We start from the raw sequence: 54704 nt of genomic DNA, 5'->3' as shown, positions 1-54704 counted from the left end.
ACAACAGGACGCCGAAATCCTGACGCCGGATCCCATCCCGGGACGCGGCGGCGACGGCAGGAGTTTGACCGATGAACATCATCCAGCAGCTCGAGCAGGAGCAGATCGCTCAGCTCAACAAGACCATCCCCGACTTCGAGCCCGGCGACACGGTCATCGTGAACGTCAAGGTGAAGGAAGGCGAGCGCAGCCGCGTCCAGGCCTACGAGGGCGTCGTGATCGCCCGTTCCGGCGGCGGCATCAACGAGAGCTTCACCGTCCGCAAGATCTCGTACGGCGAGGGCGTCGAGCGCGTCTTCCCGATCTACTCGCCGAACATCGACTCGATCAAGGTGGTCCGTCGCGGCAAGGTGCGTCGCGCCAAGCTGTACTACCTGCGCGATCGCCGCGGCAAGTCGGCCCGCATCGCCGAGCGCGCCGAGCGCGGCGCCGAGAAGGGCAAGACCAAGAAGCCCGCCGCCGCGGAGTAAGAGTTCTTCGCATTTCGCGAAACGGACGAGGCCGCCTCCCCTTGCGGGTCGAGGCGGCCTTTTCGCGTCTCACGGCTTGCTGGACAGTCCACGTCATCCCGGGGCCGCGAAGGCGGAACCCGGGATGACCCGGTGGCTGTCGGGTCCGGGTACCGTTCGACGAACGGCCGCCGGACGTCCGCTCACCCGTTGCGGAAGGTGTAGCTGTAGCCGTTGAGCGCCGGCGCGCCGCCGAGATGGGCGTAGAGAACCTTCGAGCCCTTGGGGAAGAAGCCCTTCTGGACGAGGTCGATCATGCCCTGCATCGACTTGCCCTCGTAGACCGGGTCGGTGATCATCGCCTCGAGCCGGGCCGCGAGGCGGATCGCCTCCACCGTCTCCTTCGACGGCACGCCGTAGACCGGGTAGGCGTAGTCCTCCTTGATCACCACGTCGTCCTCGGTGATCTCGCCGGCGCCGACCAGCGCCGAGGTGTTGCGGGCGATCTCGAGCACCTGCGCCCTCGTCTGGGCCGGGGTGCAGGAGGCGTCGATGCCGATGACCTTGCTGGCGCGGCCGTCGGGCTTGAAGCCGACCACCATGCCGGCATGGGTCGAGCCGGTCACCGTGCAGACCACGATGTAGTCGAAGTGGATGCCCATCTCGGCTTCCTGCTTGCGGACCTCTTCCGCGAAGCCGACGTAGCCGAGGCCGCCGAACTTATGCACCGAGGCGCCGGCGGGGATCGCGTAGGGCTTGCCGCCCTTCGCCTTGACGTCCTCGATCGCCTGCTTCCAGCTGTCGCGGATGCCGATGTCGAAGCCCTCGTCGACGAGCTGCGATTCGGCGCCCATGATCCGCGTCAGCATGATGTTGCCGACCCGGTCGTAGACCGCGTCCTCGTGCGGCACCCAGGCTTCCTGGATCACCCGGCACTTCATACCGATCTTGGCCGCCACCGCCGCCACCATGCGGGTGTGGTTGGACTGCACGCCGCCGATCGACACCAGGGTGTCGGCGTTCGAGGCGATCGCGTCCGGCACGATGTACTCGAGCTTGCGCAGCTTGTTGCCGCCGTAGGCCAGCCCGGAATTGCAGTCCTCGCGCTTAGCGTAGATCTCGACGTCGCCGCCGAGATGCGCGGTCAGGCGCGGCAGGTGCTCGATCGGGGTCGGGCCGAAGGTCAGGGGGTAGCGCTCGAACTGCGACAGCATCGATTGGGTCATCGCCGGGGTCCCGTGTGGAAGCTGGGATGGTTGTAGCAGGCCCCAGGCGGAAGGTGCTCTCGAACTTGCGCGATCTTTGGCACCCGGCGGCCCGCACGTCGGCACGATGTGCTACACCCTTCCGGAAACGAACTCCTGCGCGGAAGGATCTTTCATGCCCGACGGGCTCGACCGCATCGACCTGAAAATTCTCCGTCTGCTGCAAGAGGATGGCCGGATCGGCAACGCCGAGCTGGCCAAGCGCGTCAACACCAGCCCGGCGACCTGCCACCGCCGCACCCAGCGCCTGTTCGACGAAGGGTATCTTCGCGGCGTGCGCGCCGTGGTGACGCCGGGCAAGGTCGGGCGCGGCTCGCTGGTGCTGGTCGGCGTCGTGCTCGACCGCTCGACGCCGGAGGCCTTCTCGGCCTTCGAGGCGGCGGCGCTCGCCATGCCGACGCTGCTCGACTGCCACCTCGTTGCCGGCGACTTCGACTACTTCCTCAAGATCCGCGTCTGCGACATGGCCGACTTCAACCGGATGCACAGCGAGATCCTGATCGCCCTGCCCGGCGTGCGCCAGACCCGGACCTTCTTCGTCATGAAGGAGGTGATCGACAACGCGCCGCTCAGCTTGTGAGAACCCGGCGGTTGCCGCTGTACGCAGTTTGTTCTAATCCTTGCCGAAGACTTACCCGGAGCCCCGGCCCGGGAGCCCATCTGGTTATCCGCAGGGTCGGCCCCATCTGGTCACCACACGGTCGACAGGGTTCTCGGCATCGCGGGCGCCCGGCCGGTCCCCGATCCCGTCAAGCCTGGCCGTCGCACCGCCGGCCCGGAGCCCGTCTGCATGGCCTCTCTCGACAAGCTCTTCGACCGTTCCGCGGAAGCGCGCGTGATTGCGGTGCGGGGCGCCCGCGAGCACAACCTGAAGAACGTCGACCTGACGATCCCGCGCGACAAGCTGGTGGTGTTCACCGGCCTGTCGGGTTCGGGCAAGTCGTCGCTCGCCTTCGACACCATCTACGCCGAGGGGCAGCGCCGCTACGTCGAGTCGCTCTCGGCCTATGCGCGCCAGTTCCTCGAGATGATGTCGAAGCCCGACGTCGACCAGATCGACGGGCTGTCGCCGGCGATCTCGATCGAGCAGAAGACCACCTCGAAGAACCCGCGCTCGACGGTCGGCACCGTCACGGAGATCTACGACTACATGCGCCTCCTGTGGGCGCGGGTCGGCATCCCGTACTCGCCGGCGACCGGCCTGCCGATCGAGAGCCAGACCGTCAGCCAGATGGTCGACCGGGTGCTGGCGCTGCCGGAGAAGACCCGGCTCTACCTGCTCGCCCCGGTGGTGCGCGGTCGCAAGGGCGAGTACCGCAAGGAGATCGCCGAGTTCCAGAAGAAGGGCTTCCAGCGCCTGCGCGTCGACGGCGAGTACTACGCCATCGACGACGTGCCGAAGCTCGACAAGAAGCTCAAGCACGACATCGACGTGGTGGTCGACCGGATCGTGGTGCGGGCCGACATGGCCTCGCGGCTCGCCGATTCGTTCGAGACCGCGCTGGAGTTGGCCGACGGCATTGCGGTGGTGACCTTCGCCGACACTCCCGAGGAGGGCGAGGCGCCCGACCCCATCACCTTCTCGTCGCGCTTCGCCTGCCCGGTCTCCGGCTTCACGATTCCGGAGATCGAGCCGAGGTTGTTCTCGTTCAACAACCCCTTCGGTGCCTGCCCGACCTGCGGCGGCATCGGCCACGAGATGCGGATCGACCCGACGCTCGTCATCGCCGACGAGGCCTTGAGCCTGTCGCGCGGCGCCGTCGCGCCGTGGGCGAAATCGACCTCGCCCTATTACGGCCAGACCCTGGAGGCTCTGGCGCGTCACTACCGCTTCCGCACCGACACGCCGTGGGGAAAGCTCACCGCGGCCGCCCGCCAGGTCGTGCTCTATGGCTCGGACGGCGACGAGGTGCGCTTTGCCTACAACGACGGCCTGCGCGCCTACGAGGTCTCCAAGCCCTTCGAGGGCGTGATCCCGAACCTGGAGCGGCGCTACAAGGAGACCGACAGCGACGCGGCGCGGGAAGACATCGGCCGGTTCATGGGCGAGACGCCGTGCTCGGCCTGCAAGGGCAAGCGGCTCAAGCCCGAGGCGCTGGCGGTGAAGATCGCGGGCTCCGACATCGGCGACGCGACCGTGCTCGCGGTGCGCGACGCGCACCGCTGGTTCGGCGAGCTGCCCGGGCATCTGTCAGCTAAGCACAACGAGATCGCGGCCCGCATCCTCAAGGAGATCCGCGACCGGCTGACCTTCCTGGTCGATGTCGGGCTCGAATACCTGACGCTTGCCCGCGGCTCGGGCTCACTGTCGGGCGGCGAGAGCCAGCGCATCCGGCTCGCCTCGCAGATCGGCTCGGGGCTGACCGGGGTGCTCTACGTCCTCGACGAGCCCTCGATCGGCCTGCACCAGCGCGACAACGAGCGCCTGCTCGGCACGCTGAAGCGCCTGCGCGACCTCGGCAACTCGGTGATCGTGGTCGAGCACGACGAGGACGCGATCCTCCAGGCCGACTACGTCGTCGATGTCGGGCCCGGCGCCGGCATCCATGGCGGGCAGATCGTGGCGCAAGGCACGCCACCGGAACTGCTCGCCGACCCGAACTCGCTCACCGCCAAGTACCTCACCGGCGCCCTCTCGGTGCGGGTGCCGAAGAGCCGGCGCAAGGCCAAGCGCAACCCGGCCGCCAAGGCCGGCGAGCCCGAGCCGCAGATGCTGCGCCTCGTCGGTGCGCGGGGCAACAACCTGAAGGACGTGACCGCCGAGATCCCGCTCGGCACCTTCACCTGCATCACCGGCGTCTCCGGCGGCGGCAAGTCGACCCTCGTCGTCGACACGCTCTACAAGGCGGTGGCGCGCAAGCTGAACGGGGCGCTCGAGCACCCCGCCCCCCACGACCGCATCGAGGGGCTGGAGCACCTCGACAAGGTCATCGACATCGACCAGTCCCCGATCGGCCGCACCCCGCGCTCGAACCCCGCCACCTATATCGGCGCCTTCACGCCGATCCGCGACTGGTTCGCGGGCCTGCCCGAGGCCAAGGCGCGGGGCTACCAGCCGGGCCGGTTCTCGTTCAACGTCAAGGGCGGGCGCTGCGAGGCGTGCTCGGGCGACGGCGTCATCAAGATCGAGATGCACTTCCTGCCCGACGTCTACGTCACCTGCGACGTCTGCAAGGGCAAGCGCTACGACCGCGAGACCCTGGAGGTGAAGTACCGCGAGCGCTCGATCGCCGACGTGCTCGACATGACGGTCGAGGAGGCGGCCGAGCTGTTCAAGGCGGTGCCGGCGATCCGCGAGAAGCTCGAGACCCTGGCCCGGGTGGGCCTCGGCTACGTCCGGGTCGGCCAGCAGGCCACGACCCTCTCGGGCGGCGAGGCGCAGCGAGTGAAGCTGTCGAAGGAATTGTCGAAGCGCGCCACCGGGCGCACCCTCTACATCCTCGACGAGCCGACCACCGGCCTGCACTTCCACGACGTCGCCAAGCTGATGGAGGTGCTGCACGAGCTCGTCGACCAGGGCAACAGCGTCGTGGTGATCGAGCACAACCTCGAGGTCATCAAGACCGCCGACTGGGTGATCGACATGGGCCCCGAGGGCGGCGACGGCGGCGGCGTGATCGTGGCGCAAGGCACGCCGGAGGACATCGCGGGGTCGGAGGCGAGCCATACCGGCCGCTTCCTGTGCGAGGTTCTGGCCCGGCGGCCCGTGGGGGCGAAGCCGGCCCCGGCGGCCGCGAAGGCGCCGCGGACCCGCAAGCCGGCAGCCCGCAAGCAGGCGGCGGAATAGGAGCGCCTGTCGAGAGCGCCGCCGCGACCTATAACGGGAGCACGACACGGCACGGGGCACGGGGCCCCGGCAGGAGACCATCATGGCGGCGCCCGGCGACTGGAAGATCCCCTCCGCGGTGCAGCCCCGCCCGGCCGCCTATTCCTACGACCTCGACCAGACGCTCACCGCGGTCGTCGCCCTGTCCTCGCGGGTGCCGGACGGCGCCTACACCGCCGAGATCCTCGGCACCGAGCGGGCCGGCAACGGCGTCCTGATCGGCGAGGACGGGCTGGTGCTGACCATCGGCTACCTCATCACCGAGGCCGAGAGCGTCTGGCTCACCGCCCATGACGGGCGCACCGCGCCGGGCCACGTCGTCGGCTACGACGCCGCCACCGGCTTCGGCCTGGTGCAGGCCCTCGGCCGCCTCGACCTGCCGCATCTGCCGCTCGGCAGCGCCGACTCCTTGCGCATCGGCGACCGGCTGGTGATGGCCGGTGCCGGCGGGCGCTCGCGGGCGGTCGCCGCCGAGGTGGTGGCCCGGCAGGAATTCGCCGGCTACTGGGAATACCTCCTCGACGACGCGATCTTCACCGCGCCCTCGCACCCGCACTGGGGCGGCGCGGCGCTGATCGGCCCGGCGGGCGAGTTGACCGGCATCGGCTCGCTCCAGCTCCAGCAGGGCGGCCGCGACAGCCGCCCCATCAACATGGCGGTGCCGATCGACCTGCTGAAGCCGATCCTGCACGACCTCACCACCCTCGGCCGGGTCGCCGGCCCGCCGCGGCCCTGGCTCGGCCTCTACGCCACCGAGATGGACGACCAGGTCGTGGTGATGGGCCTCTCCCCCCGCGCCCCGGCCGAGACTGCCGACCTGCGCGCCGGCGACATCCTCATGGCGGTGGGCCAGACCGAGGTCGGCGACCTCGCAGGCTTTCTGCGCGCGGTCTGGGCGCTCGGCCCCGCCGGCGTCACCGTCCCGCTCACCGTGCATCGCGACGGGCGCACCCTGAGCATTCCGGTGGTCTCGGCGGACCGCTCGACCTTCCTGGTGGCGCCGCGGCTGCACTGAGGGCGGGCTTTTCGAAGCCGTCCCTCCGCGCCAGCGGCGAGCGCTGCCCGGGAAAAGGAATGGCGCGGGTTTCCCCCTCCCCCCTCTGCGGGGGAGGGTGCCCGGCTGCGAGTGCGAAGCACTCGTGCGCCGGGCGGGAGAGGGGACGCCGCTTCCGGGTATGGCGGAGCCGTCGTGAGGGAGGCACCTGGAACAGCGTCGCGCTGCCCCTCTCCCGGCTCGCTCCGCGCGCCACCCACCCCCCCAGAGGGGGGAGGGGGAAACCCGAGCCTCGTTCTGTTTCACTCGTGCCTCAAGAGCCGGCTCAGGAAGTACCCGTCGCCGCGCTGCACACCGGATCGCCACCGACTGCCCAGTCCCTGCGCCCTGCACCGCCGCACCCCAGTGCCGGCCGGCTCCGCAGCCCGGCCCTTCGCGTGTGCAGCATAATGCCTAAATGCCCGGAATCCCTGGGCTTCATGCGCCAGAGTGCTGCCAAATCGGCGGGCACGGGGGATGGTTGACGATTCCCTGCGCGGTGCATGTGAATCGCGCATAGCTGGCTTACCCGACCCCTCCTCCCACCAGCGCAGCCATTTCCCATATGGTGCGTTGCAACAGAAGCAGGCAGGCGGTGCCGAAACGGTTCGCACCGGCTGCCCGCACAGAGGTCAAATCCGATGTTCGTCTCCCTCATCCTCAGCAAGGTCCGCTCCTACCTCCGCTACCGCGAGACCGTCCACGAGCTGTCGCGTCTGTCCGACCGCGAGCTCGACGATCTCGGCATCAGCCGCTTCGAGATCCAGGGCATCGCCCGCTCGGTCGCGTAAGCCTCGACACGCGTAAACAGTCACCGCGTACCGAGTACCCGAGTTCTGCGTACCTCAAGTCGATCGAAGCCCCCTGTGGCCGGCCATCGTCTCGCGCGCCCGCCCCTCCCGGCGGGCGTTCGCTTGTCCGGACCCTTGCATCCGGCCACTCGCATCGATCCGCCGGTGTTGCATCGACGGCGCTTGATCCGATATGCCGCGTCATGTCCGGATCAGATCCCATTCACGTCGTCGGCGGTGGCCTCGCCGGCTCCGAGGCCGCCTGGCAGATCGCCGAGGCCGGCCTGCCCGTCGTGCTGCACGAGATGCGGCCCCTGCGCGGCACCGAGGCGCACCAGACCGACGGCCTCGCCGAACTCGTCTGCTCGAACTCGTTCCGCTCCGACGACGCGGAGCAGAATGCGGTCGGGCTGCTGCACCAGGAGATGCGCCGTCTCGGCTCGCTGATCATGTCTTGCGGCGACGCCAACCAGGTGCCGGCCGGCGGCGCGCTGGCGGTGGACCGCGAAGGGTTCAGCCGGGCGGTCACGGCGGCGCTCGAGGCGCATCCGAACGTCAGCATCGCCCGCGAGGAGGTCGACGGCCTGCCGCCGGAATCCTGGGACAGCGTGATCGTGGCGACGGGCCCGCTCACCGCGCCCGGCCTCGCCGAGGGCATCCGCGGCCTCACCGGTGCCGAATCGCTCGCCTTCTTCGACGCCATCGCGCCGATCGTGCACCGCGACTCGATCGACATGGGCAAGGCGTGGTTCCAGTCCCGCTACGACAAGGTCGGCCCGGGCGGGACGGGCGCCGACTACATCAACTGCCCGCTCGACCGCGAGCAATACGCCGCCTTCATCACGGCGCTGATCGAGGGCGAGAAGACCTCGTTCAAGGAGTGGGAGGCCTCGACGCCGTACTTCGACGGCTGCCTGCCGATCGAGGTGATGGCCGAGCGCGGCCCCGAGACCCTGCGCCACGGGCCGATGAAGCCGTTCGGGTTGACCAACCCGCACAACCCGACGGTCAAAGCCTACGCCATCGTCCAGCTGCGCCAGGACAATGCGCTCGGCACCCTCTACAACATGGTCGGCTTCCAGACGAAGCTGCGCCACGCCGAGCAGGTCCGGGTCTTCCGCACCATCCCGGGGCTGGAGACCGCCGAGTTCGCGCGGCTCGGCGGTCTGCACCGCAACACCTACCTCGACAGCCCGCGCCTGCTCGATGCCACCCTGCGCCTCAAGGCCGCGCCGCGCCTGCGCTTCGCAGGCCAGATCACCGGCTGCGAGGGCTACGTCGAGAGCGCCGCGATCGGCCTGATGGCCGGCCGCTTCGCCGCCGCCGAGCGCCAGGGCCGCACGCTGGAGCCTCTTCCCGTCACGACGGCGCTCGGAGCCCTCATCGGGCACATCACCGGCGGCCACGTCTCGGCCGAGGACGAGGGCGCGCCGCGCTCGTTCCAGCCGATGAACGTCAATTTCGGCCTCTTCCCGCCCCTCGACCGGGCGCCGAAGGCCCCGGACGGCAAGCGCCTGCGGGGTTCCGAGAAGGCGCAGGCCAAGAAGCGGGCGATGACCGATCGGGCTCGCGGCGCGCTGAGCGAATGGCTCGGCGAGGAGCCGGCGCCGCTGCCGGCCGCGGCGGAGTAGCGGGTTGGACCGCGGGCCAGGAGAGGGCTTGACGGTCCCTATACCCTCCGGGTCATCCCGGGGCCGCGCAGCGGAACCCGGGATCCATAAACGCTGACTATGCCGGATGAAGCGGCACGCCGTTCGCTTGATCCTAGAGCGTCAGCGGTTATGGATCCCGGGTTCTCGCCTGCGGCGAGCCCCGGGATGACGTGGAGAGTGGGAGGCGTCGGGGGATTACACCGACCGCGCCGCCCGCCACAGCCGCCAGATCCGGCGCCAGTTCGGCACGTCGACCACGCTCGCCAGCGGGTCGTAGCCCGGCCGCTCCATCCGCGCGAGGTAACCCTCGACGAGCGCCACCGGCAGGAAGGCCGGGGCGGCCACCGTCGCGATGGTCGCGCGCTCCGCCGCATAGGCCGCGAGGTGGCGGCGCACCAGGGCGCGCATGTCGGCGCAGGCGCCGAGCAGCCCCGGCCCTCCCCGCCCCGCGACGATGTCCTCGCGGGTGACGCCGTGGGCCTTGAGCACGTCGGCCGGCAGGTAGACCTGGCCGCGCCGGGCGTGCCAGGGCAGCGCCCGCAGCAGGCCCGTCACCGCGTAGGCGACGCCGGCATGGCCCGCGGCCGCGGCACCCCCGGGCTCGGAGCCGTTCGCCAGGATCAGGCTGCCGAGACGGATCAGGCAGGAGGCGGTCTCGCCGCAATAGCCTTCGAGGTCGCCGGTCGAGGGCATCGGGTCGTCGTAGAGATCGAACACCCGCGCGTCGATGAGATCGACCAGCGGCTGGCGCGGCAGGCGCGCCTTGACCAGGGTGTCGTCGAGGGCGGCGGCGACCGGATGGGCGCGCACGTCGCCCCGCGCCTCGCCCTGGAGCGCGTCGCGCCACCATTGCAGGCGCAGTTCCCCTGGCATCGGGCTCGACACAGCCTCGCGCACCCGCGCCACCTCCAGGCTGAAGGCGGCGAGCGCGTGGAGGTGCGGGCGCGTGTCGGCCGGGGCGTAGAGGCTGGCGTACCAGCGATCCGGGTCGCCCTCGCGCACCAGGGCCTCGCAATGGGCGTAGGCCCAGGCCGGATCCCGCGTCTCGGGCTGGCTCATCGGGTCGGGCTCATCGCGTCTGGTTCATTGCGTCTGATTCACGGCACCGCGATCAGGGCGGCCGCGACCTTGCGGTTCTCGGCCATCAGGATGTTGTAGGTCCGCGCCGCCGCGCCGGTCTGCATCACGTCGAGGCCGATGCCGGCCGCCTTGAGGACCTGGCGCAGGGAATCGGGCACGAACACGATCTCGGCCCCGGTGCCGAGCAGCAGGAGGTCCACCTCCCCGGCCTCGTCGACGAGGGGCTTGAGGCTCGCCGGCGTGATGCCGGCCGGCTCCGTCACCTCCCAGGCGCGCACCCCGGAGGGCAGCGCCAGGATCGAGCCGCGATGCGACATCTCGGCGAAGCGGAAGCCCCCGCCCCCGTAGGCGTCGATCGGGTAACGGCCCGGGACGAAGCCGTCATGCGTCGGCCCCGCCACTACTCGGCCGCCTGCTTCAGGCTGGAGGTGTCGCGCGCCTGCGACCGCGAGCCGCCGGCCTGGAGCCCGATATAGATCAGGAACGGGGTCGAGACGAAGATTGCCGAGTAGGTGCAGATCACCACGCCGGCCAGCATCACCACCGAGAATCCCTTGATCGCCTCGCCGCCGAACAGCACCAGCGCCAGCAGCGACAGCGCCGTCGACATCGCGGTCATCACGGTGCGCGACATGGTCGAGTTGATCGAGAGGTTCAGCAGCTCCTCGGTCGGCATGGTCTTGTAGCGCCGCATCAGCTCGCGGGTGCGGTCGAACACCACCACGGTCTCGTTCAGCGAGTAGCCGACGATGGTGAGGATCGCGGCGATCGAGGTCATGTTGAACTCGATCCGGGTGATGACGAACAGCCCGACCGTGATGACGATGTCGTGCAGGGTGCCGACTATGGCGCCGAGCGCCAGTTCGCGCTCGAACCGGAACCACAGGTAGAGCAGCACCGCCACGACCGAGAGCACGACGCCGATCGTGCCCGACTGCACCAGCTCGCCCGAGACGCGCGGGCCGACGGTCTCGACGCGGTCGAAGGCGTAGTCCTTGTCGAAGGCGGCATGCGCCTTCTGCATCACCAGGGTCTGGCCGGTCTCGCCGCCGGCCTGGAGCGGGAAGCGCACCGAGATCGAGCCCTGGCCGAGCTCCTGCACCTCGGTCTCGCCAAAGCCGAAGCTGTTGGCGGTGTGGCGCACGCTGCCGACGTCGGAGGTCACGCCGGGTTTCGGCCGCAGCTCGACCAGGGTGCCGCCCTTGAAGTCGATGCCGAAATTGAGCCCGATCTGCAGGAACAGCACCACCGTGGCGACCGAGATGAACGCCGAGAGCGGGAAGCTGAAGCGCCGCAGGCGCATGAAGTCGAAGTGGGATTCGTCGGGCCAGAGGCGGAGGAGGCGCATCGTCGGTCTCGAGAGGGTGTGTCGGCGCGCCCCTCGCTCGGAACGCAGCGCTTGAGCCGGGCGGCGTGGCGCCGCCCGGCCAGGAAAAAAAATCAGATCGGCAGGGTCTTGGGCCGCAGGCGCTGGTACCACAGGGCGATCATCATCCGGGTCAGCGTCACGGCGGTGATGACCGTGGTCAGGATGCCGAGGATGAACACCACCGCGAAGCCGCGCACCGGGCCGGAGCCGAGGAAGAACAGGATCACCGCGGCGATCGCCATGGTGGAGTTGGAATCCACGATGGTGGCGAAGGCGCGGTCGAAGCCCGCTTGCAGCGCCGAGGGGATCGAGCGGCCGGCCCGCACCTCCTCGCGCACGCGCTCGTAGATCAGCACGTTGGAATCGACCGCGGTGCCGATGGTGAGCACGATGCCGGCGATGCCCGGCAGGGTCATGGTCGCCTCCAGCACCGACATCAGGCCGAGGATCAGGCCGACATGGACGAGGAGCGCGATGTTGGCGAAGAGGCCGAACACCCCGTAGGCCGCGAACATCAGCACCACGACGAGGACGGTCGCCACCAGGGTGGCGGTCTTGCCGGCCTCGATCGAATCGCGGCCGAGGCCGGGGCCGACGGTGCGGCGCTCGATCACGGTCAGCTTGGCCGGCAGCGCGCCGGCGCGCAGCAGCACCGAGAGATCGTTGGCCTGCTGCACCGTGAACCGGCCCGAGATCTGGCCCTGGCCGCCGGTGATCGGCTGGAGGATGCGGGGCGCCGACACGACCTCGTTGTCGAGCACGATCGCCATGGCGCGGCCGACATTCTCGCTCGTCGCCTGGCCGAATTTCTGCGCGCCGCGCAGGTTGAACTTGAAGTTGACGATCGGCTCGTTCGACTTCTGGTCGAAGCCCGGCTGGGCGTCGGTCAGGTCGGCGCCGTCGGCCATCACCCGGCGCTCGACCGGCACGCGCTGGCCGTTGGAATCCTTGGAGGGCAGCATGTCGACGTCGCCGGCCGGGCTGTCGGCGAGCATGCGGAACTCGAGCTTCGCCGTCTTGCCGAGCTGCTCCTCCAGGCGGGCCGGGTCCTGGAGACCCGGCACCTGGACCAGGATGCGGTCGGCGCCCTGCTGCTGGATCGACGGCTCGGTGGTGCCGCCGAGATCGACGCGGCGGCGCACCACCTCGATCGCCTGGGCGACCGCGCGGCGGATCCGGGCGTTGAAGCCCGCATCGGTGTAGGTGAGCTGGATCAGGCCGTTTTGCTCCTCGCGCAGGTCGAGGGTGCGGGCGCCGGTCTGGCCGAGGGTCGCGTCGGTCACCGGCTGCGACAGCGCTTGCAGCTTCGGCATCGCCTTGGCGCGGTTCGCCGCGTCGCCGATGCGCAGCTGCACGCCGCGCGGCTGGAGCTGAATGCCGCCATCGGCCTGCACGCCGGCCTCGCGCAGGGCCTGGCGCACGTCGTCGCGCAAGCCCTGCGCCATGGTGCGGCCGAGGTCGTTGCGGTCGACCTCCAGCACGATCTGCGAGCCGCCCTGGAGGTCGAGGCCGAGCACGATGGCGCGGGTCGGCACGATCCAGGTCGGGAACCAGGACGGCAGCGAGGCGATGAAGCCCTTGCGCTGATCGGCCGAGAAGAAGCTCGGCACGGCGAGCATCAGGCCGATCAGGATCACGGCGAGCGTCGCGACGGCCTTCGTGGTGGAGATACGGAGCATCCGCGGCGTCCCAACCGTCTTGTCAGTGTGCGTCAGAGAGGGCGGCCCGGCGCCTGTCGTCCGGACCTGCCCCTGTGTTTGCGGCCGCTCAGGCGGCCTTGACCGGCTCGCCCTTCGCCCGGACCTCGGAGATCATGGTGCGGACCACCTTGACCTGCACGTTCGGGGCGATCTCGACCTCGATCTCCGGGGCCTCGGTCACCTTGGTCACCCGGCCGACGATGCCGCCGGTGGTCACCACCGTGTCGCCGCGGCGCACGTTCTTGATCATGTCCTGGTGGTCCCTGGCGCGGCGCTGCTGCGGGCGCAGGATCAGGAAGTACATGATCACGAAGATCAGGATGAAGGGGACGACCTGCACGAGGATGTCCGTACCGCCGGACATCCCGGCTCCCTGCGCGAAGGCGGGCGTGATCACTCTCGAGGTCTCCCGAAACAAGGCGGAATCGGGCCGCGCGGGTCCCCGCCGGCCTTGCAAAAGCGCGCGGACTATAGCCACCGACGACCCGAAAGCAATTGCGGGGATCGGCCTCCCGGTGTCCCATCCCGGCGGGTTTTCGTCCGCCGCCGCCTGGGATTAAGAGCGGCCACCCGCACGTCCGCCCCTGCGCAGGAGCCCGAGTTTCCCCGCGATGACCGACACGACCCGCACTTCCCTCCCCGAATCCGAGCTGTTGCCCGTGCTGCTGCGCATCGCCGCGGCCCTGGAGCGCAGCGCCCCGCCGGTCCGGCCCAGCCCCGACTTCGCGGCCGCCGACGCCTTCGTGTGGCAGGCGGAGGGCCGCCTCCAGCCGGTGCCGCGGGTCAACCGGGTCGAGATGGGGCTCCTGCGCGGCATCGACCGGATGCGCGACATCCTGTTCGACAACACCGAGCGCTTCGCCCGCGGCCTGCCGGCGAACAACGCGCTCCTGTGGGGCGCCCGCGGCATGGGCAAGTCGTCGCTGGTCAAGGCGGTCCACGCCGAGATCAACGCCCGCGGCCCGGAGCGGCCGCTCAAGCTCGTCGAGATCCACCGTGAGGACATCGAGGGCCTGCCTGCCCTGATGGGGTGGCTGCGGCCCGATCCCCACCGCTTCGTGGTGTTCTGCGACGACCTGTCGTTCGACGCGGAGGACACCTCGTACAAGTCGCTCAAGGCGGCGCTCGACGGCGGCATCGAGGGCCGGCCCGACAACGTGCTGTTCTACGCCACCTCGAACCGGCGCCACCTGCTCGCCCGCGACATGATGGAGAACGAGCGCTCGACGGCGATCAACCCGGGCGAGGCGGTGGAGGAGAAGGTCTCGCTCTCGGACCGGTTCGGCCTCTGGCTCGGCTTCCACAAGTGCAGCCAGGACGAGTACCTGGCGATGATCGACGCCTACGTGGCCCGCTACGCCCTCGAGGTCGAGCCGGAGCGGTTGCGCGCCGAGGCGCTCGAATGGTCGACCACCCGCGGCGCCCGCTCGGGGCGCACGGCGTTCCAGTACATCCAGGACCTGGCGGGACGGCTGGGGCAGCGGCTGGAGTGATGCACCGAGCGGCGTGACGAACGCAGGATGACCGCTTCGGGCGATCCCTGCGGAATCGCCTGCCCGATGCGCAGCCCGCTCCGCTCGAGGTCCGGACGGGCCGGTGAAGCGGGATCTAAGCAGACTTGCCTTGGCAGGCCAACGCTTCATCCGCTCAAGTTCTTGTTGTGCCGCAGATTTTTGGCGCCGGACCGGCAACCACTTCGGCGAAATCTGCTGAGGCGGCGTCGTCCGGATCCCGCCTCAGTAATGCGGCGGCGGCGGCTCGTCGCCGGCCGCGGTGGGTCGCTCTGCCATCTCGCGCACTCGCTCGCGCAAGGCGGCGACGTGCCGCGTCAGGAGATCGATCGCGCTCCACTGCTCGGTGACGATGCGGTTCAGGTCCTCGATCGTCGCGTCCTGGTGAGCGATGCGGGCTTCCAGCGCGTCGAGGCGGGCTTCGGGATCGGGGGTCATGACGGGGTCCACTCACGCGAAAACGGCCCGGGCGCGAGCCCGGGCCGTCGTCGGATCAGGTCGCGACGCGACGATCAGTTGGTCTGGTCGTCGTCGGGTGCGTCGGGGTTGAAGTTGCGCGGGCCGGCAGCGGCGGCGGCCATCGAGGCGGTCGGGGCGCCGGCGCCGTCGCGCTTGTAGATGTCGTCACGGAACTGCACGAGGCCGTCCGGGGTCGACCAGGCGGTGATGTAGGTCCAGTAGACCGGGATCGGCGCCACCGGCCGGGCATCGACCCGCTGGCCGCCCTGGATGATCGCCTCGATCGTGTCCGGGTTGGCGTTCGGGGTGCCCTGGAGGATCCAGGACACGTATTCGCGCACGTTCTGCACGCGCACGCAGCCCGACGACACGAAGCGGAAGTCGTCGCCGAAGATGCCCTTGGCCGGCGTGTCGTGCATGTACACGCCGTGCGGGTTCGGGATGTTGATCCGCACGAAGCCCATCGAGTTCAGGTCGACGCCCGGATCCTGGCGGAAGCGGTAGCGGGTCGCCTCGTCGGAATGCCAGTTGACCTGCGACGGCGGGATCTCGCGGTCGCCGTTGAAGATGCGGATCTTGTTGTCGGTCAGGTAGGCCGGATCCTTCTGCATCTTCGGGATCAGGTCCTTCTTGATGATCGAGGCCGGCACCGTCCAGAAGGGGTTGAAGTTCACCTCCTGGATCTTGGCGTTCATGATCGGCGACTGGCGGTCGATCTTGCCGACGCCGGCGGCGTGGCGGGTCGCGACGTGGTCGCCGTCGACCGTCTCGACCAGGGCCGCCGGGATGTTGACGATGACGTAGCGCTCGCCGAGGTTGCCCGAGTACGAGCGCAAGCGCACCGCGTTCAGCTCGAGCTGGCGCAGGCGCACGTCCGCCGGCACGTTCATCGCCTGCACGGTGGTGACGTTCATCGAGCCGGTCTGGTTCAGGCCGTGGCGGGCCTGGAACCGGCGCACGCCGGCCTCGACGTAGGAATCGTAGACCGGCGAGGAGCCGGCGGCCGGGTCGAGGTCGCCGGAGACGATCAGGCGCTGGCGCAGGGACGTCACCGCCGGGCTCTTCGAGCCGACGCGCAGGCGCTCGGCGCCCGCGACCGACTGCCAGCCGCCGCGGGCCACGATGTCGCGGTAGCGCTCGACCATCTGCTCGGTCGCCGCCAGGGTCTGGGGCGACAGGATCGGCGTGTTGGAGCGCTGCACCCGCATCGTCGCGGCGGAATCGTAGTTCTGCGCCCACTCGGCCTGGGCCAGCGACCCGCCCCGGTCCTGCGCCAGGGCCGGGAGGGCGGCCGCGGCCAGGAGAGCCAGGCCGAGCGAACCGGTGAGGGAAACGCGTGTCAGCATGGGAATTCTGCTCTCGAACCTGTGACGCGGGACGCTGGACGGCGACAGACCTTCTGGCTGCCGTGTCGCGCCCCATTCTATGGCCCGTGACGGTGCCGGGATGCGGTTAAGACACTATGAGGAGCGGGCCAGATTGTGGCGCCGCCCGGGCGCTGCTGTGGAGCCGCGAGCTCGGCTGTGGACTGCGGTAATTGTGCAACGCACGGTGCGCGGGGCGGCAGGACCGCCGGGGGCGTGGCGGAGCCGGCCGACCTCGGCTATGCTCGGGGCATGGGCGAAATCGGGCAGTCACCGGGCGGGACGAGGGCGCGCTGGCGCCTGGTCGCCGCCGTGCTGCCGCTCTACGGGCTGCTGCTCCAGGCCTTTCTCGCCGGGCTCGCTCCGTCCCCGGTCGCAGCGGGCGCCGGCCTCCTGTGCCAGGCGCACCAGGCCCCGGCGGGTGGCGCGCCGCCCGTCCACGTCCATGCCTGCTGCACGATCGCCTGCCAGGCCTGCCCCGCTCCGCCGGCCCCGGCGACGGCGCAGGCCTGGCCGCCCCGGACGGCGCTCGTCCTGTCCTGGTCGGTCGCGACCGCGGATCCGGTCCACGCGTCGCCGGCCCGGCGGCCCTGCGCCCGCGCTCCGCCCGCGGCGTGACGCCTCCGGCGCTCCGCGCCGGTCTTCATCTCACGTCACGCGTCTCCCCTCCGCTTCACCCGGACCCCGACCTCATGACCTTTCCGCTCCGCGCCGGCCTCGCCGCCGCCCTCTCCCTGGCTGCCGCCCCGGCGCTTGCCCACGCGGTCCTCGCCGTCACGCAGGCGAGCCCGAACCAGACCTATCGCGGCGTGGTCCAGATCGGCCACGGCTGCGACGGCAAGCCGACCACCGGCCTCACCGTCACGATCCCCGACGGGGTGATCGCGGCAAAGCCCATGCCCAAGGCCGGCTGGGAGCTGAGCACCGAGAAGGGCGCTTACGCCCGCGCCTATCCGTCCTACCACGGCACGGTCTCGGAGGGCGTGAAGGCGATCACCTGGAAGGGCGGCTCGCTGCCCGACGACTTCTACGACGAGTTCGTGTTCCAGGCCCGGCTCACCGACGCGGTCGCGCCCGGCGGCACGGTCTACTTCCCGGTGCGCCAGGATTGCGACGGCACGACCGTCGACTGGCGCGAGGTGCCGGCGGCCGGCCAGTCCGCCCGCGACCTGAAGACCCCTGCCCCGGGCGTGCGCATCGTGGCGGCCGCGGCGAGCGCGGCTCCGGCCGCGCCGGCCGCGATCAAGGCCGGCGACCTCACCATCGAGGCGCCGTGGATCCGCGCCACCCCCGGCGGCGCCAAGGTGGCGGGCGGCTACCTCCAGGTCACCAATACCGGCAAGGAGCCCGACCGGCTGGTCTCGGCCTCGATTCCCCTCGCGGGCCGGGGCGAGGTGCACCAGATGGCGATGGACAAGGGCGTGGCGAAGATGGCGCCGGTGGAATCCGGCCTCGTCATCAAGCCCGGCGAGACCGTGGTGCTCAAGCCCGGCGGCTACCACCTGATGTTCATGGATCTGACCGGCCCGGTGAAGGCGGGCGAGCCGATCGAAGGCACCCTCACCTTCGCCCGCGCCGGCACGGTGCCGGTGCGCTTCGCCGTCGGCGCCATCGGCGCGTCCGCGCCGGAGGCGGGCGGCGGGCACCAGCATCATTGACGGGTGGGGCGGCGGCCGTTCGCGGCCGCCGCCCGCCTCGCTCGATCGGCGCCGAAGCCTTCGTGCCCTCCGCGTCCTGAGAGACACTCGGTCACGTCGAGAGGGAGCACGGCGGCTCCGTCATAGCGCCGTCCGCTCACCCCCGATCCGGATCGAGCCCCGCGGCGGCGAGCAACGCCTCGTCGAGGCCGTCGCTGCCGGCCGACAGCGCCTCGCGCAGGTCGGCCTCGTCGGCATAGATCATCACGTCGCAGGCATCCTGCGCCGGATCGGATCCGAGATGCAGGCAGGTGCGGATCACGTAGCGGTCGTCCGGGGTGCGGTAGAGCGTCTGCGTGACCGGCACGGGATCGCCGGGCCGGCTCGTCGCCCGGGCGATCGGGACGGCGAACAGGCTCACCGGGTCCGGCGCGCCCTCCGGTCCTCCGACGGCCGGCCGCGGCTCGGCGTCGTGGCGATCCGGCATGGTCATCCTGCAGCCTCCGTCATCCTGCCGTCGTGCGCCTTCGGCAATGGAGTCGAGTATATCGGCGACGATACACCCTAGGCCACCAGTCCGGCAGCGTGATATCAACTTATAGTTTCAGTCGCGGGCCGTTGCGCGATCGAAGAACTCTCGTCGACCGCGCGACGATAGCGCAGCGAGCCCTCCACCGCCCGTCATTTCTGCGGCGAGCCGGCGAGAGACTCAGACCTTTACGGTAAAGCGCCGCCCGCCATCCGGCGCCGCGATCACGCCTCGGCCGCCCCGTCGAGCGGCGCGATCGGCTCGTCCTTGATCTGGTCGAGGGCGAGCGCGGTGCGCACCGTGCGCACGTTGGGCAGGCCGGTGAGGTGGCCGACGAGCTGCTGGAAGGCGCCGAGATTGGGCGCGACGCATTTGAGCAGGAAGTCGGTCTCGCCCGAGAGCGTCCAGCATTCCCGCACCATCGGCCAGTCGCGCATCTCGGCCGCGAACGCGGCGAGCTCCGCCTGGCCCTGGGCCGCGAGCTGCACCATGGCGAAGCACACCACCTCGTAGCCGAGCGCCTTCGGCTCGAGCAGGGCGCGGTAGCCGCGGATGATGCCGGCCTCCTCCAGCGCGCGCACCCGGCGCAGGCAGGGCGGCGCCGACAGGCCGACGCGCCGCGCCAGCTCCACGTTGGTGATGGAGCCGTCGGCCTGCAGCTCCCGGAGGATCGCCCAGTCGATGGCGTCGAGGCGGGCGGGCAAGGCGGCGGGCGATCCTGGCGGGAGAGGGACAGCCGGTGAGTAGCCGCCCGCCGGGGCCGGCACAAGGTGACGCCGCGGCGGTTGCCCGCCGCCGGCTCGTCTCTTATGGGGGACTGTCCCGCGTGACTGGCGAGGTTCAAGGTGGTCCAACCACCGGGGAGCGCGGGACGACGACCGCCGCTCGCCTGGGCACCCTCCCCGCACCGACCGACGGGTGACCCATGACGCCGATGCCCTCCGATTCGTCCCTGCCCGCGATCCTCGCCCGCCTCGACCGCCTGACCGACTGGGAGAAGCGCCCGCGGGGCGGGATGCGGGTCGGGCTCGAGCCGATGCGCGACCTGCTGGCCCGCCTCGGCGAGCCGCAATCGCGCCTGCGGGTGGTCCACGTCGCCGGCACCAAGGGCAAGGGCTCGGTCTCAGCGCTGATCGAGGCCGGGCTGATGCGGGCGGGCCTGCGGGTCGGGCGCTACGCCTCGCCCCATGTCGAGTCGGTCACCGAGCGGGTCAGTCTCCAGGGCCGGCCGGTGGAGGAGGCGCGCCTCGCACACGCGCTCGCCCGCGCCCTCGACGCCCACGAGGCGGCACGCCGCGACGGCACGGCGGGGCAGGACGCGACCTGGTTCGACGTGCTCACCGCCGCGGCGCTGGCGATCTTCGGCGAGGCCGGGCTCGACTGGGCGGTGATCGAGGTCGGGCTCGGCGGGCGCCTCGATTCGACCAACGCGGTGGACGGCGAGGTCGCGGTCGTCACCAATATCGGGCTCGAGCACACCGAGATCCTCGGCCACACCCGGGCAGCCATCGCCGGCGAGAAGGTCGGCATCCTGAAAGCCGGGGCGGTCCTCGTCACCACGCTCAGCCCCGACGACGAGGCCGGGGCGGTGGTGGCAGGGCGCGCCGCGGCGCTCGGCTGCCCGGTGCTGCGGCCGGCGCTCGCCCCCGATGCGGCGATCGAGGAGGAGAACGCGGCGCTCGCCGGCCTCGTCCTCGACCACCTCGGCAGGGGCGGCGCGCTCGGCCGCGACGGCGCCCCCGTGCGGGCGGATCTCCTCGACGCGTCGGCCCGCGCGGGCGCCCGCCTGCCGGGGCGGCTCGAGCGTCGGCGGATCGCGAGCGCGGCCGGCCCGGTGCCGGTGGTGCTCGACGGCGCCCACGTCCCGTTCAACCTGGCTGCCGTCCTGCGCGACCTCGCCCGCGCCCCGGATCTCGGCGGTCCCTGCATCGCCCTGGTGGCGCTTGCCGGCGACAAGGACGCGGCGGGCTTCCTCGCGGTGCTGGCCCGACACGGGGCGAGCGTGGTGGCGACCGAGATGCCGGAACGGCGCGGGCATCCGGCCGCCACGCTCCGGGCGCTCGCCGCGGCGGAGGGGATGGAGGCCGAGGCGGTGGCCGAGCCGGGCGCCGCGCTCACCCGTGCGGCGGACCTCGCCGCGACGCGGGGCGGCTGGCTCCTGGTGACGGGCTCGCTCCACCTCGTCGGGGCCTTGCGGGCGGCGACCGAAGCCTGAGCAGATTTCGCAAGAGTGGCCGCCGGTTTTGCGACGAAAATCTGCGACAAAACAAGAACCTGAGCGGACGAAGCGTTGGCCTGCCAACGCAAGTCCGCTTAGCGCAGGAACGCCAGCGCCAGCGGCACCAGGACGGCGGTCAGGAAGGCGTTGAGTCCCATGGCGATGCCCGCGAAGGTGCCGGCGACCTCGCTGACCTGGAAGGCGCGGGCGGTGCCGATGCCGTGGGCGGCCAGGCCCGCCGCGAAGCCGCGTGCCCGGTAATCCTTGATGCCGAGCCGGTCGAGGAGCGGCGTCACCATGATGGCGCCGAGGATGCCGGTGAGGATCACCAGCACGGCGGTCAGCGTCGGGTCGCCGCCGAGCGCCGAGGTGATGCCCATGGCGACGCTGGCGGTGACGGATTTCGGCGCCAGCGCGATCAGGATCTGGTCCGGCACGCCGAGGAGCTTCGCCGTGGCGATGCCGCTGAGGAGGGCGACCGTGGAGCCGACGACGAGGGCGGCCAGCATCGGCACCAGCACCCGGGTCACGGTCTTGCGGTGCTCGTAGAGCGGGATAGCCAGCGCCACCGTGGCGGGGCCGAGCAGGAAGTGCACGAACTGCGCGCCCTCGAAATACACCGAGTAGGGCGTGCGGGTGACGATCAGAACGAGGCCGACCATCCAGATCGCGTGCAGCACGGGGTTGGCCAGCGGGTGGCGGCCGGTGGCGGCGGAGACCCGGTCGGCGACGACGTAGGCGGTGAGCGTCACGGTGAGCCACAGGAGCGGCGTGCGCGACAGGAACACCCAGAGGGCGAAATCCCCGGTCATCGCCCGGTCCGCCGGGCGACGTAGGCGAAGGTGTAGACCGTGGCGACGAGCGCGAGGGACGTCGAGACCAGCAGGGCCGCCGCGAGCGCCAGGCCGTGGGCGGCCAGAACGTCGAGCCGGCCGATCACCCCGGCGCCCGCCGGCACGAAGAGCAGCGAGAGATGGGCGAGCAGCCCCTTGCCGGTGCGCTCCAGCGTGCCGTCGGTGAGCGGGGCCGGCAGCCCGCCGGGGCGCCGGTCGCGCAGGATCAGGACCCCGAGGAGCAGGGCCATGCCGACGACCGGGCCCGGCACCGGCAGCGCGAAGGTGCGGGCGAGGATCTCGCCGGCGAGCTGGCAGAGCAGCAGCAGGGTCAGGCTCAGGATCATGACGCCGCGCGGGTCTCCGGCCTCGCCCCGGCGAGCCAATGGTCGAGGAAGGCGTCGAGCCAGGCCACGACGCGGCCGTCATGCATCAGCCGGCCCTCGATCTGCCGCGCGCGGTCCTGGGCGCCGGGCAGGTTCAGGCGCTCGGCCGCCCGCACGGTCCAGCTGCAGATCATCGCGTGGGTGACCTCGGGGTGGAACTGCAGGCCGAAGGCCGCCGGCCCGACCCGGATCGCCTGGGTCGGAAAGTCGTCGCCGGTCGCGAGCGTGTCGGCGCCCGCCGGGCAGGAGAAGCCCTCCCGGTGCCAGTGATAGACGTGGGACGGCCAGGGCTGGCCGATCTCGCCGGCGAAGTCGTGCCCCGCCGTGGTCGGCAGGAGCGGGTAGTAGCCGATCTCGGCCCGTCCGTCGGGATGGGCGGTGACCGTGGCGCCGAGGCAGCGCGCCAGCATCTGCGCGCCGAGGCACAGGCCGAGGAAGGGGCGTTCCTCGCGCAAAGGCACCTGGATCCAGTCGATCTCCCGGCGCACGAAGTCGTCGCCGTCGTTGGCGCTCATCGGCCCGCCGAAGATCACCGCGCCGGCGTGGTCCCGCATCGTGTCCGGCAGGGGATCGCCGAAGCGGGGGCGGCGGATGTCGAGGGGGTGGCCGCGCTCCTGGAACAGCCGGCCGAGGCGGCCGGGCGTCGATTGCTCCTGGTGCAGGATCAGCAGCACGGGCTTGCGGCCGGGCTCCTGCATCGCGTGGGAACTTGGCGTCGCGAAGGGACTCGGCATCGCCACCTACCGGGCCGGGACCTGCGGCGTCGGCAGGCCCGCCAGGGCGACCGCCCGGGTGGCGGTGATCGCGGCGTCGTCGAAGCCGAGGAGCTGGCCGACGCGCCAGACGAGGTCGTCCTCGAACTCGTGCACCTGCCCGTCGGCGGCGGCGACCGCCCAGGCGAGGCCGAGGAGCCCGCGCCGCTCCTCCTCCGGCACGTCGCGGCCGATCATCTCGACGAGCTCGGCCACGTCGCGGGTCTCGTCGTCGAAGCTGATGGCCCGCTCGATCAGCGCCCGCGCCCGCGCCTCGTCGGGGGCGAAGCGGTGGGTGAGGAGGCGCGCCAGCCGGTCGCGCTCCACCGCCGCCAGCGTGCCGTCGACCCGGGCCACGTGGACGAGCAGGGCCGCGGCGGCCAAGTGCTGCTCCGCCTCGGGGTCGGGCGGCAGGGCGGGCGCGCCGAACATCTCGGCGGCGTAGGCGCGAAGGCGGGCGATCAGGGGCATCGGGGAGATGTGAAAGGGGATTTTCGGGGAATTTTCGATTGTGCAGCGCCATCGTCCGGAATCGGCGGCCCAGCGTCAAGCGCTGCGGGCGCCGGGGCGGCGCCGCGAGCCCTGCATCCGCCGTCTGCACGGGCCGATGCCGAGGGCTCAGGCGGTCGCCCGCACGGTGCGGCCGAACATGCGGGACCACAGGCCGCTGGCGATCGCCGACTTGTCGAGCTCGTGGATGTCCTGCGAGTACTGCCCGGTATAGAGCTTGACGATCATCCGGTCGCGGCACTCGCCCTCCAGGGTGTAGCGGACCTTCATGGCAAAGCCGCCCCTCGCCAGGCCGGACACCGCCTCGACCGTGCCGCGCAGGTGCGGGAAGCGCTCCATCTCGACGATCACCGGATCGCCCGCCCGCGCCGCCGGCATGGCATCGAACTCGACGATGCCGCCGTCGAGCGAGAGGCTGGTGACCCGCCCCGCGAGCAGCGCCTCCCCGTGCGCGATCCGGGCCGCCTCGTTCGTGGCGAAGCTGTCGAGGAGCGGCCTCGGCTTCTCGAAGCAGATCAGGGAGGCCACCATCAGCACCGCGATGTTGACCACCGCCCACCAGGCCGAGACGACCGAGAACTCCCCCTCGCCGATGCGCGACCATTCCGGCACGACATTGACGACGAGGCCGAGCGCCGTGACGGCGATCCAGAACGCGATCGAGAAGAACGTGTAGGCGTCGAACGCCGAATCCTCGTTGCCCGAGCCCTTGGGCGTCACCCGGAACGGCACGCCGAAGGGCTTGACCAGGCTGGAGACCACCACCGGCAGCATGCGGAAGGTGGCAAAGGCCCCCACCGCCGAGGAGACCAGCGGCAGGTAGCGGGTCGGCGTCAGCCAGCCCATCAGCAGGAAATAGGCCGCCAGCACCGGCAGCTGGTACCAGACGATGTCCTGCGTGCCGGTGAAGTAGAGCGGCGCGGCCCCGGTCCAGAGGTAGACCGCCGGCACCACCAGGATCACGAAGCGGACGGTGTACTGGACGAGCCAGGACAGCGGCAGGAACATGAAGCGCTGGAACAGGGTGAGGCCGGGGCCGCGCAGCGGGCCGTTATGCAGGTAGATCGTCTGGATGCCGCTGCGGCACCAGCGGCCGCGCTGGACGAAGTAGCCCTTCAGGTTCTCGGCGGCGAGCCCCATCGACAGGCGCTCGTTGAGGTAGCGGGTCTTGTAGCCCCGGTTGAGCAGCGCCAGGGTGGTGAGCAGGTCCTCGGTGATCGAGTCGTGCGGGAAGCCGCCGATCTCCTCGACGGCGGAGCGCCGCGCGATCGAGCACGAGCCGCAGCAGAAACTGACGTCCCAGGCGTCGCGGCTCGCCGCCATCTCGTCGAAGAACAGGCGTTGCTCGTCCGGCCAGACCTTCTCCAGGCTGAGGTTGGACTGGACCGGATCCTTGTTGAAGAAGTGCTGAGGCGTCTGGACGATGCCGATCGTCGGGTCCGTGAAGAACGGTACCGTGCGGCGCAGGAAGTTGCGGTAGGGCACGAAATCGGCGTCGAAGATCGCGATGAACTCGCCCGAGGAGACCGTCAGGCCGTTGTTCATGTTGCCGGCCTTGGCGTGGGAATTGTCGGGGCGGGTGACGTGGATGGCGCCCTTGCTCTCGCAATATTCCCGCAGCCAGTCGCGGCGCTTGTCGTCGAGGACGTAGACCTTGAGCTTCTCGCGGGGATAGTCGAGGGCGAGCGCCCCGACGATGGTGCGCTCCAAGACGTCGATCGGCTCGTTGTAGGTCGGGATGAACACGTCGACCGTCGGCAGGTCGGCGGGCTCGCGGGTGAAGAAGTCGCTCTCGCGCCGGTCGGCCTCCGCGCTGCGATCGACGGTGCGGCTCATCGCGACGAGGAACAGCAGGATGTCGGCGAAGGCGCCGAGCTCGACCAGGAAGACGAACCACGTCCAGACAAAGCCGAAGCTCCACTCCGTCGGATAGGGCAGCACCGTCGCGACGAAGCGCCAGGCGAGATAGCGCAGGGCGATCGCCAGCACGACGAGGCAGGTGATCGCCCGCGACCACGTCGCGTTGCGCGGCCAGTTCAGGCTGAACAGGCAGAAGAACGCGAGGACGAAGAGGGTGGGCGCGAGGTCTACGAGATACTGAACCACAGGCTCTTTACCCCGTTCAGGAACTTGTACGTCTTGGTGACGCGGGCGATCCGGACCTGCACCGAGCGGCCGACCTGGCAGAAATTGGGGAAGTCGCGCTGCATCGGGTTCTGTTCGAGAGCGACGCGGATGCGGGCGCTCTTGCCGCGCCTCTCCGGCGGGACGGCGGCGAGCACCGTCTCCTCGACAGCGGCGCTCGACCCGCGCACCGAGAGCACGGTGCCGGCGATGATCTGGCTGCTGCCCAACAGGCGCACCTCGGCGGTCGCGCCGGGATGGATGTCGTCGTAGTCGATCTCGTTGACCAGGATGTCGACGAACAGGTCGCGGCAATCGAGGAGCCGCGTCAGCTCGTTGCCGACGACCACGTTAGATCCGGCGACCACGTTGTTGCGCCAGAGCACGCCGTCGAAGGGAACGCGCACGATCGCGGTCGAGAGCCGGTCGTTGCGGTCGCGCTCGAGCTCGATCTGGCGCTCGAGCTGCTGGAGGCGGGCGCGCTCGGCCCGGGCCTGCATCTGCACGTTGGCGAGCTGGATCGCCACCTCGTCCTGGCGCTGCTGGGAATAGGGCACGTCGTTGCGGCCCTCGCCGACGAAGGTGCCCTTCTTCAACGCCTCGAGCTGGCGCGACAGGCGCTCCAGCTCGGCCCGGGCGATCGCCTGCTCGCTCGTCGCCGACACCGAGGCGGCGCGCGCCTGCTCGACGGAGCTGCCGGCGACGACCCCGGTGGCGCCGAGCGTCGTCTTGCGCACGAGATCGGCCTGCGCCGAGACCTGCTGCGCCTGCGCCGCCGTGATGCGCTGCTGGCGGATCACGATCTCCTGCTGCACGCTGGTGATGCTGGCTTGCTGGTACTCCTTCAACCGGGCGGCGAGATCGCTCTTGATGGCCGAGAGCGAGCCGATCTGCCCTTCGAGGGCGCGCAGGCGCTCGCGCGTCGCGCCGAGATCGGCCTCCAGCTGCGCTTCCGCGGTGCGGGCGATGCGCTCGTTGCGGATCCGGAACAGCTGCGTGCCCTCGGGAACCGCGGTCCCGACCTTCGGCGGGGTTTCGGTCACCACGCCCTCGATCGGTGCCGCGATCACGGTGAAGCGGGCATTCACCGTTCCGTCGAGGCTGGTATAGCCGGTCAGGGCCGGCAGCACCGCGAGCAAAGCCGCTCCCAGCAGCAACGCACCGATGAGGATGCGCATCGCTCGGCTGTTCCACAGCATTCCCGAAGCCCCGTTTTCGTTCTCGTCGTAACCATCAACGATCGAGCGGGAACTCGGTTCATTTCACGAAATGTAAAATTTTCCTATAATTATCCTATACATAGATTTGGGAGCGGTAATCGATAACTTGATTGATTGCCACTCCTCCCCCAGGGTTGACCAAGTCTCCAGATTCAGATGGTCCAAGACGACAGGATTGCACCGCGACGCGTCAAGCGGCGCCGCGCTCTATCTGAGTGTTCAACCTAAAATTGCATAGGAATAGCTGCAAGTGTATGCTCCTGGCGTCCGTCGCGGTGCTCCCGGCGTTGGGGAAGCAGCCCCTCGTCCCGTCAGAGGATGCGTGGACGTGCGATTTGGACAGAATGATATGAGGCACGCATGTTCGTCAGTCGCGTATGCGAAGCGTGCCCGTATTCACGACAACTTCCGGAGCCTGTTCGGCTCGGCCGACTTTGTCCCATCCGCGGCCCCATCCAGAGGCGCGGACTACGCGGGAAAGGCTGGGGCAGTCCCCGCGATCTCTGGAAGATTTTCAGAGGGGGGCGGATGTCGTTCCGTCGCAGACATGGCTGCAGAGGCGACGACCTGGAGCGGTGTCCGGACAGCAACGCCGCGGTCAGAGAGGTGGCGTCCAAGATATGGCAGCTCGGACGTATCGCACGGACGACCGCAACGAAGGGGACGCAGATCGGGGACCCGGCTTGAAGAATCGCGAAGCGTCCGCCTGTCTGCGGCGGCGCGACAGACAGAGGCGCTTCGCGACAGCCCGCCCGTTGCCCGCTGTCGTGGACGGTGTCCCTACGCAACGGACTGCGGCAGCGCCGTCAGGTCCTCATCCGCCATGCGGGCAGATCGATCTGAGGCTGTCCCTCCGGACGTCCGCCCCTGCGCGCGCCCTTACGGGAACATCGCGTCGACAGCGTCCTGCGAGACTGCGGCTTCGCCGGGAAGTGCGGGTCCGTTGAGGAGGGAATCCTCGCCCTGGCGCCGGTTCGGCGCCGGCTTCGACGGCGAGGCCGAGCCGGACCACAGGTGCATCATCTCGGCGACCCGCTCCTCGACGAGGACGATGGTCCGCACGACTTTCGCGATCCGTTGGCCGGTCAGGTCCTGGAAGTTGCAGGCCTCGAAGATCGTCTGCATCTGGGCCTGGATCGCCAGGGCGTCGTCGCGAGTCGCGTCGTCGCCCGCGCGCTTGGCGATGCCGCCGGCGAGGGCATCGACCGCTTCCGAGGCCGTCAGGATCGTGTCGGTGGCCTGCTCGGTGCCGCGCACGACGGCGTTAAGCTCGTCGCGGGTGCGCCCGGCATCCTGCTCCTCCCGGATCTCGGCGATCTCCTGCCGCGTCCGCGCAATCGCGTCCGAGATCGCCAGGACGTGACTCTGCAGGAGAGCGGTGCTGTCTTCGAGAGATCCGAGTTTCGCCGTGCCGCTGGTCATGGTTCCGGGACGCTATACGCTATGACAACGCCGCCGACCGTAGCCGGCCGGGATTAAGCGTTTGCAAATAGCGTGCGGGCGCCGCGGGAACGGAACCACCAGAGCATATTCCGACGAAGCGGGTACCGGTTCGTCGAAGAAAATGCGGCAAGATCAAAGACCTAGAGAGCTTCGCGATTGCAGCGCGATCGTGAACCTCTCTAGGCGAGCGGACGACGATGGTCGTGATCAGGCAAACGGCCGGGACCCGTCGGGCCCCGGCGGTCGCGCTCAGATCAGGTAGACGGTGCCGTGCAGCCCGAACACCTTCGGGCAGTTGGCGGCATCGACCATGGACTGCGCGGTCGCGAGGTCGATATTGCGCTCGGCCGCCAGTTCGGCCACAGTCTTCCACTTCGGCATCGCGCCCTCCGTCCAGGATGTTCCTGTAGGATAAGTACGGAGCCGGGCATTGGTTGCACGCCGCGTCTCACGGCGGGACCGGCTGTCCGTCCCAGGCGAAGACCCGGCCGGAATCCCCGATCCGCAATCCGTCGAGGACCCGCACGAGGTGGGCCGCGCTCTCCTCCGGTGCGAACAGGCCCGGCCCCGGCTCCGGCCGGAACGGCCGGGAGAGGGCCGTCTGCACCGTCCCGGGATGGAGGCCGGCCACGATCAGCTCCGGATGGGTGCGCGCCGTCTCGACGGCCAGCGTGCGCAGCACCTGGTTCAGCGCCGCCTTCGAGGCCCGGTAGGCGTACCAGCCCCCCAGACGGTTGTCGCCGATCGAGCCGACCCGCGCCGAGAGGGCGGCGAAGACGCTGCGCCCTTTTCGCGGCATCAGCGGCAGGAGGTGCTTGGCCACCAGCGCAGGGCCGATCGCGTTGACGGCCATCACGGCGGCCATCGCGGTCGGATCGAGCGTGCGGATCGCCTTCTCGGGGGAGACGCCCGGCCCGTGCAGGATGCCGCTCGCCACGATGACGAGACCGACCGGCCCGGCCTCGCCGATGCTGCGCGCCGCCGCCGCGATCGTCTCCTCGTCGGTGAGGTCGACCGCCACGGACCGCACCGGGCCCGGCTGCGGCGCGGGCGCGCGCGACAGGGCGAACACCGCCTCGTGCGCCCCGCCAGCGGTGAGCGCCGCCACGAGGGCGCCCCCGATCCCGCCCGAGGCCCCGACGACGACCGCGCTGCTCATGCGACACCTTCCGTTATTGGGATCCTGCCTGTGATGGGATCCCGCCCGCGATGCGATCACGCGCGACGCCGCGCCGGATCCAGGCCTCACGCCGATTTCCGCAGGACGCCGCTGCGGCTCAGCACCTTCGCGATGTGCGGCCGCAGCGGGAGGAACAGGCGGTAGGCCGCCTCGGCGAGGCGCAGGACGGGCGCCATGCCTAGCACCCGGATCTCGACGAGCCGGCCGAGCCAGCGCCAGGCCGGAAGTTGGCGCCAGAGGCGCGCGAAGGCCGCCGCGCCGGAGGCGAGCCGCCCATCCGCCTCGCGCACGTGGAACCGGCCGAGCGCGGCGGCCCGGTCGAGCCCCGGGCCGAGGGCCGCATCGTCCCGGATCGTCGCGAGATCGACGAAGGTCACCCCCTCGGCCCCGGCGCAAGCCCGGTAATGCCCGATCTCGGCCCGGCAGAGCGGGCAGGCTCCATCGTAGTAGACGGTCAGGTCTTTCGGCACGCCACCCTCTCGCCGCTGCCGCAAGGTTCGCTCCGGTCGAGATGGGCGCGGAAAGAGCGTCGTCACGGTGGGGCGGACGCGCGATAAGGTCGCGCCGCGGGGTTCGCGGCCGGCCTCGGCACGCGACGAGGCGGGCGCCCGGCGGGCGCCCGCCTCCCGGGTTCACGCCGCTCCGGGCAGCCGGTAGTCGCGAAACTGGTCGCGCAGCGTCGTCTTCTGGATCTTGCCGGTGGCGGTGTGGGGGATCGCGTCGACCACCACCACGTCGTCGGGCATCCACCACTTGGCGATGCGCGGTGCCATGAAGGCGAGGATGTCGGCCTTGTCGGGCGTGCGACCCGCCTTGGGCACCACGATGAGCAGCGGGCGCTCGTCCCATTTCGGGTGCTGCACGCCGATCACCGCGGCCTCCGCCACGTCGGGGTGGCCCACCGCCAGGTTCTCGAGGTCGATCGAGGAGATCCACTCGCCGCCGGACTTGATCACGTCCTTCGAGCGGTCGGTGATCGCCATGTAGCCGTTCGGATCGATGGTGGCGACGTCGCCGGTGTCGAAGAAGCCGCGATCGTCGAGGATCGGCTCGTCGGAGCGGAAATAGGCCTTCGCCACCGCGAAGCCCGCGACCTTGAGCCGCCCGAAGGTGGTGCCGTCCCAGGGCAGGTCGCGGCCCTCGTCGTCGGTGAGCCGGAACTCGACGCCGAAGGGGGCGTAGCCCTGCTTCATCTTGAGATCGAGGCGGGCCTCGCCCTCGAGATCGGCCACCTCCGGCTTGAGCGAGCAGTACGAGCCGATCGGGCTCATCTCGGTCATGCCCCAGGCGTGGTCGACGGTGACGCCGTAATCGCGCTCGAAGCGCTCGGTCATCGCCCGCGGGCAGGCCGAGCCGCCGATCACCACGCGCTTGAGGTGGCTCAGGCGCTGACCCGTGGCGTCGAGGTGCTGGAGCAGGCCGAGCCAGACGGTGGGTACCGCCGCCGTCACGGTGACGCCGGTGGTCTCCAGGATCTCCAGCACCGAGGCGCCGTCGAGCTTCGGTCCCGGCATGACGAGCCCGGCCCCGGACATCGGCGCGGCGAAGCTGAAGCCCCAGGCATTGGCGTGGAACAGCGGCACCACCGGCATCGCCATGTCGGTGGGCTTGAGCGCGATGAAGGCCGGGTTGTTGACCATCAGGCCGAGCAGCACGTTCGAGCGGTGCGAGTAGAGCACGCCCTTCGGCAGGCCGGTGGTGCCCGACGTGTAGCACAGGCCCGCCGCCGTGTTCTCCTCGAAGGTCGCCCAGGCGAAGTCGTCGTCGGCTTCGGCGAGCCAGTCCTCGTAGGCGACGGCGTTGCGCAGGGACGTCGGCGGCATGTGGGCGCCGTCGGTGAGGATCACGTAGCGCTCGACCGTCGGCAGCTTGTCGGCCAGCCGCTCGACCAGGGGCACGAAGGTCAGGTCGAGGAGGAGGATGCGGTCCTCGGCATGGTTGATGATGTAGGCGATCTGCTCCTCGAACAGCCGCGGGTTGACGGTATGATAGATCGCCCCGATACCGGTGATGCCGTACCAGGCCTCCAGGTGGCGCCAGGTGTTCCAGGCGAGCGTCGCGACCCGGTCGCCGAGGCGGATGCCGTCGGCGGAGAGCCGCTTCGACAGGCGCAAGGACCGCTGGCGGATCTCGGCGTAGGTGGTCTTGTGCATCGGCCCCTCGACCGAGCGCGAGATCACCGGGCGGGCGCCGTGCTGGAGCGCGGCGTAGTCGATGATGCGGTGGATCAGCAGGGGCCAGTCCTGCATCAGACCGAGCATGGCGTGTCGTTCCTTCCCTGGCTGGCGCGCTTCCGGGCGCCCTCGGTCGCCGGAGCCTCACGGGCCCGCGGTCTGAGTGTGTCAGCTTATGGCAGCGGTGCCGGGCGGGCTAGAGCATTTTCCGTCGAAGTGGATACCGGTTCGTCGAAGAAAATGCGGCAAAATCAAAGACCTAGAGAGCTTCGCGATTGCAGCGCGATCGTGAAGCGCTCTGGAGCGGCGCCTTCGCGCGTGCCGGGGGGTTGCGGGGCTGGAGGATCGGAAGAGCGGGGATCGGCGGCGGCCGGGCGTGGCGCCGGGATGGTTCTGATGTAAACTATCTCGATGACCGCTTCCTCGCGCCCCCATCTTTCGACTGAGACGGACGCCCCGGCCGAGGCCGACCCGCTGCGGGTCTGGTTCCGCTTCATCCGCCTGCACCGGCGCGTCTCGGCCGCGGTGGCGGCGGAGCTCAAGGCCGTCGGGCTGTCGATCCCGCAATTCGACGTGCTCTCGACCCTGTCCGAGCGCGAGGGCCTGACCCAGCAGGACCTCGCCGAGCGGCTCTACGTCACCAAGGGCAACGTCTCGGGCCTGGTCGACCGGCTGGTCGAGGCCGGCCTCGTCGAGCGCCGCCCGATCCCGGGCGACCGGCGCTCGCACGCCCTGCACCTGACCGCGGCCGGGCTCGCGCTCGCCCGCTCCGGCATCGCGGCCCAGACCGCCTACGTCGCCCGCACCCTCGGCCGCCTGCCCCCCGGCGACGTGGCCGAGCTGGAGCGGGTGGTGCTGGCGTGGCGCGACGCCGCCCGGGCCGACGGTGGCTGACCCCTCGTCCGGGGCCGCGGCGCCTCACGCCACCGTGCGCTTCTCCACCTCGATGACGACGCCGTTCGGCGTCATCCGCTCGCGGGAAAACAGCCGGTCGCCGGGCAGGAAGACGCCCAGGGGCTCGTCGCGGTCGGGCAGCACCACGGTGGCGCTGTAGTTGACGAAGACCAGCACGTGCCGGCGCTGCGCCAGCGAAGCGACGGCCCAGCGCTTGAGCTGGCCGTAATAGGGCTCCCGGCGCCACACGCTCGGCTGGCTCGGATCGACCTGGACGTGCAGGAAGCGCGTCGTCGGATCGAGGCTCAGCACCATCTTGGCCTTGTCGGGCTTCCATTCCGGGCCGAGCCAGCCTTCCGTCATCCAGAGGCAGAAGAAGGCGCGGCAATGGCCGGGCCGGGTCTCGTGGATGCCGCAGCCGCGGCCGGGCTTGGCGTGGCGGCACCAATCCCCCGCCACGCTCTCGACCGCCGGCACGTCGTAGACCTTGCAGCACAGGGTGCAGGCGCCGCAGGCCCGGCCGGGCGCGGGCGTCGAGACGATTTGGGCGGGGTCGAGCATGCGCGTCGGTCTGACCAGGATTGTGCGGGATGGCCGCGAGGGCGGCGCGGGTTGTGCGTCGGCATCGCGCCGCTAGTGTGACGGCGCAAGCGAATTCTGCTCCGCGCGGCAGGACCCGGATCCCGGGCCCCCGCTCTTAGAAAGTGACAGGACGATGCTCTCGAACCTCGCCACCCGCGACGTCGAAACCCTGATCCACCCCTACACCAACCTGGCGGCCTTCCGGCAGACCGGGCCGCTGGTGCTGGAGCGCGGCCACGGCGTCTGGGTCTACGACACCGACGGGCGGCCCTATCTCGAGGGCATGGCCGGCCTGTGGTGCACGGCGCTCGGCTATTCCAACGAGGAGCTGGTCGAGGCCGCCCGCGAGCAGATGGCGCGCCTGCCCTTCACCCACCTGTTCTCCGGCCGCAGCCACGACCCGGCGATCGAGCTCGCCGAGACCATCAAGGAGCTGGCGCCGATCCCGGTCTCGAAGGTGTTCTTCACCTCGTCGGGCTCGGAGGCCAACGACACCCAGGTCAAGCTGACCTGGTACCTCAACAACGCGCTCGGCCGGCCGCAGAAGAAGAAGATCATCGGCCGGCACAAGGGCTATCACGGCGTCACGGTGGCGTCGGCCTCGCTCACCGGCCTCACCGCCAACCACGCCGACTGGGACCTGCCGCTGCCGGGCTTCCTGCACGCCGCCTGCCCGCACCACTACCGCGGCGCGCAACCCGGCGAGACCGAGGAGGCCTACTCGGCGCGCCTGGCGTCGGAACTCGAGGAGATGATCCTGCGGGAGGGCCCCGAGACGGTGGCGGCCTTCATCGCCGAGCCGGTGATGGGCGCGGGCGGGGCCATCGTGCCGCCCAAGGGCTACTTCGCGGCGATCGAGCCGGTGCTCGCCCGCTACGACGTGCGGCTGATCGCCGACGAGGTGATCTGCGGCTTCGGCCGGCTCGGCACCTGGTTCGGCTCCGAGACCGTGGGCATGAAGCCCCACAGCCTGTCCTTCGCCAAGGCGCTGACCTCGGCCTACATGCCGCTCGGCGGCGTCACCGTCGACGAGACCCTGTACCAGGCGATGCAGGACCAGAGCCGCAAGATCGGCACGTTCGGCCACGGCACCACCTATTCGGGTCACCCGGTGGCGAGCGCGGTGGCGCTGAAGACCATCGAGATCTACCGGCGCGACAAGATCATCGAGGGCGCGGCCGAGAAGGCGCCGCACTTCCAGCGCCGCCTGTCGGCGCTTGAGGAACACCCGCTCGTCGGCGAGGCCAAGGGCCTCGGCCTGATCGGCGGCCTCGAGATCGTCGCCGACAAGGCGACCAAGCGCCAGTACGACCCGAAGGCAGGCGTGGCCGCCCGCTGCGTCGCCTTCGCGCAGGAGGAGGGCTTGATCGTGCGCTTCCTCACCGGCGACCGCGTCGCGGTCTGCCCGCCCCTGGTGATCCGCCCGGACGAGATCGACACCCTGTTCGACCGGCTCGGCACGGCGCTCGACCGCACCCACGCCTGGATCCGCGAGCAGGGCCTGGCAGCGGCCTGAGACGCGACGGGGCGGACGGGCCGCGGGAGCGATCCCCGGCCCGTCTCGCGTCGGCCAACGAGGCCGGCCCCCGCGGCACCCCGGCCGGAGCGGTTTGCGCTCGTTGCGGCCGCTCGGGCCGTATGATGCAGGCGGCAAAGCGCGCAACCTTACCGTTAGTCGCCGGCCGGCGGACCGCTGCCTTGGAAACCGTGCTGTAGTATCGTTGCCCCGCACCGGTGAAAATTTTCCCCTGATATCTCCGGATGTTACCGGTACCGCGCCCGCTCGCTAGGAAAATATGCCGGAAATGTCTTTTTAAGCCTACCTTAAGCCCCCGGATCCAGTTCTTGAACAGTTTCCGACCCCGGGGAAGAGGGCACCATGTTCAGGAAGCAACGCGAGACTGTCGCCGACGCAACGTTGCGCGCGCTCGACAAGTCCTTGGCGATCATCGAGTTCGGCCTCGACGGCACGGTCCTCACGGCCAACGCCAACTTCCTGAACCTGCTCGACTACCGGCTCGACGAGATCGTCGGGCAGCATCATCGGATGTTCGTCGATCCGGAGGCCGCCGCCGCGCCGGACTACGCCGAGTTCTGGGCGAAGCTGCGCGCGGGCCAGTACTTCGCCGACGAGTTCCTGCGCTTCGGCAAGAACCGCAAGCGCATCTGGCTCGAGGCGACCTACAACCCGGTCCTCGACGCCGCCGGCAAGCCGGTCAAGGTGGTCAAGCTCGCCGCCGACATCACGAAGAAGAAGAACGAGATCAGCCGCCTCCTGACGATGATCGAGGGGATGCCGGTCGCGGTGATGACTGCCAACCCGCACGACAACTTCCGCATCGACTACATGAACGGCGCCTCGCGCCGCACGCTGGGCCCGCTGGGGCAGTACCTCCCGGTCTCGACCGACCTGATGGTCGGCACCTCGATCGACGTGTTCCACAAGGACCCCTCGCACCAGCGCCGGATGCTGGCCGACGCGAGCCGGCTGCCGCACCGGACCAAGATCAGGCTCGGGCCGGAGACGCTCGACCTCCAGGTCTCGGCGATCATGGGGCCGGACGGCACCTATCTCGGGCCGATGCTGACCTGGTCGGTGGTGACCGCCCAGGTCAGCATGGCCTCCGAGGTCTCGCAGGTGGTGAACGCCATGGGTGCGGCGGTCGAGGAGATGCAGCGCTCCGCCGCCGGCCTCGGCCACTCGGCCGATGAGGCGCGCGAGCGTGCCGCCACGGTGGCGGCGGGCTCCGAGGAGATGACCGCCTCGATCCACGAGATCGCCGGCCAGGTCGGGCGCGTCTCCGAGCGCGCCCAGCAGATCGCCGCCCAGGCCGAGGCGACCGACGCCACGGTGCGCACCCTCTCGAACAAGGCCCGCGAGGTCGATTCGGTGGTCGGCATGATCTCGACCATCGCCGACCAGACCAATCTCCTGGCGCTGAACGCCACGATCGAGGCGGCGCGTGCCGGCGCGGCGGGGCGAGGCTTCGCGGTGGTGGCGGCGGAAGTGAAGGAACTCGCCGGCCAGACCGCCAAGGCCACCGGCGAGATCACCCAGCGCATCGGCGACATCCAGGGCGCGACGAGCGAGGCGGTGGCGGCGATCGCCACCATCAACGGGGCGGTGGCGGAGCTGTCGCGGCTGACGCTCGCCATCGCCAGCGCCGTCGAGCAGCAGGCCGCCTCGACGCAGGAGGTCTCGACCAACATCGTGGCGGTCGCGAACGCCGCGAACGCCACGGGCCGGATCGCCGAGAGCGTCCGGACGGTGTCGGAGAGCCTCGCCGGCCATTCGGGCGGGCTGACGGGAAGCGTCGAGAGGTTCCTGAAGGCCGGCTGAGGCCTGGGAAGGGCCGCGGCGGGACGAGGGCGGCGGAGCCGGGCTCCGCCGCCCGTCTTCGTTACAGCGGGATGTTGTCGTGCTTCTTCCAGGGCTGCTCGCTCTCCTTGGTGCGCAGCATGGCGAGGGCCCGAGCGATGCGCCGGCGGGTCGAGTGCGGCATGATCACCTCGTCGATGTAGCCGCGCTCGGCGGCGACGAAGGGCGACATGAAGCGCTCCTCGTACTCGGCGGTGCGTGCCGCGATCTTCTCCGGGTCGCCGAGGTCCTGGCGGAAGATGATCTCGACCGCGCCCTTGGCGCCCATCACGGCGATCTGGGCCGTCGGCCAGGCGTAGTTCACGTCGCCGCCGACGTGCTTGGAGGCCATCACGTCGTAGGCGCCGCCGAAGGCCTTGCGGGTGATGACGGTGACGAGCGGCACCGTCGCCTGGCTGTAGGCGAAGAGGAGCTTCGCGCCGTGCTTGATGAGGCCGCCGTATTCCTGCGCGGTGCCCGGCAGGAAGCCGGGCACGTCGACGAAGGTCACGATCGGGATCGAGAACGCGTCGCAGAAGCGCACGAAGCGGGCGGCCTTGCGCGAGGCGTCCGAATCGAGCACGCCGGCCAGCACCATCGGCTGGTTGGCGACGAAGCCGACGGTGCGGCCCTCGATGCGGGCAAAGCCCGTGATGATGTTGCGGGCATACGCCGCCTGGATCTCGAAGAAGTCGCCCTCGTCGACCACCCGGCGGATCAGCTCGCCCATGTCGTAGGGCTTGTTCGGGTTGTCGGGGATCAGGGTGTCGAGGCTGCGGTCGAGGCGGGAGGGATCGTCGAAGCTCTCGATCTCGGGCACGCCGGCCTGGTTGTTGGCGGGCAGGAAATCCATCAGGCGCCGGATCTGCAACAGCGCCTCGACGTCGTTCTCGTAGGAGCCGTCGGCGATCGAGGATTTCGAGGTGTGGACCTTGGCGCCGCCCAGTTCCTCGGCCGTCACCACCTCGTTGGTCACGGTCTTGACCACGTCCGGGCCGGTCACGAACATGTAGCTCGTATCGCGCACCATGAAGATGAAGTCGGTCATCGCCGGCGAGTAGACGTCGCCGCCGGCGCACGGCCCCATGATGACCGAGATCTGCGGGATCACGCCGGACGCCGTGACGTTGCGCTTGAACACCTCGCCGTAGCCGCCGAGCGCGGCGACGCCCTCCTGGATGCGGGCGCCGCCGGCATCGAAGATGCCGATGATCGGGGCGCGCATCTTCAGCGCCATGTCCTGGACCTTGATGATTTTCTGGGCGTGCGCTTCGGAGAGCGAGCCGCCGAAGACCGTGAAGTCCTTGGAGAACACGAAGACGGCGCGGCCGTTGATGGTGCCCCAGCCGGTGATGACGCCGTCGCCCGGGATCTTCTGCTTCTCCATCCCGAAATCGATCGAGCGGTGCTGCACGAACATGTCGAACTCCTCGAACGACCCGGTGTCGAGGAGGAGTTCGATGCGCTCGCGGGCGGTGAGCTTGCCGCGCTTGTGCTGCGCCGCCACCCGGCTCTCGCCGCCGCCGACCCGGGCCTGAGCGCGCCGCTGGTCGAGCCGATCGAGGATGTCCTTCATGCTGTCGCCCGTTTCCTCAAAAACCGTCGCGCGCCCGCCGGGAGGCTTGACCGAGACTTGGCCGTGAAGCGGCCTTAGCACGCGCCGGGGCGCCGCGAAAACTCGGTCTTTTCGGGCGCGGCGCGAGGGCCGGGGATGAAACGGGAAGGGCCGCGCCTTCCCCTCGCGGGGACGGCGCGGCCCTCGTTTCCGAGGATCGACGGCGCGAGTCAGAGCAGCGACTGACCCGGATCCTGCTCGCGGGCCAGGCGCAGCAGGCTCTGGCCGTAGTTGGTCTTGGCGAAGAGCTGGCCGCGGGCCACCACCTGCTCGCGGGTGATGAAGCCCTGGAGGTAGGCGATCTCCTCCAGGCACGCGACCTGCATGCCCTGGCGGTGCTGGATGACGCGGACGAACTCGCCGGCTTCCAGCAGGTTGTCGTGGGTGCCGGTATCGAGCCAGGCGTAGCCGCGCGACATGCATTCGACGTGGAGCTGGCCGCGGTCGAGATAGGCCTGGTTGACGTCGGTGATCTCGAGTTCCCCGCGGGGCGAGGGCTTCACGGCGGCGGCGATGTCGAGAACCTGGTTGTCGTAGAAGTACAGGCCGGTCACCGCCCAGGGCGATTCCGGGTTCTTCGGCTTCTCGACGAGCTTGGTGGCGCGGCCGTCCTTGTCGAGGGTGACGACGCCGTAGGCCTCCGGCTGGTCGACGTGGTAGGCGAAGACCGTGGCGCCGGTCTCACGGGCGCGGGCCTTGGCCAGGAGCTGGCGCATGCCGGCGCCGAAGAACAGGTTGTCGCCCAGCACCAGCGCGACAGAATCGTCGCCGACGAACTCGCGGCCGATGATGAAGGCCTGGGCCAGACCCTCGGGCTTCGGCTGCAGCGCGTACGAGATCGCAATGCCGAACTGCTCGCCGGTGCCGAACAGGCGCTTGTAGTTGTCGATATGCTCCGGCGATGAGATCAGCAGGATGTCGCGGATGCCGGCCAGCATCAGCACCGAGATCGGGTAGTAGATCATCGGCTTGTCGTAGACAGGCAGCAGCTGCTTGTTGATCGCCAGCGTCGCCGGGTGCAACCGCGTGCCGGATCCCCCGGCGAGCACGATGCCCTTCATGGTATGATACTCCTCAAGGTCGCGTCGCAGGCCGACCGATCAGCTGGTCCAGGATCTCGTCGAGGGCGGCCTGCCACGGCCGCGGCGCAAGGCCGAAGGCCGCGGTCAGCGTCTCCGTCGAGAGCTCGGAATTCGCCGGCCGGGTGACCGGGGTCTTGAACGCCGTGCTGGGGATCGGCTCGACCGGCACCGCGCGGGCGCCGCGGGCCGCCGCCCCCGCCATGATGGCGCGGGCGAAGTCGTACCAGGTCGTCGCCCCGGCATTGACGCAGTGATAGGTGCCGGCGGGCGCGGACGGATCGTCGGCGAAGCGCAGGGCGATCGCCACCAGGGCCGCCGCCAGGTCGCCGGCCGAGGTCGGGCAGCCGCGCTGGTCGTCGACCACCGTCAGCTTGTCGCGCTCGGCCCCGAGCCGCAGCATCGTCTTGACGAAGTTCGCCCGGTGCGGGCTCACCACCCAGGCCGTGCGCACCACCGCGTGGCGCGGGTTGCCGGTGCGCACCGCCATCTCGCCGGCGGCCTTGCTGGCGCCGTAGATGCTCACCGGATTGACCGGCGCGTCGGCGGGGTAGGCGCCGGTCCCCGAGCCGTCGAAGACGTAGTCGGTCGAGACGTGGACCAGCGGGATGCCGGCCCTGGCGGTCTCGGCCGCGAGGTAGGCGGCGCTGAGCGCGTTGAGCCGCCAGGCGGCCGCCACGTCGCTCTCGGCCTTGTCGACCGCCGTGTAGGCGGCGGTGTTGATCACCGCCGCGTAGGGACGCGCGGCGACGGCGCGGGCGACCGCGGCCTCGTCGGTGATGTCCAGCGCCGCCCGGGCCGGAGCGTGGATCGCCACGCCCTCGCCCCAGGATCCCCGCTGCAACTCGGTGCCGACCTGGCCGCCGCCGCCGAGAACCAGGATCTCGCGCGTCATCGTCTCACTCCGCGCTCAGGCCGAGGCGCTCGCCGGAGTAGCGGCCCTCGCGGATCGGGCGCCACCACGCCTCGTTGTCGAGGTACCAGCGCACGGTGTCCTCGAGCGCCTGCTCGAAGGTGCGGGAGGGCGTGTAGCCCACCTCGGCCTCCGCCTTGCCCGGGTCGATGGCGTAGCGCCGGTCGTGGCCGGGCCGGTCGGTGACGAACTGGATCAGGCGCTCGTGCGGGCCGGCCTCGGGGCGCAGCCGATCGAAGATCGCGCACAGCGTCCTGACCACGTCGAGGTTGTTGCGCACCGAGCGGCCGCCGAGCAGGTAGGTCTCGCCGACGCGGCCCTTCTCCAGCACCGCGACGAGGCCGCGGGCGTGGTCCTCGACGTGGATCCAGTCGCGCTCGTTCTGGCCGTCGCCGTAGACCGGCAGGTTCCTGCCCTCGAGCGCGTTGAGGATCATCAGCGGGATCAGCTTCTCGGGGAAGTGCCGCGGCCCGTAATTGTTCGAGCAGTTCGTCACCAGCACCGGCAGGCCGTAGGTCTCGTGCCAGGCCCGCGCCAGGTGGTCGGAGGCCGCCTTCGAGGCCGAGTAGGGCGAGCGCGGGTCGTAGCGGCTGTCCTCGGTGAAGAAGCCGCCCGGGGGCAACGAGCCGTAGACCTCGTCGGTCGAGACGTGGAGGAAGCGGAAGGCGTCGCGCTCAGGCCCTTGAAGCGTGCCGTAGTAGGCGCGGGCTGCCTCCAGCATGACCTGGGTGCCGACGACGTTGGTGCGGATGAAGGCGCCCGGCCCGGTGATCGAGCGGTCGACGTGGCTCTCGGCGGCGAGATGCATCACGGCCTGCGGACGGAACTCGGAGAACAGGCCGGAGACCTTGTCGTGGTCGCAGATGTCGGCTTGCGCGAAGCGGTGCCGGTGGTCGCCCTTGAGCGGCATCAGCGAGATCGGGTTCGCCGCGTAGGTCAGCGCGTCGAGGGTGAGAACCTCGTGGCCGAGGTCCTGGACGAGGTGGAGGACCAGGGCCGATCCGATGAAGCCGCAGCCGCCCGTGACGAGGATGCGCATGGGGTGGGTGAACTCCTGAAAAGGGTATCGCTCGGCCGAGCGGATAAACGAGGCGGATCGGCTCGCCTCCTGGACGATTGATCGACCGCCGCGGGAGCGGCGGGGTCCTCAGAACGGCGGCGGCAGATCCCCGAGGCGCGGCGCGGCCTTGTCCTTGGCCGAGAGCTGGGCCTCGGCCTCGCTCACCGGCCAGTCGATGCCGAGGGCGGGATCGTTCCAGAGCACGGCGCCGTCGTGCTCGGGGCTGTAGAGGCCGCCGGCGACCTTGTAGGCCACCATCGTGTCCGGCTCGAGGGTGCAGAAGCCGTGGCCGAAGCCGACCGGCACGTAGAGCTGGTGGCCGTTCTCGGCGTCGAGGCGGACGGCGACGTGCCGGCCGTAGGTGGCCGCGTCCCGGCGCAGGTCGACCACGACGTCGAGGATCGCGCCCGAGAGGGCCCGGACCAGCTTGGCCTGGGCGAAGGGACGGCGCTGGAAGTGCAGGCCGCGGACGGTGCCCTGTTGCGCCGAGAAGGATTGGTTGTCCTGGATGAAGTGGTCGTCGATGCCGTGGGCGGCCAGGACGTCGGCCCGGTAGGTCTCCGAGAACCAGCCGCGCGCATCGCCATGCCGCTTCGGGATCACGAGCTTCACCGCCGGGATCGCCTGATCGATGACCTGCATTTCTGCCAACCTTCCGAAATCGCGCGGCCTGGCGAATGCCGGGGCTCATGCCCCGCAATCATGGCACAACCGCGTCGGTCGGCCCTGCCGGGAGTTCAAGTCCCCCAGCCTCTACTTTGCCGATGCGAGAGGAGCAAGGTCAGCGATTGACCGGACGCCGTTGGCCGAGACCGGCCGCAAGAGGCGGCACCGCACCCCGGCCGGCGCGCCGTGCCCAGGACCGGTTCTCGGCGGAGTGCGATTGCGGGATCATCGCCGCAATATTTGCATTGATGCGGGCGAGCCGCCCGATCGACGAAGCGATACACGGCCAGGCGATTTCACCCGGCCGCGGTACCGGCAGTTGCGCCGCACGCAAGCTCGGCCTGTGGCTCTAGAGCATCATGCGTGACGCTTCGATGTCGGCCAACGGCCACCCGCGCGGCGTCGCTCGTCTCATGCCGCCGCGAGGGCCGCCGTGATCGCCTCCAGGGCGGCCTCGGCCGCGGCCCCGTCGGGACCGCCGGCCTGGGCCATGTCGCGGCGCCCGCCGCCGCCCTTGCCGCCGAGCCGCTCCGAGCCCGCCCGCACGAGGGCGACCGCGTCGAACCGGCCGGTCAGGTCCTCGGTCACGCCGACGACGAGGCCGGCCTTGCCGTCCGGCGCCACGCCGACGATCGCGACGATCCCGGAGCCGAGCCGCTTCTTGCCCTCGTCCGCCAGGCTCTTGAGGTCGCGCATCTCGACCCCCTGCACGACGCGTGCCATCAGCTTGGTGCCGGCGACCTCCCGGAGAGCGTCCTCGCCCCCGCTGCCGCCCCCGCCCATGGCGAGCTTGCGGCGCGCGTCCGAGAGTTCGCGCTCCATCCGGCGGCGCTCGTCGAGGAGGCCGGCGAGGCGCTCGGTCGCCTCGGCGACCGGCACCTTGAGCAGGCCCGCGAGCGCGGCGAGCTGGCGGCTCTCGCCGGCGAGGTGGCGACGGGCGGCATCGCCCGTCATCGCCTCGATCCGGCGCACGCCGGCGCCGACCGCGCTCTCGGCCAGCACCGTCACCAGGCCGATATCGCCGGTGCGCCCGACATGGGTGCCGCCGCACAGCTCGACCGAGAAGGTCTTGGGCCGGCCGTCGGCGGCCTCGTCGCGGCCCATCGAGACCACCCGGACCTCCTCGCCGTACTTCTCGCCGAACAGCGCGCGGGCGCCTGACGCGATGGCGTCGTCGACCGCCATCAGCTTCGTCACCACCGGCTCGTTCTGGAGCAGCACCCGGTTGGCGATCTCCTCGACGCGGGCCAGCTCCTCGGCCTCGATCGGCTTCGGGTGGCTGATGTCAAAGCGCAGGCGCTCGGGCGCGACGAGCGAGCCCTTCTGGGCGACGTGGTCGCCGAGCACCTGGCGCAGGGCCTCGTGCAGCAGGTGGGTGGCGGAGTGGTTGGCACGGATCGCCGAGCGGCGGGCGTGATCGACCTTCAGCTCGACCGGCTGGCCGAGGGTCAGGCTCCCCTCCTCCACCGCGACGTGGTGGACGAAGAGGTCGCCGAGCTTCTTCTCGGTCGCCGTGACGCGTGCCTTGAGACCCGGGCCGGTCACCGTGCCGGTATCGCCGACCTGGCCGCCGGACTCGGCGTAGAAGGGCGTTTGCGTGACGACGAGGAGCCCTTCCTCGCCGGCCTGGATCGCCTCGACTTCGGCACCGCCGCGCACGAGCGCGGTGACCACGGCCTCGGCTCCCTCCGTGTCGTAGCCGAGGAACTCGGTGGCGCCGGTGCGCTCGCGCAAGCCGTACCACAGGGTCTCGGTGGCGGCCTCGCCGGAGCCCGACCACGCCGCGCGGGCCGCTTTGCGCTGGCGCTCCATCGCGGCCGAGAAGCCCTCGGTGTCGACGGCGATGCCGCGGGACTTGAGCGCGTCCTGGGTCAGGTCGAGGGGGAAACCGTAGGTGTCGTAGAGGGTGAAGGCCGTCTCGCCCGACAGGCTCTGCCCTTCCGAGAGGTCGCGGGTCTCGGCGTCGAGGATCGACAGGCCGCGCTCCAGCGTGCGGCGGAAGCGGGTCTCCTCCAGCCGCAGGGTCTCGGCGATCAGGCTCTCGGCCCGGGCGAGCTCCGGGTAGGCCTGGCCCATCTCGCGCACCAGCGTCGGCACGAGGCGGAACATCATCGGGTCGCGGGCGCCGAGGAGCTGGGCGTGGCGCATCGCCCGCCGCATGATCCGGCGCAGCACGTAGCCGCGGCCCTCGTTGCTCGGCAGCACCCCGTCGGCGACGAGGAAGGACGAGGCGCGCAGGTGGTCGGCGATCACCCGGTAGGAAGCGGTCTCCTTGCCCTCGGGCGCGCGGCCGACCTGGTGCGCCACGGCGTCGATCAGGCTGCGGAACAGATCCGTGTCGTAGTTGCTCTTCACGCCCTGGAGGATCGCCGCCATGCGCTCGAGGCCCATGCCGGTATCGATCGAGGGCCGCGGCAGGCCGACCCGGTTGCCCGGCTCGATCTGCTCGTACTGCATGAACACGAGGTTCCAGAACTCGAGGAAGCGGTCGCCGTCCTCCTCCGGGCTGCCGGGCGGGCCGCCCCACAGCTCCGGGCCCTGGTCGATGAAGATCTCCGAGCACGGCCCGCAGGGGCCGGTGTCGCCCATCTGCCAGAAATTGTCGGAGGTACCGATGCGGATGATGCGGTCGTCGGAGAAGCCGGCGATCTTGCGCCACAGGGTGGCGGCATCCTCGTCGTCGGCGTAGACGGTGACGAGCAGCTTCTCGGGCGAGAGCCCGAATTCCTTGGTGACAAGGTTCCAGGCAAGCTCGATCGCCAGCGGCTTGAAATAGTCGCCGAACGAGAAATTACCCAGCATCTCGAAGAAGGTGTGGTGGCGCGCCGTGTACCCGACATTGTCGAGATCGTTGTGCTTGCCGCCGGCGCGGACGCATTTCTGGGCGGTGACGGCGCGGTTGTAGGGTCGCTTCTCGACGCCGGTGAAGACGTTCTTGAACTGCACCATGCCGGCGTTGGTGAACATCAACGTCGGGTCGTTGCGCGGCACCAGCGGCGAGGACGGCACCGCTTCGTGGCCGTGCTTGGCGAAGTAGTCCAGGAAGGTGGACCGGATCTCGTTGACGCCACTCATGGGGAATCGTCTCTGCGGAAGGCGGGCCGGGGCGGGCGAGTTGGGAAACGGGGCGCACCACGGGCGGCCCGCGGATGCATCCGCGTGTCTTTAGTCACGCGCTCCCCCCGTGTCGAGGCAGGGCGGCGCCGCTATGTGACGGCGGGCGAGCGCGGCCGTTCCCCGCCCGCCAGGATCCGAGCCCCGATGACCGAAGAACTCCGCCTCCTCGCCTTCTCGGCCGCCTTGGGCCTCGCCCACGTCATGGCGGCCTCGACCGCCGGGCTGTCCCAGCGCGGCGGGCTCGCCTGGGCGGCGGGCAACCGCGAGAGCGAGGGCGAGGTGACCGGCGCCGCCGCCCGGCTGAAGCGGGCCTCGGCCAATTTCTTCGAGACCTTCCCGCTCTTCGCCGCCCTGGTGCTCGCCGCGGCGGTCTCGGGACGGCAGGGCGGCGCGGTGGCCTGGGGTGCCGAGCTCTACTTCTGGGCCCGGCTCCTCTACCTGCCGATCTACGGCTTCGGCATCCCGTGGATCCGCACCCTCGTCTGGGGCGTGGCGATGGTCGGCATCGGCTTCGTGTTCGCCGGGCTGTTCGGCTGGGCCGGGCCTGGAGCGCCGTAACGAAGAAGGGCCGCCGCGCTCGTTGCGCGGCGGCCCTTGGAACGATCAGAACCGATCCGTCGGATCAGGCCGACCCCTCGTCGAGGTCGTCCGCCGTCGGCGTCGCGTTCTCCAGGATCTTGTCGGCGACGAGCCCCGAATTCTGCCGGATCGAGGCCTCGATCCGATTGGCGATATCGGGGTTGTCGCGCAGGAAGCCCTTCGAGTTCTCGCGACCCTGGCCGAGGCGCTGGCTGTCGTAGGAGAACCAGGCGCCCGACTTCTCGACGATGCCGGCCTTGACGCCGAGGTCGATCAGCTCGCCGACCTTCGACACGCCCTCGCCGAACATGATGTCGAACTCGACCTGCTTGAACGGCGGCGCCACCTTGTTCTTGACCACCTTGACCCGGACGCTGTTGCCGATCGGCTGGTCGCGGTCCTTGAGGGTCGAGATGCGCCGGATGTCGAGGCGCACCGAGGCGTAGAACTTCAGCGCGTTGCCGCCGGTGGTGGTCTCGGGGCTGCCGTACATCACGCCGATCTTCATCCGGATCTGGTTGATGAAGATGACCATGCAGTTCGAGCGCGAGATCGAGCCGGTGAGCTTGCGCAGGGCCTGGCTCATCAGGCGGGCCTGGAGGCCCGGCTGCTGGTCGCCCATCTCGCCCTCGATCTCGGCCCGCGGGGTCAGCGCCGCCACCGAATCGACCACCAGCACGTCGATGGCGCCGGAGCGCACCAGGGTGTCGGTGATCTCGAGGGCCTGCTCGCCGGTATCGGGCTGCGATATCAGCAGGTCGTCGAGGTTCACGCCGAGCTTGCGGGCGTAGACCGGATCGAGGGCGTGCTCGGCATCCACGAAGGCGCAGACGCCGCCCTTCTTCTGGGCCTCGGCGATGGTGTGGAGGGCGAGCGTGGTCTTGCCGGAGGATTCCGGGCCGTAGATCTCGATCACGCGCCCGCGCGGCAGGCCGCCGACGCCGAGCGCGATGTCGAGGCCGAGCGAGCCGGTCGAGACGACCTCGACCTCCTGCACCTTGTCGCCCTTGCCGAGCCGCATGATCGAGCCCTTGCCGAAGGCGCGCTCGATCTGGGCGAGGGCGGCGTCGATCGCCTTCGACTTGTCTTTGTCCATGGTCGGGTTTTCCACCAGTCGCATCTGGGGCTGAGCCATCTCGGCGGGTCCTTATGGCAGGAGGGGCGCTAAGTCTCAATCGCGCGGCTGGGTTTTATGTACCTGTTTTGTTCTCATTCGGCAAGGGCGGGCGGGGAATTCACAGGGGGATCGCGGGCGGGTCAGGGGCCGTCGAGGGCGCGCAGCAGGTTGGCGTTCGACCAGGACGGCCAGCCGGTTCCGGCGAAGTCGCGGTCGTGGCTCCAGATGTCGGCATCGAGCAGCCACGCGCAGGCGAGAACGTGGGCGTCGCTCGTCGAGCCGTTGCGGGAGGCGACGGCGTGGGAGAGCACGTGGGCGGCCTCGGGCGAATATTTGGCATAGGCCGCCGCCTCGACGACCGCGAGATCGCGCAGGATCGCTTCCGTCTGCGCTGTCATCGTCTCGCGCACTCCCTTCAGGTCGTGGAGCACGCCCAGAACCTCTTCGACGGATCGGGCCGATGTGACGAGTTCTCTCCGCGCCCGGATGATCTCGAATGCGGGCCGGGATCGTCGCCCCAGGGCGACGCTCAGGATGATGTTGGTATCGACGACGATGATCGGAGAGGGAGGACGGGGCGCTCTCACGGAGACGATCGATCAGATCGTCACTCGGCGCCGCGCTCGGCGAGCAACCGGTCGATCACGGCATTCTCCTCCGGCGTCCGCCGTGCCGCCGCCGCATCGATGTCGGCCAGCACCTTGCGCATGTAGTCCGGAGACACGCGATGGAGCGGCAACAGGATGCCGACGGTCTGGGTGCCGTTCTTGATCGGCACCGCGTGCGGCAGGGCCTGGATCGCGCCGGCCGACATCTTCTGGAGTTCGCGCATGCTGATCGCGCTCTTCATGGCCACCTCCTCGGTTACATACATGGATGTAAGCCAGGCGGGCGGCGGCCACAAGGATGCGATCCGCGTGCCCTCACCCCGCCATCGTGGTCTTCACCGTCTCGACGAGCTGCTTCAGGCTGAAGGGCTTGGGCAGGAAGTTGAACTCCTCGCCGTCGGGCAGGTTCTTGCGGAAGGCGTCCTCGGCGTAGCCGGAGACGAAGATCACCTTCAGGTTCGGGTGGGCCTTGCGGAGTTCGCGCAGCAGGGTCGGGCCGTCCATCTCGGGCATCACCACGTCGGAGACGACGAGGTCGACCGGCACGTCGCGCTCCTGCATGATCTGCAGAGCCTCGAGGCCCGAGGCCGCCTCGAGAACGGTGTAGCCCTTCGCGGTCAGCGCCCGGCCGTTGACGGCGCGGACCGGGTCCTCGTCCTCGACGAGCAGGATCGTGCCGTGGCCGGTGAGGTCGCGGGCGGGCGCCTTGGCGGGCTCCGCCGGCGCGGCCGCGACGGGCTGGCCTCCTGCGACGGGCGGCGCGATCTCCGCCGGCGCCTCGGGCGCTTCGACCTCCGGCACCGGCACGTGGCGCGGCAGGTAGATGGCGAAGACCGTGCCCTGGCCCACCGTCGAGCGCACGTCGATGTAGCCGCCGGACTGCTTGACGATGCCGAACACCGTCGAGAGGCCGAGGCCCGTGCCCTTGTTGACCTCCTTCGTGGTGAAGAACGGCTCGAAGATTTTTTCCATCACCTCCGGGGTCATGCCGGTGCCGGTGTCGCTGACCTCGATGAGGACGTGGTCGGCGCCCGGCAGGCCGTTGAGGCGCAAGGCACCGACGGCCTCCGCATTCATGTTGGCGGTGCGGATCAGGAGGCGCCCGCCGTCGGGCATCGCGTCGCGGGCGTTGACCGCGAGGTTCACGATAACCTGCTCGAACTGGTTGACGTCGGCCTTGACCGGCCAGAGGTCGCGGCCGTGCTTGAGGTCGAGCTCGACCCGCTCGCCGAGTAGGCGCTTCAGGAGCAGGGTGAGGTCGGAGAGCGCCTCGCCGAGATGGATCACCTCCGGCCGCAGGGTCTGGCGGCGCGAGAAGGCCAGCAGCTGCCGCACCAGGCTCGCGGCCCGGTTGGCGTTCTGCTTGATCTGCATGATGTCCTGGAAGGCCGGATCGGTCGGCCGGTGGCTCGCCAGCAGGAGATCCGAGTAGCCGATGATCGCCTGGAGCACGTTGTTGAAGTCGTGGGCGATGCCGCCGGCGAGCTGGCCGACCATCTCCATCTTCTGGGCCTGGTTGACCTGCTGCTGGAGCTGGTGCTGGGCCGTGGTGTCGAGCGCGTAGAGGATCACCGCCCCTTCCGCGCCGCCCGCCGTGCCGGCGGGGCTGAGCCAGATCCGGGCCGAGCGGTTGACCGGCGCCGAGACCCCGATCTCGACCGGCGGCACGTCGCCGCGGCCTTCCGCAGCCGCGCGCGCCGCGGCATCGACGATGTGGCGGTCGCGCTCGACGATGAAGTCGCGCACCGGCGGACCGGCCTCCGAGCCGTCGCCGGTGCGCGGCAGGGTGCCGAACAGGCGCGCGAAGGAGGCGTTGGCGCGCACGAGCCGCCCGTCGGCGGCGAGCGTCGCGACGGCGACCGGGCTGGTGTTGAAGAACCGGTCGAAGCGCAGCTCGGCGGCCTGCTGGGGATCGTCGCTCTCCTCGCCGGCCGAGCGGTTGAGCACGAGGGTGCGCGAATCGCCCGGCCGTCCGTCCTGGCCGTAGGCGACGCGGTGGTAGAGCCGGGCCGAGAGCGGGTGGCCGTTGCGCCGGCGCAAATCCAGGTCGAAGCGGTCGGTGCGGACCTCGCCGGGCTGGCCGTTGCCGCCGATCAACACCGGCCCGAGATCGTCGGGCAGGATCTCGGACAGGCGCAATCCGCCCGAGCCGACCTGGGCGAGGTCGTGGCCGAGCCAAGCGGCGAGCGTCGCGTTCATGTAGACGACCGAGCCCTTGGGATCGACCGCCATGAAGCCCGCGGGCGCGTGGTCGAGGTAGTCGATCGCGTGCTGGAGCTCCTGGAAGACGTTCTCCTGGCGCTCGCGCTCGTGGGTGATGTCGGCGACGCTCCACAGGGAGACCGGCCGGCGCGGCAGCGGCAGCGGCCGCACGCCGATGCGGAACCACGCGAAGTCGCGCTCCGCCGCCCCGCCCGGCGGGGGCGCCATGCGGATCTCCTCCGACAGCGAGCGGCCCTCGCGCGCGGCCTGCGCCAGGCGGTAGACCGCCTCCGACACCTCCGGCGAGCCGACGAAGACCCGCTCGACGGGGCGCAGGTTGGTGAAGGTGTCGCTGCCGGCGAGCTTGAGGTAGGCGGCGTTGGCGTAGATCGGCCGGCCGCCCTCCTCCATGGCGATCATGCCGTCGGGGGCGGCGTCGACCACCGCCTTGGTGACGTCGTTGCGGGTGCCCTGGCCGGTGAGCTGGATCGCCCCGATGGCGAAGGCGAACAGGCAGAACACGCCCGCCATGGCGAGCAGCGCGAGCAGGCCGAGGATGATCGGCTGCGCCTGCTCGTTGGCGACGAAGCTCAGGCCCACCGCCGCGCCGACGAGCAGGCCGGCGAGCAGCAGGAGCAGGCTGACCCGGCCGGGCCGCTCGGAGCGGTCGAGGGCGGCCTCCGCCGCGGATGGGCTCAACTCCGGCATGTCGCCTCGACACTCCCCAGGGGCCGGCACGGTCCGAACCCCGATCCCGTCACGGCCCGTCGGCCGGTTCTCCCGCGTTCCCTAGCAGGCACGGCGTTTCCGTGGAATGAACCCGGTTCGTTCACGCGCCGGATCCGCCGAATCAGTGCCCCGCGCGACACTCCCGCGGCGCATTCAGTGGCGGCGGCGCAGGCGCAGCACGTAGCCGATCACCTCGGCGACGGCGCGGTAATGCTCAGGGGGCACCGCGGCGTCGATCTCGACGGTGGCGTGGAGCGCGCGCGCGAGCGGCGGGTTCTCGACCACCGGCACGCCGTGCTCGCGGGCGACCTCGCGGATGCGCAGCGCCAGCGCGTCGACGCCCTTGGCGACGCAGACCGGCGCGGCCATGCCGGCCTCGTAGCGCAAGGCCACCGCGTAGTGGGTCGGGTTGGTGACGATCACGCTGGCCTTCGGCACCGCCGCCATCATGCGCTTCTTGACCCGCTGCATGCGGATCTGGCGCAGGCGCCCCTTCACCTCGGGGTTGCCGTCCTGCTCCTTCATCTCCTCCTTGAGTTCCTGCTTCGACATCCGCAGGCGCGCCCGCCAGCGGAAGCGCTGGTAGAGGGCGTCGCCGAGGGTGACGACGACGTAGGCCGCCAGCACCGCGCCCATCAGCCGCAGGCAGAGCGCCAGGGTGGCCTGGAGCACCCCCTGCGGCTCGAGCTGCGCGAAGGCCTCGAGCCGGTCGCGGTCGCCCCACAGGACGAAGCCGGCGGCGACGCCGACGAGCAGGATCTTGACGATGCCCTTGCCGAACTGGAACCACGCCTCGGGGCCGAACAGGCGCTTGGCGCCGGCCATCGGCGAGACGCGGGACCATTTCGGCGCGAGGGTCTCGGTGGTCCAGACCAGGGGATGCTGGAACAGGCCGCCGACGAGGCCGGCGGCCGCCACCGCCCCCACGGGCACCGCCAGGGCCAGGAGCCCGGCGACGAGGGCCCGGCGGCCGAAGGCGAGGTAGCCGGCGGGGTCGGACGGCACCTCGTGCAGATGGGCCAAGAGGCCGCGCAGGTCGGCGAGCAGGCCGCGGGCGAGGGGCGCGGCGGCGATCATCAGCACCAGCGTGAAGGCGCCGAACATCAGGAAGGTGTTGACCTCCTGGCTCGTGGCGACGTCGCCGCGCTTGATCGCGTCGTCGAGGCGTCGCTGGGTCGGGTCTTCGGTGCGGTCTTCCTGGTCGGCCTGCTCCGACATGCCCTCACGCCCTCCCGAGATCGGCCAGGAAGCGGCCGAGATCGTCGACGAACACCCCCATGATCACCCCGATCGTGGCCAGGAAGACCAGCATGCCGATCAGGATCGCCGCCGGGGTGGCGACGAAGAACACCTGCATCTGCGGCATCAGGCGCGAGAGCACCCCGAGGCCGAGGTTGAACAGGATGCCGAAGGCGATGAACGGCGCCGAGATCTGCACCGCGAGGGTGAAGCCGCGGGCCACCGCCTGCACCGCGAATGTGGCGGCGTCGCCGGTGGCCGGCACGCCGACCGGCGGCATCAAGGCGTAGGAATCGCGGATGCCGGCGAGCGCCAGGTGGTGCAGGTCGGCGGCGAGGACCAGGGTAAGGCCGAGCAGGCTCAGGAAACTGCCGAGCGTCGCCTGCTGGTTGCCGACGGAGGGGTCGACCGTCATCGCGTAGGCGAGGCCGAGCTGCTGGGCGATGATGGTGCCGGCGGTCTGGAGCGCGGCGATCACCGCCCGCACGCTCAGGCCCAGCACCAGCCCGACCGCGATCTCGCCGATCAGCACGCCGATCAGCGCCGTGCCGGCGCCGCCCGGCTCGGGCCCCGCGCCCCCCGGCAGGAGCGGGCGGGCGACCGGGAACAGCACCAGGGAGAGCAGCACCGCGAAGGCGAGGCGCAGGCGCGGGCTGACCATCGCCTCGCCGATGCCCGGCATCAGCATCACCAACGTGCCGACCCGCGCGAAGGTGAGGAGGTAGGCCGAGGCGAGGCCGGGCAGGAGGAGGTTCACGTCTGGACAGGCCGGAAGAAGCGATTCGGGAGCCTACTCGATCCGCGCCGCGGAGTTGACACCCCGGCTCACCCCCCCGTGGCGATCCGCGCGGCGATCCGGGTCATGTAGCCGGCGAGCGCGTCGCCCATGAAGGGCAGCATCAGCATCATCGCGGCGAGCACCGCGACGATCTTGGGCACGTAGATCAGGGTCTGCTCCTGGATCTGCGTCAGGGCCTGGAACAGCGACACCGCCAGGCCGACCACCAGGGCGACGACCATCGGGGGGCCGGCGACCTTCAGGAAGGTGACGATGCCGTCGCGCGCGACGTCGAGGATGGCGAGGCCGGTCATCGGCGGAGACGAATCCTTAAATCTGCATCCGCATGATGTCCTCGTAGGCCGAGATCACCCGGTCGCGCACCGCCACCAGGGTCTGGAGCGCGGTCTCGCTCTCGGCCACCGCGGTCACCACGTCGACGACGTTGGCCTTGCCGGCGGCGACGGCCATGGCCTGCTCGTCGGCGCGCTTGCCGGATTCCGCCACCCCGTCGAGGGCGGAGGACAGGAGCTGGGTGAAGCCGCCCTCCCCGGCGCCGGCGACGCCGGAGGCGGGGGTGCGCGCCATGTTCTGGATCGCCGCGTAGGCGCCGGCGGCGAAAGCGTTGGTGGGCATGGTCAGGCCTTCAGGATGTCGATGGTGCGCGACACCATCCGGTTGGTGAGCGTGACCATGTTGAGGTTCGCCTCGTAGGAGCGCTGGGCCTCGCGCATGTCGACGGTCTCGACGAGGACGTTGACGTTGGGCATCCGCACCGAGCCGTTGGCGTCGGCGGCGGGGTTGCCCGGGTCCTGCTTGGAGCGGAACGGGCTCTGGTCGCGGCGCACACGCCCGAGATCGACCACCGAGGCGTCGAGCTCGCGGTCGACGTGGTTGGTGAAGGTCGGGATCTTGCGCCGGTAGGGCTCGGCGGCGGCGCTGGTCGGCGCCGAATCCGCGTTGGCGATGTTCTCCGAGATCACCCGCATCCGGCCCGACTGGACCTTGAGCCCGGAGGCCGCGATGCCGATCGCCTTGTTGAAATCCATGGAACCCACCTCGGGTCGGGCTGACGACGGAACGGGGAGAATGCCGGTCGCGGCGGGCCGGCGACGACGGCTGCGGGAGACCTTACTTTCCGACCGCGGTGCGCAGGCTCTGCAGGCTCTTGCGGTAGAGGAGGCTGGCGAGCTGGTAGTCGCCCTGGTTGTCGGCGGCCTTCAGCATCTCGTCCTCGAGGCTCACCGCGTTGCCGCTCGGCATCATCTCGAAGCGCGTGCCGGTCCGCTCCTCGGCCGGGGCGGCCTGGCCGGTGCCGGCGAGGTGCAGGCCGCTGGTGCGCTCCATGCCGACCCCCGGCAGGCCGGCGGCGGCGAGGCTGCCGTCGGGACGGAAGCGCGGCGCCTTGAGCTCGCGGGCCCGGAAGCCTGGCGTGTCGGCATTGGCGACGTTCTCCGCCAGGACCTTCTGGCGCGTCTGCTGCCACTGCATCCGGTTGCGCAACATCGCGACGAGGGGGAGATCGGTGACCGACACGGGCGGGCCTTCCGGGTTTCGACCGGCACAATCTGCCTAGCGCATGGTTAAAACCTGGTTAAGACGATCGCAGTCCGCGCGTCCCGCGCGGCTGGTCCGCAACGCCGCTCAAAGCTGTTAACGATATGTAAACGTCCCCTGCGCAGGCCGGCCGATGCCGTGCTAGAAGGCTACCCATCGTCGGCGTACCCCGCGTGCGCCTCATCTGAGAGACCACGCTTTGCTCTCCTCGATCCTCGGGACGGACGGTTCTCCCTTGCTCTCCTACCTGATCGTCTTCCTGATCATGGTCGTGCTCCTCAGCCTGTTCGCCCTCGGGGCGAAACGGTTCGCCAGGGGGCGCCTGACCCTGGGGGGCAACGGCGGGACCAGCCGCAGCCGGCAGCCGCGGCTCGGCATCGTCGACATCTACGAGCTGGACCGGCAGCGCCAGCTGATCCTGTTGCGGCGCGACAACATCGAGCACCTGCTGCTGGTGGGCGGCCCCAACGACGTGGTGGTCGAGCGCAACATCGTGCGGACCGGCTCCGCCCGGGTCTCAGCCGAACTCGCCGACCGCGGGGAGCCGGAGGCCGAGGCCCCGCTGCCCCTGCCCGCCGGCACAGAGCCGGCGCCGCTGCCGCCGCCCTTCCCCGAGCCGGAGCTGCCGCGCCCGTCGATGTCAGAGCCCGAGCGGGTGCCCGCCTTCGCGGCAGGCCCGCGGCCGGACGACCGGGTCCCGGATCTCGGGCCCGAGCCGGTGCGGCCGGCCTCGCGCTTCAACGCCTCGCGCCGGGTCGAGCCGCCGAGCCTGCGCGCCGCCCGCCAGGCGCCGCCGCCGCTCGAGGTCCCGCCCGTCTCCGAGGCGCCCCCCTTCGTCGCCCCGGTGCCGCCGATGGTCCCGGTTCCCCCTCCGATGCCGGAGCCGGCGCTGCTGCCCGAACCGGTGCCCGCCCCGGCCGGCACCCGCGGGGTCGAGCCGCGCAACGTCGACGCGGCGATCCTCAACGACATGGCCCGCCAGCTGGAGGAGGCCCTGCGCCGTCCCTCCTCGGCGGTGGCGCCGGCCCGCCCCGCCGCCCCGGCGGCGAGCCTGCCGCCCGAGCCGGTCGCCGCGCCGCCCGCGCCCGCGCCCGCGCCCGCGCCCG

General features: G+C 70.5%; 52 protein-coding genes, 1 pseudogene and 1 riboswitch. Of the genes and pseudogenes, 15 read left to right on the top strand and 38 right to left on the bottom strand.

The genetic code is table 11. The features are described 5' to 3' along the window. The first annotated feature begins 71 nt into the window (after window positions 1-71). Window positions 72-470: a 50S ribosomal protein L19 gene (gene rplS, locus ACS5PV_RS25245; RefSeq protein ID WP_093567864.1), complete on the top strand. Its 399-nt coding sequence runs from the start codon at window positions 72-74 to the stop codon at window positions 468-470. 182 nt (window positions 471-652) lie between these two features. Here the strand turns inward: rplS and ACS5PV_RS25240 are convergent, their stop codons facing one another. Continuing rightward, the gene (locus tag ACS5PV_RS25240) at window positions 653-1663 is read right to left on the bottom strand and encodes a 1-aminocyclopropane-1-carboxylate deaminase (RefSeq protein WP_455398165.1); all 1011 of its coding nucleotides are present in this window, start codon (window positions 1661-1663) and stop codon (window positions 653-655) included. A 166-nt stretch (window positions 1664-1829) separates the two neighbouring features. Here ACS5PV_RS25240 and ACS5PV_RS25235 point away from each other — a divergent pair, with 166 nt between their 5' ends. The 5 genes from ACS5PV_RS25235 (at window position 1830) to trmFO (ending at window position 8995) form a co-directional block, all read left to right on the top strand. Beyond that, complete coding sequence (locus ACS5PV_RS25235; protein WP_455398098.1) at window positions 1830-2294, top strand: Lrp/AsnC family transcriptional regulator; 465 nt, start codon at window positions 1830-1832, stop codon at window positions 2292-2294. Between the two features lie 210 nt (window positions 2295-2504). Beyond that, on the top strand, window positions 2505-5501 hold the full coding sequence (uvrA, locus tag ACS5PV_RS25230) for an excinuclease ABC subunit UvrA (RefSeq protein WP_455398097.1): 2997 nt from the start codon (window positions 2505-2507) through the stop codon (window positions 5499-5501). Between the two features lie 82 nt (window positions 5502-5583). After that, window positions 5584-6555: a S1C family serine protease gene (locus tag ACS5PV_RS25225; RefSeq protein ID WP_455398096.1), complete on the top strand. Its 972-nt coding sequence runs from the start codon at window positions 5584-5586 to the stop codon at window positions 6553-6555. 659 nt (window positions 6556-7214) lie between these two features. After that, window positions 7215-7364, top strand: coding sequence for a DUF1127 domain-containing protein (locus tag ACS5PV_RS25220; RefSeq protein WP_455398095.1), 150 nt, complete (start codon window positions 7215-7217; stop codon window positions 7362-7364). 203 nt (window positions 7365-7567) lie between these two features. Next, window positions 7568-8995 (top strand): methylenetetrahydrofolate--tRNA-(uracil(54)-C(5))-methyltransferase (FADH(2)-oxidizing) TrmFO, encoded by a 1428-nt coding sequence (gene trmFO / locus ACS5PV_RS25215; protein ID WP_455398094.1) that lies wholly within the window; start codon window positions 7568-7570, stop codon window positions 8993-8995. Between the two features lie 216 nt (window positions 8996-9211). On the opposite strand, the gene ACS5PV_RS25210 is transcribed toward trmFO, so the two are convergent. From ACS5PV_RS25210 to yajC, 5 genes are all read right to left on the bottom strand, one after another. Continuing rightward, window positions 9212-10075, bottom strand: coding sequence for a phytoene/squalene synthase family protein (locus tag ACS5PV_RS25210; RefSeq protein WP_455398093.1), 864 nt, complete (start codon window positions 10073-10075; stop codon window positions 9212-9214). 38 nt (window positions 10076-10113) lie between these two features. Continuing rightward, a complete protein-coding gene (locus ACS5PV_RS25205) occupies window positions 10114-10497 on the bottom strand; it encodes an Mth938-like domain-containing protein (protein WP_455398092.1) in 384 nt (127 codons plus the stop codon). Beyond that, on the bottom strand, window positions 10497-11444 hold the full coding sequence (secF, locus tag ACS5PV_RS25200; protein ID WP_455398091.1) for a protein translocase subunit SecF: 948 nt from the start codon (window positions 11442-11444) through the stop codon (window positions 10497-10499). Before secF ends, ACS5PV_RS25205 begins: the two co-directional genes overlap by 1 nt. A gap of 92 nt (window positions 11445-11536) precedes the next feature. Then, window positions 11537-13144 carry a protein translocase subunit SecD gene (gene secD, locus ACS5PV_RS25195; protein ID WP_455398090.1) on the bottom strand — a complete coding sequence of 536 codons (1608 nt, stop codon included), beginning with the start codon at window positions 13142-13144 and terminating at the stop codon, window positions 11537-11539. A gap of 88 nt (window positions 13145-13232) precedes the next feature. Continuing rightward, window positions 13233-13562 (bottom strand): preprotein translocase subunit YajC, encoded by a 330-nt coding sequence (gene yajC / locus ACS5PV_RS25190; protein ID WP_455398089.1) that lies wholly within the window; start codon window positions 13560-13562, stop codon window positions 13233-13235. Between the two features lie 214 nt (window positions 13563-13776). Here yajC and ACS5PV_RS25185 point away from each other — a divergent pair, with 214 nt between their 5' ends. Then, the gene (locus ACS5PV_RS25185) at window positions 13777-14658 is read left to right on the top strand and encodes an ATP-binding protein (RefSeq protein ID WP_455398088.1); all 882 of its coding nucleotides are present in this window, start codon (window positions 13777-13779) and stop codon (window positions 14656-14658) included. Window positions 14659-14901: 243 nt separating this feature from the next. Here the strand turns inward: ACS5PV_RS25185 and ACS5PV_RS25180 are convergent, their stop codons facing one another. Further along, complete coding sequence (locus tag ACS5PV_RS25180; RefSeq protein WP_455398087.1) at window positions 14902-15114, bottom strand: SlyX family protein; 213 nt, start codon at window positions 15112-15114, stop codon at window positions 14902-14904. A 74-nt stretch (window positions 15115-15188) separates the two neighbouring features. After that, window positions 15189-16481 carry a L,D-transpeptidase family protein gene (locus tag ACS5PV_RS25175; protein WP_455398086.1) on the bottom strand — a complete coding sequence of 431 codons (1293 nt, stop codon included), beginning with the start codon at window positions 16479-16481 and terminating at the stop codon, window positions 15189-15191. 234 nt (window positions 16482-16715) lie between these two features. On the opposite strand from ACS5PV_RS25175, the gene ACS5PV_RS25170 reads away from it, so the two are divergent. Continuing rightward, complete coding sequence (locus ACS5PV_RS25170; RefSeq protein WP_455398085.1) at window positions 16716-17117, top strand: hypothetical protein; 402 nt, start codon at window positions 16716-16718, stop codon at window positions 17115-17117. 74 nt (window positions 17118-17191) lie between these two features. Then, complete coding sequence (locus ACS5PV_RS25165) at window positions 17192-18157, top strand: DUF1775 domain-containing protein (protein ID WP_455398084.1); 966 nt, start codon at window positions 17192-17194, stop codon at window positions 18155-18157. Between the two features lie 136 nt (window positions 18158-18293). Here the strand turns inward: ACS5PV_RS25165 and ACS5PV_RS25160 are convergent, their stop codons facing one another. Beyond that, window positions 18294-18629 carry a hypothetical protein gene (locus tag ACS5PV_RS25160; RefSeq protein ID WP_455398083.1) on the bottom strand — a complete coding sequence of 112 codons (336 nt, stop codon included), beginning with the start codon at window positions 18627-18629 and terminating at the stop codon, window positions 18294-18296. Window positions 18630-18889: 260 nt separating this feature from the next. Beyond that, entirely contained in the window at window positions 18890-19369 is a 480-nt protein-coding gene (locus ACS5PV_RS25155; RefSeq protein ID WP_455398082.1) for an Lrp/AsnC family transcriptional regulator, read from the bottom strand. A 112-nt stretch (window positions 19370-19481) separates the two neighbouring features. Beyond that, a riboswitch (ZMP/ZTP riboswitch) is annotated at window positions 19482-19567 on the top strand. A 23-nt stretch (window positions 19568-19590) separates the two neighbouring features. On the opposite strand from ACS5PV_RS25155, the gene ACS5PV_RS25150 reads away from it, so the two are divergent. After that, entirely contained in the window at window positions 19591-20880 is a 1290-nt protein-coding gene (locus tag ACS5PV_RS25150) for a bifunctional folylpolyglutamate synthase/dihydrofolate synthase (protein ID WP_455398081.1), read from the top strand. Window positions 20881-20978: 98 nt separating this feature from the next. Here the strand turns inward: ACS5PV_RS25150 and ACS5PV_RS25145 are convergent, their stop codons facing one another. From ACS5PV_RS25145 to ACS5PV_RS25095, 11 genes are all read right to left on the bottom strand, one after another. Beyond that, window positions 20979-21695 carry an LrgB family protein gene (locus ACS5PV_RS25145; RefSeq protein WP_455398080.1) on the bottom strand — a complete coding sequence of 239 codons (717 nt, stop codon included), beginning with the start codon at window positions 21693-21695 and terminating at the stop codon, window positions 20979-20981. Continuing rightward, the gene (locus tag ACS5PV_RS25140; protein WP_455398079.1) at window positions 21692-22063 is read right to left on the bottom strand and encodes a CidA/LrgA family protein; all 372 of its coding nucleotides are present in this window, start codon (window positions 22061-22063) and stop codon (window positions 21692-21694) included. The genes ACS5PV_RS25145 and ACS5PV_RS25140 overlap by 4 nt, the downstream gene beginning before the upstream one ends. Further along, complete coding sequence (locus ACS5PV_RS25135; RefSeq protein ID WP_455398078.1) at window positions 22060-22836, bottom strand: glutamine amidotransferase; 777 nt, start codon at window positions 22834-22836, stop codon at window positions 22060-22062. The genes ACS5PV_RS25140 and ACS5PV_RS25135 overlap by 4 nt, the downstream gene beginning before the upstream one ends. Window positions 22837-22842: 6 nt before the next feature. Beyond that, window positions 22843-23325 (bottom strand): tellurite resistance TerB family protein, encoded by a 483-nt coding sequence (locus ACS5PV_RS25130; RefSeq protein ID WP_455398077.1) that lies wholly within the window; start codon window positions 23323-23325, stop codon window positions 22843-22845. A 147-nt stretch (window positions 23326-23472) separates the two neighbouring features. Then, window positions 23473-25470: a glycosyltransferase gene (locus ACS5PV_RS25125; protein WP_455398076.1), complete on the bottom strand. Its 1998-nt coding sequence runs from the start codon at window positions 25468-25470 to the stop codon at window positions 23473-23475. Then, on the bottom strand, window positions 25452-26666 hold the full coding sequence (locus tag ACS5PV_RS25120; RefSeq protein ID WP_455398075.1) for an HlyD family secretion protein: 1215 nt from the start codon (window positions 26664-26666) through the stop codon (window positions 25452-25454). The genes ACS5PV_RS25125 and ACS5PV_RS25120 overlap by 19 nt, the downstream gene beginning before the upstream one ends. Window positions 26667-27587: 921 nt before the next feature. Next, a complete protein-coding gene (locus ACS5PV_RS25115; RefSeq protein ID WP_455398074.1) occupies window positions 27588-28130 on the bottom strand; it encodes a protein phosphatase CheZ in 543 nt (180 codons plus the stop codon). A gap of 270 nt (window positions 28131-28400) precedes the next feature. Then, window positions 28401-28532 carry a hypothetical protein gene (locus ACS5PV_RS25110; protein ID WP_455398073.1) on the bottom strand — a complete coding sequence of 44 codons (132 nt, stop codon included), beginning with the start codon at window positions 28530-28532 and terminating at the stop codon, window positions 28401-28403. A gap of 67 nt (window positions 28533-28599) precedes the next feature. Further along, window positions 28600-29310, bottom strand: a complete 711-nt coding sequence (locus ACS5PV_RS25105) for an SDR family NAD(P)-dependent oxidoreductase (RefSeq protein WP_455398072.1) — start codon at window positions 29308-29310, stop codon at window positions 28600-28602. A gap of 86 nt (window positions 29311-29396) precedes the next feature. Beyond that, window positions 29397-29801 (bottom strand): thiol-disulfide oxidoreductase DCC family protein, encoded by a 405-nt coding sequence (locus ACS5PV_RS25100; RefSeq protein WP_455398071.1) that lies wholly within the window; start codon window positions 29799-29801, stop codon window positions 29397-29399. A gap of 162 nt (window positions 29802-29963) precedes the next feature. Beyond that, window positions 29964-31592, bottom strand: coding sequence for a long-chain-fatty-acid--CoA ligase (locus ACS5PV_RS25095; protein WP_455398070.1), 1629 nt, complete (start codon window positions 31590-31592; stop codon window positions 29964-29966). Between the two features lie 324 nt (window positions 31593-31916). On the opposite strand from ACS5PV_RS25095, the gene ACS5PV_RS25090 reads away from it, so the two are divergent. Further along, window positions 31917-32399, top strand: coding sequence for a MarR family winged helix-turn-helix transcriptional regulator (locus ACS5PV_RS25090; RefSeq protein ID WP_455398069.1), 483 nt, complete (start codon window positions 31917-31919; stop codon window positions 32397-32399). Between the two features lie 24 nt (window positions 32400-32423). On the opposite strand, the gene ACS5PV_RS25085 is transcribed toward ACS5PV_RS25090, so the two are convergent. Beyond that, window positions 32424-32960 carry a hypothetical protein gene (locus tag ACS5PV_RS25085; protein ID WP_455398068.1) on the bottom strand — a complete coding sequence of 179 codons (537 nt, stop codon included), beginning with the start codon at window positions 32958-32960 and terminating at the stop codon, window positions 32424-32426. 154 nt (window positions 32961-33114) lie between these two features. Here ACS5PV_RS25085 and ACS5PV_RS25080 point away from each other — a divergent pair, with 154 nt between their 5' ends. Together ACS5PV_RS25080 and ACS5PV_RS25075 are read left to right on the top strand one after the other, a co-directional pair. Further along, the gene (locus ACS5PV_RS25080) at window positions 33115-34497 is read left to right on the top strand and encodes an aminotransferase (RefSeq protein ID WP_455398067.1); all 1383 of its coding nucleotides are present in this window, start codon (window positions 33115-33117) and stop codon (window positions 34495-34497) included. 363 nt (window positions 34498-34860) lie between these two features. Continuing rightward, window positions 34861-36321, top strand: a complete 1461-nt coding sequence (locus tag ACS5PV_RS25075; RefSeq protein WP_455398066.1) for a methyl-accepting chemotaxis protein — start codon at window positions 34861-34863, stop codon at window positions 36319-36321. A 61-nt stretch (window positions 36322-36382) separates the two neighbouring features. Here the strand turns inward: ACS5PV_RS25075 and ACS5PV_RS25070 are convergent, their stop codons facing one another. The 6 genes from ACS5PV_RS25070 to alaS form a co-directional block, all read right to left on the bottom strand. After that, a complete protein-coding gene (locus ACS5PV_RS25070) occupies window positions 36383-37915 on the bottom strand; it encodes an acyl-CoA carboxylase subunit beta (RefSeq protein ID WP_455398065.1) in 1533 nt (510 codons plus the stop codon). A gap of 209 nt (window positions 37916-38124) precedes the next feature. Then, complete coding sequence (gene rfbA / locus ACS5PV_RS25065; protein ID WP_455398064.1) at window positions 38125-39015, bottom strand: glucose-1-phosphate thymidylyltransferase RfbA; 891 nt, start codon at window positions 39013-39015, stop codon at window positions 38125-38127. Window positions 39016-39028: 13 nt separating this feature from the next. Then, window positions 39029-39928 carry a dTDP-4-dehydrorhamnose reductase gene (gene rfbD / locus ACS5PV_RS25060; protein ID WP_455398063.1) on the bottom strand — a complete coding sequence of 300 codons (900 nt, stop codon included), beginning with the start codon at window positions 39926-39928 and terminating at the stop codon, window positions 39029-39031. A 4-nt stretch (window positions 39929-39932) separates the two neighbouring features. After that, entirely contained in the window at window positions 39933-40985 is a 1053-nt protein-coding gene (gene rfbB / locus ACS5PV_RS25055) for a dTDP-glucose 4,6-dehydratase (protein ID WP_455398062.1), read from the bottom strand. Between the two features lie 108 nt (window positions 40986-41093). Beyond that, a complete protein-coding gene (gene rfbC / locus ACS5PV_RS25050) occupies window positions 41094-41648 on the bottom strand; it encodes a dTDP-4-dehydrorhamnose 3,5-epimerase (protein ID WP_455398061.1) in 555 nt (184 codons plus the stop codon). Window positions 41649-42083: 435 nt separating this feature from the next. Continuing rightward, window positions 42084-44747, bottom strand: a complete 2664-nt coding sequence (gene alaS, locus ACS5PV_RS25045) for an alanine--tRNA ligase (RefSeq protein WP_455398060.1) — start codon at window positions 44745-44747, stop codon at window positions 42084-42086. Between the two features lie 186 nt (window positions 44748-44933). Here alaS and ACS5PV_RS25040 point away from each other — a divergent pair, with 186 nt between their 5' ends. Next, window positions 44934-45347 (top strand): MAPEG family protein, encoded by a 414-nt coding sequence (locus ACS5PV_RS25040; protein ID WP_455398059.1) that lies wholly within the window; start codon window positions 44934-44936, stop codon window positions 45345-45347. Window positions 45348-45411: 64 nt separating this feature from the next. On the opposite strand, the gene recA is transcribed toward ACS5PV_RS25040, so the two are convergent. From recA to flgB, 10 genes are all read right to left on the bottom strand, one after another. Beyond that, window positions 45412-46503, bottom strand: a complete 1092-nt coding sequence (gene recA / locus ACS5PV_RS25035; RefSeq protein WP_455398058.1) for a recombinase RecA — start codon at window positions 46501-46503, stop codon at window positions 45412-45414. 122 nt (window positions 46504-46625) lie between these two features. Then, the gene (locus tag ACS5PV_RS25030) at window positions 46626-47072 is read right to left on the bottom strand and encodes a PIN domain-containing protein (protein ID WP_455398057.1); all 447 of its coding nucleotides are present in this window, start codon (window positions 47070-47072) and stop codon (window positions 46626-46628) included. Between the two features lie 20 nt (window positions 47073-47092). Continuing rightward, on the bottom strand, window positions 47093-47335 hold the full coding sequence (locus ACS5PV_RS25025) for a hypothetical protein (RefSeq protein WP_455398056.1): 243 nt from the start codon (window positions 47333-47335) through the stop codon (window positions 47093-47095). Between the two features lie 73 nt (window positions 47336-47408). Continuing rightward, window positions 47409-50003 carry a cell cycle histidine kinase CckA gene (gene cckA / locus ACS5PV_RS25020; protein ID WP_455398055.1) on the bottom strand — a complete coding sequence of 865 codons (2595 nt, stop codon included), beginning with the start codon at window positions 50001-50003 and terminating at the stop codon, window positions 47409-47411. Window positions 50004-50177: 174 nt separating this feature from the next. Then, complete coding sequence (gene flhB, locus ACS5PV_RS25015; protein ID WP_455398054.1) at window positions 50178-51242, bottom strand: flagellar biosynthesis protein FlhB; 1065 nt, start codon at window positions 51240-51242, stop codon at window positions 50178-50180. A 4-nt stretch (window positions 51243-51246) separates the two neighbouring features. Further along, window positions 51247-52020: a flagellar biosynthetic protein FliR gene (gene fliR / locus ACS5PV_RS25010; protein ID WP_455398053.1), complete on the bottom strand. Its 774-nt coding sequence runs from the start codon at window positions 52018-52020 to the stop codon at window positions 51247-51249. Between the two features lie 68 nt (window positions 52021-52088). Continuing rightward, window positions 52089-52355, bottom strand: coding sequence for a flagellar biosynthesis protein FliQ (gene fliQ / locus ACS5PV_RS25005; protein ID WP_093566543.1), 267 nt, complete (start codon window positions 52353-52355; stop codon window positions 52089-52091). 16 nt (window positions 52356-52371) lie between these two features. Next, window positions 52372-52677 carry a flagellar hook-basal body complex protein FliE gene (gene fliE, locus ACS5PV_RS25000; RefSeq protein WP_455398052.1) on the bottom strand — a complete coding sequence of 102 codons (306 nt, stop codon included), beginning with the start codon at window positions 52675-52677 and terminating at the stop codon, window positions 52372-52374. Between the two features lie 2 nt (window positions 52678-52679). Beyond that, window positions 52680-53090, bottom strand: a complete 411-nt coding sequence (gene flgC / locus ACS5PV_RS24995; protein WP_455398051.1) for a flagellar basal body rod protein FlgC — start codon at window positions 53088-53090, stop codon at window positions 52680-52682. Between the two features lie 82 nt (window positions 53091-53172). Continuing rightward, window positions 53173-53577 (bottom strand): flagellar basal body rod protein FlgB, encoded by a 405-nt coding sequence (flgB, locus tag ACS5PV_RS24990; RefSeq protein WP_455398050.1) that lies wholly within the window; start codon window positions 53575-53577, stop codon window positions 53173-53175. Window positions 53578-53833: 256 nt separating this feature from the next. On the opposite strand from flgB, the pseudogene ACS5PV_RS24985 reads away from it, so the two are divergent. After that, window positions 53834-54704 (top strand): annotated as a pseudogene (locus tag ACS5PV_RS24985) (hypothetical protein); the annotation flags it as partial.

Source organism: Methylobacterium sp. Gmos1 (genome assembly GCF_053764715.1).
The sequence above is the reverse complement of the archived record's forward strand: the minus strand, read 5'-3'. Positions and strand labels throughout refer to the sequence as shown.

Coding starts and splice junctions, on each gene's coding strand:
- rplS (WP_093567864.1), top strand. CDS start 72: ATGAACATCATCCAGCAGCTCGAGCAGGAGCAGATCGCTCAGCTCAAC.
- ACS5PV_RS25240 (WP_455398165.1), bottom strand. CDS start 1,663: ATGCTGTCGCAGTTCGAGCGCTACCCCCTGACCTTCGGCCCGACCCCG.
- ACS5PV_RS25235 (WP_455398098.1), top strand. CDS start 1,830: ATGCCCGACGGGCTCGACCGCATCGACCTGAAAATTCTCCGTCTGCTG.
- uvrA (WP_455398097.1), top strand. CDS start 2,505: ATGGCCTCTCTCGACAAGCTCTTCGACCGTTCCGCGGAAGCGCGCGTG.
- ACS5PV_RS25225 (WP_455398096.1), top strand. CDS start 5,584: ATGGCGGCGCCCGGCGACTGGAAGATCCCCTCCGCGGTGCAGCCCCGC.
- ACS5PV_RS25220 (WP_455398095.1), top strand. CDS start 7,215: ATGTTCGTCTCCCTCATCCTCAGCAAGGTCCGCTCCTACCTCCGCTAC.
- trmFO (WP_455398094.1), top strand. CDS start 7,568: ATGTCCGGATCAGATCCCATTCACGTCGTCGGCGGTGGCCTCGCCGGC.
- ACS5PV_RS25210 (WP_455398093.1), bottom strand. CDS start 10,075: ATGAGCCAGCCCGAGACGCGGGATCCGGCCTGGGCCTACGCCCATTGC.
- secF (WP_455398091.1), bottom strand. CDS start 11,444: ATGCGCCTCCTCCGCCTCTGGCCCGACGAATCCCACTTCGACTTCATG.
- secD (WP_455398090.1), bottom strand. CDS start 13,144: ATGCTCCGTATCTCCACCACGAAGGCCGTCGCGACGCTCGCCGTGATC.
- ACS5PV_RS25185 (WP_455398088.1), top strand. CDS start 13,777: ATGACCGACACGACCCGCACTTCCCTCCCCGAATCCGAGCTGTTGCCC.
- ACS5PV_RS25180 (WP_455398087.1), bottom strand. CDS start 15,114: ATGACCCCCGATCCCGAAGCCCGCCTCGACGCGCTGGAAGCCCGCATC.
- ACS5PV_RS25175 (WP_455398086.1), bottom strand. CDS start 16,481: ATGCTGACACGCGTTTCCCTCACCGGTTCGCTCGGCCTGGCTCTCCTG.
- ACS5PV_RS25165 (WP_455398084.1), top strand. CDS start 17,192: ATGACCTTTCCGCTCCGCGCCGGCCTCGCCGCCGCCCTCTCCCTGGCT.
- ACS5PV_RS25160 (WP_455398083.1), bottom strand. CDS start 18,629: ATGACCATGCCGGATCGCCACGACGCCGAGCCGCGGCCGGCCGTCGGA.
- ACS5PV_RS25150 (WP_455398081.1), top strand. CDS start 19,591: ATGACGCCGATGCCCTCCGATTCGTCCCTGCCCGCGATCCTCGCCCGC.
- ACS5PV_RS25145 (WP_455398080.1), bottom strand. CDS start 21,695: ATGACCGGGGATTTCGCCCTCTGGGTGTTCCTGTCGCGCACGCCGCTC.
- ACS5PV_RS25140 (WP_455398079.1), bottom strand. CDS start 22,063: ATGATCCTGAGCCTGACCCTGCTGCTGCTCTGCCAGCTCGCCGGCGAG.
- ACS5PV_RS25135 (WP_455398078.1), bottom strand. CDS start 22,836: ATGCCGAGTCCCTTCGCGACGCCAAGTTCCCACGCGATGCAGGAGCCC.
- ACS5PV_RS25130 (WP_455398077.1), bottom strand. CDS start 23,325: ATGCCCCTGATCGCCCGCCTTCGCGCCTACGCCGCCGAGATGTTCGGC.
- ACS5PV_RS25120 (WP_455398075.1), bottom strand. CDS start 26,666: ATGCGCATCCTCATCGGTGCGTTGCTGCTGGGAGCGGCTTTGCTCGCG.
- ACS5PV_RS25115 (WP_455398074.1), bottom strand. CDS start 28,130: ATGACCAGCGGCACGGCGAAACTCGGATCTCTCGAAGACAGCACCGCT.
- ACS5PV_RS25110 (WP_455398073.1), bottom strand. CDS start 28,532: ATGCCGAAGTGGAAGACTGTGGCCGAACTGGCGGCCGAGCGCAATATC.
- ACS5PV_RS25105 (WP_455398072.1), bottom strand. CDS start 29,310: ATGAGCAGCGCGGTCGTCGTCGGGGCCTCGGGCGGGATCGGGGGCGCC.
- ACS5PV_RS25095 (WP_455398070.1), bottom strand. CDS start 31,592: ATGCTCGGTCTGATGCAGGACTGGCCCCTGCTGATCCACCGCATCATC.
- ACS5PV_RS25090 (WP_455398069.1), top strand. CDS start 31,917: ATGACCGCTTCCTCGCGCCCCCATCTTTCGACTGAGACGGACGCCCCG.
- ACS5PV_RS25085 (WP_455398068.1), bottom strand. CDS start 32,960: ATGCTCGACCCCGCCCAAATCGTCTCGACGCCCGCGCCCGGCCGGGCC.
- ACS5PV_RS25080 (WP_455398067.1), top strand. CDS start 33,115: ATGCTCTCGAACCTCGCCACCCGCGACGTCGAAACCCTGATCCACCCC.
- ACS5PV_RS25075 (WP_455398066.1), top strand. CDS start 34,861: ATGTTCAGGAAGCAACGCGAGACTGTCGCCGACGCAACGTTGCGCGCG.
- ACS5PV_RS25070 (WP_455398065.1), bottom strand. CDS start 37,915: ATGAAGGACATCCTCGATCGGCTCGACCAGCGGCGCGCTCAGGCCCGG.
- rfbA (WP_455398064.1), bottom strand. CDS start 39,015: ATGAAGGGCATCGTGCTCGCCGGGGGATCCGGCACGCGGTTGCACCCG.
- rfbD (WP_455398063.1), bottom strand. CDS start 39,928: ATGACGCGCGAGATCCTGGTTCTCGGCGGCGGCGGCCAGGTCGGCACC.
- rfbB (WP_455398062.1), bottom strand. CDS start 40,985: ATGCGCATCCTCGTCACGGGCGGCTGCGGCTTCATCGGATCGGCCCTG.
- rfbC (WP_455398061.1), bottom strand. CDS start 41,648: ATGCAGGTCATCGATCAGGCGATCCCGGCGGTGAAGCTCGTGATCCCG.
- alaS (WP_455398060.1), bottom strand. CDS start 44,747: ATGAGTGGCGTCAACGAGATCCGGTCCACCTTCCTGGACTACTTCGCC.
- ACS5PV_RS25040 (WP_455398059.1), top strand. CDS start 44,934: ATGACCGAAGAACTCCGCCTCCTCGCCTTCTCGGCCGCCTTGGGCCTC.
- recA (WP_455398058.1), bottom strand. CDS start 46,503: ATGGCTCAGCCCCAGATGCGACTGGTGGAAAACCCGACCATGGACAAA.
- ACS5PV_RS25025 (WP_455398056.1), bottom strand. CDS start 47,335: ATGAAGAGCGCGATCAGCATGCGCGAACTCCAGAAGATGTCGGCCGGC.
- cckA (WP_455398055.1), bottom strand. CDS start 50,003: ATGCCGGAGTTGAGCCCATCCGCGGCGGAGGCCGCCCTCGACCGCTCC.
- flhB (WP_455398054.1), bottom strand. CDS start 51,242: ATGTCGGAGCAGGCCGACCAGGAAGACCGCACCGAAGACCCGACCCAG.
- fliQ (WP_093566543.1), bottom strand. CDS start 52,355: ATGACCGGCCTCGCCATCCTCGACGTCGCGCGCGACGGCATCGTCACC.
- fliE (WP_455398052.1), bottom strand. CDS start 52,677: ATGCCCACCAACGCTTTCGCCGCCGGCGCCTACGCGGCGATCCAGAAC.
- flgC (WP_455398051.1), bottom strand. CDS start 53,090: ATGGATTTCAACAAGGCGATCGGCATCGCGGCCTCCGGGCTCAAGGTC.